Below are 54,491 nucleotides of genomic sequence, written 5' to 3'. Positions count from 1 at the left end.
GCGCGCAGGCGGGGGCGGCGGGGGCGGCGGGGGCGAGGGGCGTCACCGAGACGGCGAGCCGCGCCACCTGCTCGCGGACCTCGGCGAGCGTCCCGGCCTGGTTCCATGCCCGGCGGCAGGCGATCGCCGCCCGCGGCCAGCCGAAGGTCACGGCGGCGGTGAAGCGGCCGCCGCGCCCGTACAGCGCGATACGGCGCTCCCCCGTCCTAGTGGCGCAGCTCAGGATCTCGACGTCGTCGTCACCGCTCGCCACGCCGACCATCTGGATCTTGACGCCGTGCTGGTCGGACCAGAAGTAGGGGGCGGCGCGGCAGGGCGCGCGCTGCGCGTCGCGCTGCGGGCGCAGCAGGTCCCGGGCCACCGCCTCGGCCTGTTCCGCGGCGTTGGTCCAGTGCTCGACCCTGCGGTGTGTCGCGGTGCGCCCGTCGTACCAGCGCGCCACGTCGCCGATGGCGTAGACGCCGTCGAGTCCCGGGACGGCGCAGTACTCGTCGGTGACGATCCCGTCGTCGAGCGGGACTCCGGAACCGGCCAGCCACTCCGTGTTCGGCAGGCATCCGATGCCCACCACGACCGTGCCTGCCGCGAGGCGCGCGCCGTCGGCCAGGGTGACGACGAGGTCTCCCGGGGTTCCCGTAACGCCCGCGACCGGGACGCCCGCGCGGACCCGCACCCCGCCCCGCCGGTGCAGTGCGGTGAGCAGCGCGCCGACCCGCGATCCGAGGACGCGTGCGAACGGGGTGCTGTCGGCCTCGATGAGTGTCGTGGGGCAGCCCGCGGCGACGGCCGCCGCGGCCACCTCGGCGCCCACGAAGCCGCCGCCCACCACGACGACAGGCGCGCCCGTGGCGAGGCTCCGGCGCAGTGTCTCGGCATCGGAGGACTCGCGCACGGTGTGGACGAGCCCGGCGGCGGGCCCGGGGAGCGTGCGCGGGCGCACCCCGGTCGCGATCACCAGCGCGTCGTACGGGACCCGGCCACCGCCCTCGACGCGCACCTCGCGGCGGCGGGTGTCGAGTCCGGTCGCGGGGGCGCCGAGGCGCAGGTCGAACGCCTCCCGGTCCCCGGGGCGCAGCAGGGAGACCTCCGCGAGGGAGCGTTCGCCCGTCAGCAGCTCCTTGGAGAGCGGCGGTTTGTCGTACGGCTCGACGGGCTCGGCCCCGATGACGGTCAGCTCGCCGGTGAACCCGCCGGAACGCAGCGCCTGCGCCGTCCTGACACCGCCGACGGACGCCCCGACCACGACGACCCGGCCGACGCGGTCGAGGGCCGCCTCACCCGGCATCGCTCACCAGCCGGATCGCCTCCGCGGGGCAACTGCGCACCGACTCGGCCGCCTTCGCCCGCTCGTCCTCGCCGACCTCGCCGCGCAGCAGGACCACGAGACCGTCGTCGTCGAGGTCGAAACGGTCGGGGTCTGCCGTGACGCAGTTGCCGTAACCCTGGCACTTGGCGACATCCACCTGAATCTGCAACGGAACGACCTCCTTGCCTTACGAAGCCGCTGGTTTAATGGTTTAGTGATTAACCGCTAGGCACCATAGGAACGTGCGGAGTGACTGTCAACCGCCGCGCGGCCACGGACGGGACGCGGCGACGCCTCCCCCGGTGGCACCGCGCCGGGGAGCGGCCGGTCCGTCGTAGGCTTCGGGCGGTACGCGAACGAAGGAGGGCCAGTGGCCGGAAAATCCAGGGCCTCCGGCCTCGTCACCGCCCAGGCCGGGGTCTTCCGTCCCATCGCGGGCGCGGGGCGCACCTCCGCGATGATCGTGAGTCAGATCCGGGGGCTGATCCGCTCCGGTGTGCTGCCGCTCGGCGCCCGGCTGCCCGCCGAGCGCGAGCTGTGCGACCAGCTCAGCGTGAGCCGCCTGACGCTCCGTGAGGCCCTGCGGGCGCTGGAGGTCAACGGCCTGATCGAGGTGCGCGCGGGCGCCTACGGCGGCGCCTTCGTCACCGCGCCCACCGCGGGCCTTGCGGGCGAGGGCATCACCGACCTCCTCAGCACGTCGGGCCTCTCGGCCGCGAACGTCACCGAGGCGCGTATCGCGTTCGAGCTGGGCGTCGTCCCCCTGGTGTGCGCCCGGGCCACCCCCGAGGACCTGCGAGACCTGCGCCGGATGTGCGACGAGGCCGAGGAGGCCCGCGAGAGCGGCAGCTACAGCGTGGAGATGTCGTTCGCGTTCCACCTGCGGGCCGCGCGGGCGACGCACAACCCGGCCGTCGAGATGCTCATGCACTCGTTCCGCGAGGCCGTCCTGATGTCCATGCGCGAGGCGCACCACGAGGGCACCCAGGGCGTCGCGGAGCACCGCGCGTACGTGGACGCCGTCGAGAGCGGCGATGTGCGGCGGGTGCGCCGGGTGCTCGGCGACCACCTCCAGCGGACCGCTGACGCGGTGGCGGACTGAGGCGGCACCGCTCCGCCCGGGCGTCCGCGCCACGACGACGGCCGCCGCGAAACCGCGTTCACGGTTATTGACTGGTCTCGCGGCGCGGTGGCACGGTGTCGATCAGAAGAAGAAATTTCTTCAAAGCAGAATGCTATGCACGTTCGCTAGCTGTCTGTATCCGCCGCCCGCACTGCGGGTGCGTTTTCCTGCTTCTGAAAAGAAGGGGCTTCTGCATGCGGTCCTCGGTGCCCTCGTCACCGCCCGGTTCCCCTCCTCTTGAGCCCCGTGAGGCCCTTGAGGCCCTTGAGGCCCGTGAGCCCCGTGAGGCCCGGCCCGCGGTGCGGGTGGGAGTGGTGGGCGCGGGCCCCATGGGAACGGCCCTCGTCACCCACCTCGTACGGGCGGGACACCCCGTCGGCTGCTACGACCTGCGGCCGGACGCGCTGGACGGCGCCGTCGCGGCCGGCGCGTCCGCCGCGTCGAGCCCCGCGGACCTCGCGGCCCGCAGCGGCCTCGTGCTCACCTTCCTGCCCGGCCCCGCCCAGGTGCGCGAGGTGGCACTCGACCCGGCTGCCGGGGTGCTCGCGGGGCTGCCCGAGGGCGGGCTCATGCTCGACATGTCGACCTGCGGCCCGGCGACCGCCGAGGAGTTGGGGGCGGCGTTCGCCGCGCGGGGCAGACGGTTCGTGGACTGCCCGGTCAGCAGGAAGGCGCCGGACATGACGGTGCTGGTCGGGGGCGAGCCGGGGGTGCTCGGTGCCGCGGAGGACATCCTGCGCTCGGTGTCCCGCTCCGTCCTGTACTGCGGGCGCGCGGGCGCCGGCTACACCGTGAAGCTGCTGAACCAGCACGTCAAGTACGCCTGGTACCTCGCGTCGGTGGAGGCGCTCGCCGTCTCCCGGGCACTCGGGGTCGACCCGGGCCTCGCCGCCGACGCCATCGAGCAGTGCAGCGGCGGCGAGTCCGGGCTCAGCACGGCCGCCACCTACTTCCGCGGCGACACCGACGGCATGCGGACGCACGCGCCGAGCACCACCATCGCCAAGGACATGGAGCTGGCCAGGGGGCTCGCGGAGCTGTCCGGTGTGCCGAGCGCCGCGCTGCACGCCACCGCGGACTTCTTCACACGGGTGACGGGGACGCCGTACCGGGACCTGCCCTACCCGGAGAGTTCCGCCCTGCTGAGCCCGGACGGCGACGAGACCCACGGAGGAACGGTGTGACCGACGTACAGGAGCCGCTGAGCAGCCCCGGCCTCGACGGTGCCGCAGAGCGTGTCCCGGCCAGGCGGTGGTGGCTGTTCTCGCCCGCCGTGGTCGTCATCTGGATCGTCGGCATGCTCGACAAGACCGGTGTGGGCATCATCGTCGCCGACGACAAGTTCCTCTCCGACATGCACCTGGAGGGCAGGCACGGCCTCATCGGCCTGCTCACCACGGTGACCCTGGTCTTCTACGGGGCCTCCATGCCGGTGTGGGGGATGCTGATCGACCGGTACGGGCCCCGTAGGTGCGCCCTGATCGGGATGACGTTCTGGGGGCTCACGACCCTGGCCGCGGGTGTCGCCGCCAACGTGCCCACCCTGCTGATCGCGCGCGGGGCCCTGGGGGTGGCCGAGGGCTTCCTGTGGCCGATGTCGAACGCGCTCACGGCGCGCTGGTTCCCGCACGCCGAGCGCAGCAGGGCCAAGTCCGTGTGGATCGGCGGCATCAACGTCGGCTTCGCCCTCTCCGGCTTCGTCATCACGGGGGCCATCGCCGTCAGTTCGTGGCGCGGCGCCTTCTTCCTGCTCACCGCCCTCGCCCTGGTGGTGTGTGTGCCGGTGGCGTGGTTCCTGCTCCGCGACGACCCGGCGCAGGAGCCCCGGCTCGGCGAGGAGGAACGGGCCTTCATCGTGCGCGGCGGCGGCGGGGCGGCCGCGGTGGCCGACGTTCCCGACGGGGTGCCCGCCTCCCGCGCGGCGCGCAGCGAACTGCGGCTGTGGCCCTTCTGGGTCAGCGCCGGGGTGTGGATCACCAACAACATCGGGGTGTACGGGCTCGCGAGCTGGTTCCCCACCTATCTCAAGGACGAGCAGCACCTCGGCAAGGGCAGCGCAAGCGCCTACATCGCGCTCGCCTTCGTCCTGTGCATCGTGGCGGGGCCCTTCGTCGGCCTGGGCATGGACAGGACCGGGCGCAAGGCCATATGGACCTGCGGGGGCTTCGTCGCCGCGGCGCTCTGCCTGGTGGTGGCCGCCGGGGTGACGGCGCTGCCGGTCCAGTTGTGCGCGGTGATCGTCGCCATCATCGGGATCGAGGGGTTCACGACCCTCGCCGCCCAGGGCGTCCTGCACAGCATCGCGCCCGCGAGGACGATGGGCAGGGCGGCCGGGCTCATGATCGGCATCGGCAACTTCGTGGGGGCGTTCGGGTCGACGGCCATGGGGTTCTTCGTGGACCACGGCGGCTTCGACTCTGCCTTCGCCTTCCTCATCGCGGTCTTCGTGGTCGGCGCGGGGGCCAGCCTCGCCCTGCACCGGGCCAGGTACTGACGGCCGCCGGGCACCGAAACCTCTGGCAGGAGAGACGGATGACGCACGTCGAGAGCCCCGGCTCACCCCTCGCGGCCGAGCGGCTCATCGCGCTCGGCTGCCGGATACTGGCGCACCAGGGGCTCGCCGAGGACGTCCTCGGGCACATCAGCGTCCGGGACGCCGACGACACACTGCGTGTGCGGTGCAGGGGGCCGCGGGAGCGGGGGCTGCTGTTCACGGAGCCCGCCGACACCCACCGGGTCCCGCTCGAAGGACCGCCGGGCCCGCTGCGGGACGGCTACCGGGCGCCCAACGAACTGCCCCTGCACCAGGAGGTGTTGAAGGCACGGCCGGAGGTGAACGCGGTCGTGCACGTCCATCCGCCGTACGTCGTGGCCGCCGATCTGGCGGGGCTCGCGCTCCGCCCCATCGTGGGCGCGTACAACATTCCGGCGATGCGTATGGCCCTTGAGGGCATCCCGGTCTACCCGCGGGGTGTGCTGATCACCCGGGAGGCGCTCGGCAAGGAGGTGGCGGCGGCGGTCGGCGACCGGCCGGTGGGCATCCTGCGCGGCCACGGCATCGTGGCGACCGGCCGCACCGTGCAGCAGGCCGTCGTACGGGCGCTGAACGCGGAGGCGCTGGCGAGGATCACCCTGGCGGCTGGCGCGCACCGGGTCCCGCCCGTGCTGCCCGAGACCGACATCGCGGAACTGCCGGACCTGGGCGGGGGTTTCAACGACGACCTGGTCTGGCGGTCGAACACCGCGAAACTGGAACACGCCGGGCTCACACCCCGGTGAGGGAGCGTCCGCGCACCGGGGCGCGCCGTCTCAGCAGATCCTCGGCAACTGCTCCCCGAGGGGCAGGTCCACGACCCTGCTGCCGCCGAGGCCCGTGCGGGCCACCACCATGCCGGGGTGGTCCGGCACGCACTCGCCGATGACGGCGGCGCCCGCACCCAGGGGGTGGGCACGCATCGCCGCGAGCACCGCGTCGGCCTCGGCCCGGGGGACGAAGGCGACGAGCTTGCCCTCGTTCGCCACGTACCACGGGTCGAGGCCGAGGATGGCGCAGGCGTTGGCCACCTCGGGCGGCACCGGCACCGCCCGCTCCTGGAGCGTCACACCGACCCCGGCCGCCGCCGCGATCTCGCACACCGCGGTGGCGAGCCCGCCACGCGTGGGGTCGCGCAGCACATGCACATCGGGTGTCACCTTCAGCATGGCCGCCACCAGGCCGTTCAGCGCGGCGCAGTCGCTCTGGATTTCCACCCCGAACTCCAGGCCCTCGCGCACGCTCATGACGGCGATCCCGTGCACTCCGACCGGTCCGCTGACGATGACGACGTCGCCGGGAACCGCGCGCCGGGGGCGGATGTCGACGCCTTCGGGGACGAGGCCGACACCGGCGGTGTTGAGGTAGACACCGTCGCCGTGCCCGGACTCCACCACCTTGGTGTCACCGGTGACGATCTGCACCCCGGCGTGCCGCGCCGCCGCTCCCGCGGCCTGGGCGATGCGGCCCACCTCGTCGACCTGCACCCCCTCCTCCAGGATGAACCCGCAGGACAGGAAGGCGGGTTCCGCGCCGCTCATCGCCAGGTCGTTGACGGTGCCGTTGACCGCGAGGTCGCCGATGCTGCCGCCGGGGAAGAACAGCGGCCGCACCACGAACGAGTCCGTGGAGAACGCCAGCCTCGCCGCGCCGAGCGTCACCTGCGCCGAGTCGCCCATTTCCGCGAGCGCCGGGTTGTGGAACGCGGGCGCGAAGAGGTGTTCCACCAGTTCCGCGGAGAGGGCGCCGCCCCCGCCGTGGCCCATCACCACGCGCCGGTGGTCGCGCAGCGGCGCCGGGCAGGTCCAGCCGGTGGGGTCCAGCGCGGCAGGCGCCGTTCCGGGGGCGGCGGTGTCCGCTGCGGTGCGGTCGGGGAGCGTGGTCTCAGCCAACGGGGGTCGCCTCCACGGTCGGGGTGGCACCGCCGAGCCGGCGGTAGAGGTAGTACGCGGAACAGGCCCCCTCGCTGGAGACCATGGTCGCGCCGAGCGGGGTGCGCGGTGTGCAGTCCGCGCCGAACGCCTCGCACTCGTGGGGCTTCAGCACGCCCCGCAGCACCTCGCCGCTGCGGCACCGCGCCGGTTCCCTGGTGCGGATGTCCCCGACCTGGAACCGGTGTTCCGCGTCGAAGTCGCGGTAGCGCTCGGACAGGCCCCAGCCGCTGCCGGGGATGACGCCGATGCCGCGCCAGGCGCGGTCGACGACGTCGAAGACGTCCGCGAGCATGGCGCGGGCCGCCGGATTGCCCTCGTCGCGCACCGCGCGCCGGTAGGCGTTCTCCACACCGGGCTCGGCGCCCTCAAGCCTGCGCACGGCGCGGCGCACGCCCTCCAGGATGTCCAGCGGCTCGAACCCGGTGACCACGATCGGCACCCGGAACCTGTCGGCGAGCGGCGGGTACTCCTCGACGCCCATCACACTGCACACGTGGCCCGCCGCGAGGAAGGCGTCGACCCGGCAGTCGGGGGCGAGCATGATGGCCTCGATGGCCGGTGGCACCCGCACATGGGACACCAGCATGCTGAAGTTGCCGAGGCCGTGGCGGCGCGCCTGGTACACCGCCATCGCGTTGGGCGGCGCGGTGGTCTCGAAGCCGATGCCGAAGAACACCACCTGCCGCCCGGGGTTCTCGCGGGCCAGCCGCAGCGCGTCGAGGGGCGAGTACACGACGCGTACGTCGCCGCCCGCCGCGCGCACCTGGAACAGGTCGCGCCCGCTGCCCGGCACCCGCAGCATGTCGCCGAACGAGCAGAAGATCACCTCGGGTCTCGACGCGATCTCCAGGGCCTTGTCGATGACGTCGAGCGGGGTCACACAGACGGGGCAGCCAGGCCCGTGGATCAACTCGATCTGCTCGGGCAGGAGTTGGTCGATGCCGTGCCGGATGATGGAGTGGGTCTGGCCGCCGCACACCTCCATCAGGGCCCAGGGCCTGGTGACGGTGGCGTGGATGTCGTCCAGCAGGCGCCGGGCGAGCGCCGGGTCCTGGAACTCGTCGATGTACTTCACGGGGTGGGCTCCCCTCCCGCGCGGGCGGCCAGTTCCCACTGGTCCCCGAACTCCTCCTCGATCAGGCCGAGGTTCTCGAACAGCTCAAGGGTGCGCCGCGCCGACTCCTCGTCGAGCCGCTGCAACGCGAACCCCACGTGCACGATGGCGTATTCACCGACCTCAAGCTCGGGCAGGTACTCCAGGCAGACGTCCTTGACGACGCCGCCGAAGTCGACGGACGCCATCCGGGTCCCGTCGCGTTCCTCGATCTGAAGGACCTTGCCGGGCATCGCCAGGCACATCTCAACTCCTCGTCTTCTCAGAGGCCGCGACGGCCAACTGGCCGAGCGCGAGGCCGCCGTCGCCCGGTGGCACCAGGCGGTGGCGCAGTACGGTGAAGCCGTCCGCGCGCAGCCCTCGCAGACAGGCGCCGAGCAGCAGCGTGTTCGCGAACACCCCGCCGCTGAGCGCCACCGTGTCCACACCGCCGTGGGCGTCGCGCAGCGCGGCGCAGGTCGCGCGCACCGCGTGCGCGAGCGCGGTGTGGAAGCGGGCGGCGAGCACGGGGACAGGGGTGCCCGCGCGCAGACCGGCGACCAGCGCGGTGAGCACCGGTGCCGGGTCGAGCAGCAGGGGCGCGGTGCCGTCCGCCGCGGGTGTGAGCCCGAAGGCGGGGGCGTCGTCCGGCTGTTCGCGGGAGCGTGCGGCCAGGGCCTCCAGTTCGAGGGCGGGCTGCGCCTCGTAGCCGGCGTGGGCGCACACCCCGAGGAGCGCGGCGACGGCGTCGAAGAGGCGGCCCACGCTGGAGGTGGGCACGCAGTTCAGACCGCGGTCCAACTGCACGGCGAGCAAACGCAGTTCGTCGCCGGGGCAGGAGGTGACGCAGGGCAGGTCCCGGTCCCAGCCGAGCCCCGCGGCCCGCAGATGGGCGAGCGCCATCCGGTACGGGCGCCGTACCGCGGTGTCGCCGCCGGGCAGCGGCACATAGCCGAGGTGGGCGGCGCGGCGGTAGCCGCCGTAGTCGGCGAGCAGGAACTCGCCGCCCCACACCGCGCCGTCGTCGCCGTATCCCGTGCCGTCGAAGGCGACCCCGATGACGGGGCGGGCGCCGTCGTGGCCGTTCTCGGCGAGCGCGGCGGCGATGTGCGCGTGGTGGTGCTGCACGTGCCGCAGGGGGCGGCCGCCCGCGTGGCGCGCCGCCCAGTGCGCGGAGCGGTAGCCGGGGTGCCGGTCGGCGGCGAGCAGGTCGGGCGTCACCCCGGTGACCGTGGCCAGGTGCCGTGCGGCGCGGTCGAAAGCGTCGAGGGTGGCGAGGTCGTCCATGTCGCCGAGGTGCCCGGAGAGGAAGGCGTGGCGGTCCTCGCCGAGGCAGAGCGTGTTCTTGAGGTCGCCGCCGACCGCGAGCGCGGGGGCCACCGGCAGCGGCAGCGGCACGGGCGCCGGTACGTAGCCGCGGGCGCGCCGCACCGGCAGCTCCTCGCCCTCGCACACCGCCACCACGGAGTCGTCGCAGGGCATGTGCACGGGCCTGTCGTGGGCGAGCCAGGCGTCGGCGAGCGGCGCGAGCCTCTCCAGCGCCTCGGCGTCGTCGAACACGAGGGGTTCGCCGCCGAGGTTGCCGCTGGTCATCACGAGCAGACGGGGTCCAGGCGGATCGCCCGGCAGCCCGAACAGCAGATGGTGCAGGGGTGTGTACGGCAGCATGATCCCGAGGTCGCCGCGGCGCGGCGCCACCGCCTCGGCGGGCAGGACGGCGCCGGGGTACGGGGCGGCGCGGCGGCGCAGCAGCACGATCGGGCGCCGCGGCCCGGTCAGCAGGGCGCGCTCCGTCGGCCCGACCCGTACCAGCGCCTCGATCTCGGGGAGGCCCGCGGCCATCAGCGCGAACGGCTTGTCGCCGCGCCGCTTGCGCCGCCGCAGCGCGGTGACGGCGTCCGGGTCCGCGGCGTCGCAGGCGAGGTGGTAGCCGCCGAGGCCCTTGACCGCCACCACGGCGCCCCCGGCGAGCAGCCGCCGCGCCCCGGCCACCGGGTCGGCGTCGGGCGCGGGTGCGGGCCCCGTCGCGGTGGCGGTCAGCAGCCGGAGCGTGGGTCCGCAGTCCTGGCAGCACACCGGCTGGGCGTGGAATCTGCGGTCGCGGGGGTCGGTGTACTCGTACGCGCACCGGGCGCACATCGGGAATCGCGCCATGGTCGTCTGGGGGCGGTCGTACGGCAGCCCGGTGACGATGGTGTAGCGGGGCCCGCAGTGGGTGCAGGTGATGAAGGGGTGCCGGTGGCGGCGGTCCGCCGGGTCGGCCAGCTCGGCCAGGCAGTCGGCGCAGGTCGCGGTGTCCGGTGCGATCAGGGTGCGCACCCGGTCCCCGCCGGTGGACGGCACGATGGTGAACTCCCGCTCGCCGCACGGGTCGAGGGGTTCGTGCGCGACCGAGTGCACCTGGGCGAGCGGGGGCGCGTCGGCGGCGATCCTGGTGCAGAAGGCGGCCACCGCGTCCGGGGCGCCCTCCACCTCCGCGCGCACGCCCGCCCCGGTGTTGCCGACGTTCCCGGCGAGCCCGAGTTCGCCCGCGAGCCGGTGCACGAACGGCCGGAAGCCGACACCCTGCACCACGCCCCGCACGGTGACCCGGCGCCGTACCCGTGTGGTCCCGCGCGGTACTGCGGGTCCTGCGGCGGTCTCGGCGGTCATCGCGTGGCGCCCGCTTCAGTGGGTGTGCGCGGTGGCGGTCATCACGGGGCGGTGCGGGCGGGCCCCGTCGGCGGCGGCGAGCGCCCGGTCGAGCAGCAGTCCCACTCCCTCGCCGGTGCGCGCAGAGGTGAACAGCACCTCGACACCGGGGTTGACCTGCCGGACGTGGTCGAGGAACGCGTCGCGGTCGAACGCGGCGGCGGCCGCCATGTCGTGCTTGGTGACCAGCACCAGGTGGGCGAGGCCGAACGCGGTCGGGTACTTCAGCGGTTTGTCCTCGCCCTCGGTGACGGCGGCGAGCGCCACGCGCAGTGTCTCGCCGAGGTCGTAGGAGGCGGGGCAGACGAGGTTGCCGACGTTCTCCACGAACAGCAGCCTGGTGCCGTCCGGCAGCCAGCCGTCGAGTTGGCGGCGTACCTGGTCGGTTTCGAGGTGGCAGAGCCCGTCGGTGAGGACCTGGCGGACGGGGGCGCCCGCGCGGGCGAGCCTGCGTGCGTCGTTCTCGGTGGCGAGGTCGGCGGTGAGCGCCGCGACGGGCACCCCCCGGCCGGTGGCGAGGGCCAGTTCCGCTTCGAGGAGCGCGGTCTTGCCGCTGCCGGGGCTGGACAGCAGGTTCACCAGGGTGGTGCCGCGGGCGGTGAGGTCGGCGCGCAGGGTGGCGGCGGCGGTGTCGTTCTTGGCGAGGACCGCGGCGCGCAGGTCGGTGGCACGGCACATGTTCAACTCTCCTGTGGGGTGGGCGCGTGGCGTGGGACCCAGCGCACCTCGGCGATCTCCAGCTCGCGCCCGGACAGGAGGGCGGCGGCGGGGCCCGCGCAGCCGGGGCAGGTGAGGTCGGGCGGCATGCCGGTGGCCCAGGTGCGGTCGCAGGGCGCGCAGCGGGCGCGGCCCGCCACGGTCTCGGTGCGCAGTTCCGCCCCGGCGAGCGGGGTGTCCTCGCAGGCGAGGGCGAAGCAGAAGTGCAGCGACTCGGGGACGACTCCGGCGAGTTCACCGATCCGCAGGACGACCGCCTCGGCCCGGCCGTGGTCCCGGGCGTGCTCCTCGACCCGGTCCACGACGGCCAGTGCGATCGACATCTCGTGCATGGTCTCTTCCCGACGGCGGGCCCCGGGCGCCCCGTGGCCCGCCCAGTACAGGGCGGCGGCCGTCCGGAGGGCCACCGCCACGCCGTCCGGCGGGCGGGCGGCCACCCGGATGGCAGCGGCGCGCGGCGGGCTTCCCGCTCGCGCCCCGGGCCGCCGTCTCACATGGCGCGCAGCTTCAAGTACCGTTTGATGTCGGGCAGGTTGGCGGCGATCAGCGCCGCCGTCCCGGCGAGCGCGATGGTCGTGATGGTCTTCTTCATGGCTGTGTCTCCTTCGTCCGTTCCACCGGGGGTGCCGGCCGCCGGGTGTCGGCGGCCAGCAGGCGCAGTACGAGCGCGGCGGCCTCGTCGACGGCCGCGGTCACGGGCCCGCTCAGCCCGATCCCCTCGTCGAGGCAGGCGGGTTCGCACCCCACCACGAGGACCCGGCCCGGCCGGGTGCCGCCGGTGCTGTCGCACAGGGTGCCCAGGAGGGCCAGTACGGCGTCGGGTGTCATCCGGTGCCCGTCCACGACGGCACCCTCCCCGGACGCCACGGCATCCTCGATGAGGTACACCGTGCCCGGCTTCCCGCCCCGCGCGGTGGCGTCGAGGAGCAGCACGGTCTCGTAGCCGTCGAGCAGCCGGTAGGCGAGGTGGACGCCGCGGACCCCGATGTCGGCGGTCTCCACCCGGGGCGGCAGCGGGTGCTGGGCGAGCGCCGCGACGGCCGCGACGCCGAAGCCGTCGTCGCCGAGGAAGATGTTGCCGAGCCCCGCGACGAGGACCCGGCCCGCCCCGGGCGCCGTCGCGCCCACGCCGCTCATCCGTCGCCCGCCCTGGCCTGCCCGTCGGGCAGGGCCAGCTCGTCCGGCCTGAAGTAGAGGAACCGGCCCTGGACGCGGCGGAGTTCGGCGCCCGGGTCGTCGTCGACGGTGACCGCGACGTGCACGGCGCCGTCCACGTCGTGCACCACGGCCTCCACCAGCGCGGTGCGGCCGTGCAGGAAGGCGTCCTGCGCGTCGGTACGGCGGTGCCCGTGCCGCAGCACCACCCTGCTGCCCGCGGCGACCGGCCGCCCCGCGACCAGGACGCTGTCGGTGCCGGGGTCGACGGAGCCGTCGGCCGCCGGGTCCCACCAGGGCAGTTCACCCGCGGGCGCCGGTGCGTGCGGGGGCATTCCCGGCAGGTTTTCGGCAGGGTTCTGCGCCGGGCGCAGTGAGCGGACCGCGCCGTGCAGCCGTTCGAGGACTTCGGGCGGCATCGTGTCGGCCAGGTCGACGACGGCGCCCGCACGGTCGTCGGTGCCGCGTGCCTCGCGCTTCTCGTCGTCCGTGAGGGCGGCGGTGCGCAGGGCCAGGATCTCGTCGATCTCGGTGGCGTCGTAGAGGGCGCCGGGGCTCTCGGGCGCGATACGGGGATGGTCCTCCAGGATGATCGGGGAGGACAGCACGGCGTCGGCGCGCCCTTCGCGGCCCGCGAGGACGGGCCAGACGCGTTCGTTGCGGCACTCGGCCACGGCGGCCGCCGCCCACTCGGGCGGGTCGGTCATCGACAGGAACGAGCCCGCGGTCAGCCCGAGCAGCAGGTGCGCGGAGAGCAGTGCGTGCGGCAGCGCCGCCGCGCGTGAACCGTCCGCGGGCCCCTCGGGGCGCCAGGCGAGGGTGTTCTCGACGACCGCGGCGAGCCGCAACACACCGTAGGGGCCCGGCAGTTGCGTCGCGGTCAGCCGCAGACGGCCCTCGACGCGCTCCCTGCGGCGCACCAGCAGGCCGGCCTCGCGCCCGTCGGTCCTGGTCACGGTCTCGGTGTCCTCGCCCGCGTCGCGGGTGAAGGGCACCGTCACACCGTCGCCCGTGAGGTCGTCCACGGGCACGTCCACGTCGACGTGCTCCTCCACCCCCTCGTCCCAGGGCACGAGCACCCGGTCGGGCAGGTCGAGTGCGTCGGCCGGTTCGTGGCCGCCGCCAGGCAGCGCCCGCAGCACCTCTCTGCGCTGGGCGCGCAGGAACCGCAGCCGCACCCGCAGCCGGGCCCCGGAGCGGGGTTCCATCAGGCACTCGGTGCGCTGGTCGGCGTGCTCGCCGCCCACGCCCGCGCAGGCCGGTGGCATCAGCACGCCGAACTGCCAGCGCACCCGGTTCTTGGCGGCGGAGGCGCGGTACGGGTAGAGCACGTACCCCTCGAACAGCACGGCGTCGGCGATGTGGCGCGCCGTGTCGAACAGCGGGTCGGGGGCAGTGTCGGTGGGGGCGGTGGTGCCGGCGGTGTCGTGGGGTGTGTGGTGCCGGGTCGTCACGGTGTCACCGTCCGGGTCGTCGCCTCGTCGTAACGCCCCGCCGCCGTCGCCGCGGGTGGGGGTGCGGCCTGTTCCGTGCGCAGCAGTGCGGCCACCGTGTCCTGCCAGGTCGGCAGGGCGTGCCGGGAGCGGTAGGCGAGCAGTGCGTCCATGGTGTCGCGCGGCAGCCGCAGCCAGCCGCAGTCGGGGAAGTGCCGGTCGATCGCCTCCCGCCACACCCGCGCGGGCATCCGGCAGCGTGCCTCGCGGTCCCAGGGCACCGGGTGCACCCGGAAGCCGCCGGGGCCGCGGAACGCGGTGCCGGAGAACAGCAGGGTCAGCGGCGCGTCGCCGTCGGCGAGGGCGTCGAAGTAGCGGGCCGAGGCGACGTCCATGTCGTAGGTGACGGGCACGGGCAGGTCGGTCTCGGTCTCGCCGGTGAAGCCCGGCACCATCAGCGCGGCGTGCGCGAACTGGAGCGGCCGCATGCTGCGGCCCCAGCGGGACCGCTCCCCGAACAGGTCGCCGAGCCGCCGCGCCTCCGCGTCGTCGTAGCGGCGCAGCGCGGGCTCGACGCGGATCTGGCAGCGCAGCGCGAGCGCGTGGACCCGCTCGGGCCCCGACGCGCTCACCCGCAGCCGGAACACCAGGGTGGGTCCCGCGGCGTGCGCCTCGGCACGTACGCCGAGGCAGGCGAAGGCGAGGTCGCTCATGGTGCCGCTCCCCCGTCAGGCAGGGGCGGCACGGGCCGGGCGGTGCGCGCCAAGTCGGCGAAGAACGCGTCGAGTTCGCGGTGGGCGTCGGAGCCCCCGTCGAAACCGCGCCAGTGGCTGCGCAGCCGTCCGACGAGTTCGTACGCGGCGTCCACGGGGACCAGGTGCACGTCGCCGTGCCCGGCTCCGCCGCGGTTCCCGTCGCCGCGCCGCACCAGCAGCGCCTCCACGTCGGGGGTGAGCGCGGCGGCGAGCGGCGAGGTGCCGAAGACGGCGTCGAAGGCGTCCTGGTCCACCTCGCTCTCGGTGGCCCCCGCCGGGCTCGGGTAGAGCGCGACGACGCGGCCGAGGGCGGAGTTGCGGAAGAAGAAGGCCAGCGAGACGGGGATGCCGAGCGTTCCCCACCCGGCGGCGTCGACGCTCCAGCCGGGGGCGCGCAGGCGCCGGTCGGGGATGGTGCGGAAGCGGCCCGCGCCCGCGCCCTCGCGGTCGAACAGCAGCGCGCAGGGCACGCATGCGCAGACGATGGCCCTGCGGTCGCCGTCCACCAGGTGCCGGTGGCGCTCGTCGACCGGTACGCCGCACAGTTCGCACCGCTCGGCCGCCGCCTGCCGGGGCGCCACGAACCGGCGCAGCCCGCGCACGGCGCCCGGTGCCCCGGTCACCGGGGGCCGCCCGCGGTGGCGCCGGGCGGCCCGGGGGCGATCTGGAGCAGTACGGGCGGCGGAGGCCCCGGCTCGGCCGTCTCCACCCGTGTCACCTCGGGCGCGAAGCAGGAGAGCGCGGCCTCGGCACGCTCCCGTACGTCCTGCGGCGCCCCGCCGCCGCAGCCGCAGCCGCCGCTCGGGGCGCTGAGCCGCAGCACCCCCGAGTCCTGGTCGAAGCCGGTGACCTCGTACTGGTGCGCCCCGGCCGCCCGCAGGGCGCGCCCGATGCGGCCGAGGGTGTCGTCGGGGTGCAGGTCGTGCAGGACCAGCAGCCCGGCGGTGACCTCGTCGTCGAGGAGGGGGGCGAGCGGGCTCCCCGAGCGGCCGGAGAGCAGGGCCACCATGCGGGCGAGACCGGTGCCGTAGAAGTCCATCAGCGCCCGTACCAGCTCCTCCGCGGCACCGGCGGCCTCGGGTCCCGCCTGGTGGGCGACGCGGTCGAGCAGTTCCTCCACCCGCCGCGCCGTGTGCTCCGCGGAGTGCGGCGCGGACGCGGCGGGCGGGGTGTGCCCGGCGGGAGGCGCGGAGGGATGGGCGGCCGTCATCCGGCGAGCCCGCTCAGGCCCGTCGGCACGTGCATCTCCTGGACCGACCTGCCGCCGCCGACGTACATGTGCACCCCGCAGGGCAGGCACGGGTCGAAGCTGCGCACGGCGCGCATGATGTCGATGCCCTTGAAGGTGTCGGGCGGGTTCTCCTCGAAGATCGGGGTGTTCTGCACCGCGTCCTCGTAGGGGCCGGGGGTGCCGTAGCTGTCGCGCACGCTGGCGTTCCACGGAGTCGGCGGGTACGGGTGGTAGTTGGCGATCTTCCCGTCCCTGATGACCATGTGGTGCGAGAGCACCCCGCGCACGGCCTCGGTGAAGCCGCAGCCGATGCTCTCGTCGGGCACCTCGAACTTCTCCCAGGTCTGGGTGCGGCCCGCGCGCACCTCCGCGAGCGCCTGCTCGGCGAAGTGCAGTGCGACGGCCGCCGCGTACGCCTGGAAGTAGGTGCGCGCCCGGTTGCGCTCCAGCGCGTTCGACCACTTCGGGATCTTCCACTCGAAGGTGGTCTCCGGCTTGGTCATCGACTTCGGCAGGTTGATGACGACGCTGTGCCCGGTGGCCTTGACGTAGCCGACGTCGACGAGCCCGGACAGGGCGGTGGACCACAGCCGGGCGATGGGGCCGCCGCCGGTGTCGAGCGCCAGGTGCTCCTTGCCGTCGAACCAGCGCGGCGACATCACCCAACTGTACTTGTCGTCGAAGTCCCGCTTCTGGGGCGCGGGCAGGGTGTGCTGGTTCCAGGGGTGGCGGGGGTCGACGGGGTTGCCGAGCGGGTCGTGGGTGACGAACCGCTCCCGGCCGTCCCAGTCCTCGTAGTACGAGCTGCCCAGCAGGATGCGGATGCCGAGGTTGATCTGGGTGAGGTCGTTGGTGACGAGCTTGCCGTCGACGACGATGCCGGGGGTGACGAACATGCGCCGCCCCCAGTCCGTCATGTTGCGGTACGTGAAGTCGCAGTGCTCCGGGTCGTTGAGGGCGCCCCAACAGGCCAGCATGATGCGGCGGCGGCCGACCTCCTCGTAGCCGGGCAGCGCCTCGTAGAAGAAGTCGAACAGGTCGTCGTGGAGGGGCACGACCCGCTTCATGAACTCGACGTACCGCATCAGCCGGGTGAGGTAGTCGGTGAGCAGTTGCACGGAGGCGACGGTGCCGACGCCGCCCGGGTACAGCGTGGACGGGTGCACATGGCGCCCCTCCATCAGGCAGAACATCTCGCGTGTGTACCGGCTGACCTGAAGCGCCTCGCGGTAGAACTCGCCTTCGAGTGGGTTCAGCGAGCGCATGATGTCGGCGATGGTGCGGTAGCCGTGCTCGGCCGCGTGCGGGGCCTCGGTGCGCTCGGCGAGTTCGAGGACGCCCGGGTTGGTCTCGCGGACCATCTTCTCGCAGTAGTCGACCCCGACCAGGTTCTCCTGGAAGATGTTGTGATCGAACATGTACTCGGCGGACTCGCCCAGGTTGATCAGCCACTCGCCGAGGTGCGGCGGCTTCACCCCGTACGCCATGTTCTGCGCGTACACCGAGCAGGTGGCGTGGTTGTCGCCGCAGATGCCGCAGATGCGGCTGGTGATGAAGTGGGCGTCGCGCGGGTCCTTGCCGCGCATGAAGACGCTGTAGCCGCGGAAGACGGATGAGGTGCTGTAGCACTCCGCGACCCGCTTCTGCTTGAAGTCGATCTTGGTGTGGATGCCGAGGCTGCCCACGATCCGGGTGATCGGGTCCCAGGACATCTCCGTCAGGCCGCTGCCGTTTCCCGCGGCCGTGGGCGTTGCCATCGTCGCTGCCGTGCCCTTCGTGTGAGGTGGGGGCGTGGCGCGGGGGCCCGCAGGGGGCGGCCCGTGTCACGCGGACGGCCCCGCCGGGGCGGCGGGGGCCGGTGGGGCGGTATGTCCTGGGGTGTCACCTGGGGCCGTGGTAGCCCGTGGTGAGTTCCCGGCCCGGGTGGCGCCACCTGGGTTCCTTGTCGATGGTCCGCAGGGTGATGCCGCGCAGCCTGCGGATCGCGCCGCCATAGATGCCGCTGGCGGTGCTCGACACCTTGCCGCCGGGCGGTTCGTCCATGAACGGCATGAACTTGTCGGGGAATCCTGGCATGGTGCAGCCGATGCAGATGCCGCCCACGTTGGGGCAGCCGCCGATGCCGTCCATCCAGCCCCGCTTGGGCACGTTGCACTTCACCACCGGTCCCCAACAGCCCAGTTTTACGAGGCACTTGGGGGAGTCATAGGCGGTGGCGAACTCGCCCTGCTCGTAGTAGCCGCCGCGGTCGCAGCCCTCGTGCACGGTGGCGCCGAACAGCCAGGTGGGGCGGAGCTTGTCGTCGAGCGGGATCATCGGCGCCGAGCCCGCCGCCTGGTAGAGCAGGTACGTCAGGGTCTCGGCGAAGTTGTCGGGCTGGATGGGACACCCCGGCACGCACACGATCGGCAGCCCGGCCTTCGACTTCCACTCCCAGCCGAGGTAGTCGGGCACCCCCATGGCACCGGTCGGGTTGCCCTCCATCGCGTGGATGCCGCCGTACGTGGCGCAGGTGCCGATGGCGACGACGGCGAGGGCCTTCGGGGCGAGCCGGTCGAGCCATTCGCTGGTGGTGATGGGCTGGCCGGTCTCGGGGTCGTCCCCGAAGCCGCACCAGTAGCCCTCGGACTTGATCGACTCGTTCGGGATCGAACCCTCGACCACCAGGACGAACGGGTCGATCTCGCCGCGTTCCGCCTTGAAGAACCACTCGATGAAGGTGTCGGCGCCCTGTACGGGGCCGCACTCGAAGTCGATCAGCGGCCAGTGGACCTCGATCTTCGGCAGTCCCGGCAGCCCCTGGAGCACGATCTCCTCGATGCTCGGCAGGGTGGCGGCCGTCAGGGACACCGAGTCCCCGTCACAGCTCAGACCGGCGTTGATCCACAGGATATGGATGGGCGAGTCGGGCGGGCTGGGCGCGTCCTGCGCGCCGTCGGCGTCGTCCCCGGCCTGGGGGCTCGCCGTGGTCGCGGGTGAGGGGGAACTCGCATCCGGCATGGATGTCTCCTGGGTGGGGGCGGCTCTGGCCAGAAAAGGGCGCTCTCTCCCTGGATACCGCGCACCACGCCGAAAGGGGCCCCGGAAGGGAGCCGTCGGAGTGAGGCCCCACGGCGGGGGCGCCGCCTACAGACGCACGCGATGTCGGACCGGAGCCACCCGCCATTGGGTGCCGGGGCGGCTCATGATGCCGGGAAGTCCAGAGTGGGTTTGACATCCCAAAATCACGACGTTAGTTTCTGGGTCAAGCATCCCAACAACGTTCCCGTGGCGTCCCGCCGTCCGCCCCTCTCCGAGAGGTCCTCTCCATGTCTGCTCCCGTGGTTGTCATCACCGGTGCGCTCACCGGCATCGGTCGCGCCACCGCCGTGGCCTACGCCCGTCAGGGCGCCGACGTCGTGGTGTCGGGCCGCCACCAGGACGTCGGCGAGGACCTCGCCGAGGAGCTGGCGGGGCTCGGCGCGCAGTCCCTGTTCGTGCGCGCTGACGTCCGCTTCGACGACGAGGTGCGCGACCTCGTCGACCGGGCCCTCGGGCGCTTCGGCCGTATCGACGTCGCGTTCAACAACGCGGGCACCGAGGGCCGTCCCGGCCCCGTCGCCGAGGTCACCGACGACAGCTACGCGGCCACCTTCGACACCAACGTCAAGGGGACGCTGCTGAGCATGAAGCACGAGTTCAGGGCCATGCGGGAGCAGGGCGGCAGCATCGTCAACGTCAGCTCCACCTACGGCCAGATGGGCTTCCCCGACTCCTCGCTCTACGTGGGCAGCAAGCACGCCGTCATCGGCGTCACCAAAGCCGCCGCCCTGGAGGGCGCCCCGTACGGCATCCGCGTCAACGCCGTGGCGCCCGGCTTCACCCAGACCGCCATGTACGAGCGTGTCACCGGCGACGACCAGGTACGCGCCGCGGTCGACTCGGTCCTGCCCATGCACCGCGCGGGCACCCCGGAGGAGGTCGCCGAGGCGGTCGTCTTCCTCGGCTCCGGCAGGTCCGCGTACACCACGGGCCAGACGCTCACCCTCGATGGCGGCCTGATGGCCGGATGGCCGCTCTTCCACGCCGCGTGACCACACGGCCCGGTGCGGCCGACAGTGCTGCACCGGAGCCCGGCCCCGCCCCTGCACACTTCCGAGGAGCCCTTCTCATGGGACAGCTCTCGGGCAGGACGGCAGTCGTCACCGGCGGATCGACGGGCATCGGCCTGGCGACCGTGAAGCGCCTGGCGGAGGAGGGAGCCCTCGTCCATGCCGTGGGCCGCAGGCCCGGCGCGCTCACGGCCGCCGTCGCGGACGTCGGACACGGCGCCATCGCCGTCAGGGCCGACGTCTCACGACCTGCCGACCTGGACCGCCTCTTCGACACCGTCTCCGCGAACGGCCACCGCGTCGACATCCTCTTCGCGAACGCCGGGGGCGGCGAGGTCTTCGTCGACGGCGGCCCCAACCAGTTCCAGCCCTGACCGCGGGCCTCGCAGGTCCGGGAGCACGTGAGGTGCCGCTGCGGCGCGGCGCGCCCGTGCCTGAGACGCTGCTCCCAGACGCGACACCGCCCGCACGGCCACACACCGCGACACCACCGCGCACCGCAAGGAGAGCCCCATGCCCGAGCTTCAGGTCATCGCCCGCTACACCGTCGCCGAGGGCAGGCAGGAGGAGCTGTTCGAGCTGCTGCCGAGGCTCGCGGAGGCCAGCCGCGCCGAGCCGGGGAACCTCGGTTTCACCGTCTACCGTGAGCTGGGCAACCCGCGCGGCGTCGTGCTCCTGGAGCGGTACGCCTCACGGGACGCCTTCGCGGCCCACCGCGAGACACCCCACTTCAAGCAGCTCGTCCTCGAACGCATCGTCCCGCTCCTCGACAGCCGCACCGTCGAGCAGTACGAGGCCGCCGAGTAGCCCCGCCCGACGCGGCGGCCTCCCCGGAGGCCGCCCCCGCCCCCCGACCACCCTCGGACCACCCCGAAAGGCGGACAGGCAATGACGTTCTTCGACCTCCACCACAACGGTGACGGCCTTCCGCTGCTCCTGCCGAACGCCTGGGACGTCGCCTCGGGGCTCGCCTTCGTGGAGGAGGGGTTCCCCGCGATCGGGACCACCAGCTTCGGCGTCGCCGCCGCGGCCGGCAGCCCGGACGGCGGCCGCGCCTCCAAGGAGGCCACCCGCGCCCTCGCCCACCGGCTGACTTCGCTGCCGGTGTACGTCTCCGCGGACATCGAGGACGGCTACAGCGACGACCCCGAGGAGGTCGCCGCGTACGCCGAGAGCCTGGGTGTCGACGGCGTCAACATCGAGGACAGCTCCGACGAGCACCTCATCGACCCCGCGCACCACGCGGCGAAGGTCGCCGCCGTCAAGCGCCGCGCCCCCCACCTCTTCGTCAACGCGCGCGTCGACACCTACTGGCTCGGACAACAGGCCACCGTGGAGGCGACGTTGGCGCGAGCCCGCGCCTATCTCGCGGCCGGGGCCGACGGGGTCTTCACCCCGGGCGCGACGGACCCGGCCGGCCTGCGGAGCCTGGCCGACGCCGTTGACGCCCCGCTCAACATCCTGGCCCATCCCACGCTCCCCATCGACGAGTTGGGGCGGCTCGGCATCCGGCGGGTGAGCACCGGCTCCCTCCCCTACCGGGCGGCCATCGACGCCGCGGCGCGGGTCGCCGCCACCCTCCGCGACGGCGGCACACCGCCCACCGCCACCCCGTACCCGCAGATGCAGCAGCGCCTCGTCGCGTACGCGAACTGACACCCCCAGTAGGCGCCTGCACCGTGTGAACGGGCCTTCCCTCCGGGCGCGTTGGGCCAGGAGGCACGGACGGCGACGGGAGGCTGGACTAGCTGTTTGCGGCGGCGCGGCCGTGGCGGCTATGCCGCCGGGGACTCGACCTTCCCGTCCGCGGGAGGCGCCGGGGGTGTCCGCCTCTGGCCTTTCGCGGGGCGCCTGGTGTGCACCGCGTCGCAGACGGCGCGGCAGCAGTCCTCGGCCGACTGGTGCTCCCAGAACCGCAGGCCGAGCCAGCCCGCCTCCTCCAACCGCGCGTCGGAGGTGCGGCGCAGCCCCGCGAGGGGTTTGGCCGCCGATGCGGTAGCGCAGCCCCGCCGAGATAGTGTGCACAGGCTCGGGGTGTGGTGGTGCGCGCCGGGCCGCGCCCGGCTGGGCCGCGGCTCCTACGAGCGGCGGGTGGTACGTCCGCGGTCTTCGTGCCCCTGCCGGGCCAGCGCACGCTCCTTGGGGTCGGACGGTTCGCCCGGGGGGTACAGCGACTTCCACAGCAGGGCCGCGGCGTAGCTGCGGTACGGCGCCCAGGCCGTCGCGCGCTGTCGCACCTGTCCGGGCGCAGGTGGGGCGGGCAGCTCCCAGCGGGTCTGGATCGCTCGGCGGATGCCCGCGTCCTGGGCGGGCAGCACATCGGGGCGGCGGAGCTGGCGCATCAGGAACGCCTGCGCGGACCAGAGACCGAGGCCCTTGACGGAGGTGAGTGCGCGCAGGACCTCGGCGTCGTCGGCTTTCGCGAGATCGTCGAGGACGAGCGTGCCGTCCACCTGCCCTCGGGCGACCGCCATGGCGCAGTCGGCCTTCCCCCGCGTCAGCCCCTGGGCGCCGAGTCCGTCCGCGCCCAGGGACAGGACGGCCCGGGGCGTGGGCACGCCCCCGCCCGCGGCGTCCGCGACGCGGTCGTAGACGGTGAACGCCGCAGCGGCGGAGATGCGCTGCCCCACGATGTGCAGCAGGAGCGCGGCGAACAGGCTCGTGCCGGTGCGCCCGCCGTCGTGCCACGCGTACGGGTCGGGCCGCCCGCAAGCACCGACCAGCCCCTTCAGCACCGGATCACACTGCGCGAGGATGCGATAGGGGTCGCCCCCGGACTCTGACACCTCGCCATCATGCACTCGTACCAGCTCCCGAGCACGCCGGCGTCGGTATGACGCGTCCCCTCGCCACGCCCACTCTTCAGGCGCTCAGCGCTTCCCCGGGCGCCGTGGCGGCGAACGACTCCACACGGGCGACGGCGTTCCGTAGCGCGTCCCGCAGCGGCTCGACGCGCCGTAGGGTCTGCGTCAGGAGCATTCCACCCTGCATGGCGCCCAGGAGTACGTGCGACAGGGCCTCGGGGTCGGCGTCCGGGCGCAGGTCGCCACGGTCCCGCATCGCCAGCATCCCCTTGCGGAAGACGGCGAGCAACTGCTCGAACCCCTCCGCCAGTTCGGAGCGGATATCGGGCCCCGACTCCACGAGTTGCCCCGCCAGCGAGCCGAAGCGGCAGCCACCGCGGCACTCGACGGCCTTCTGGCGCTCCACGACCAAATGGGCCCACAGGCGCAGGGACTCGAAGCTGTCCAGGTTCCCCAACCGGGGCTGGGTGTGATCATCGAGCGTCGCCTGTGCCTGCCAGGAGATGACCTCCTCGACCAGGTTCTGCTTGTCGCGGAAGTAGTGGGTCATCTGTGAGCCGCTCACACCCGCAGCCCGCCGTACGTCGTCGATCTGCGTCCCCGCGATCCCGTTCTCCAGGATCAGGTCGGCCGCCACGCCGAGGATACGAGCCCGGGTGGCGCGCCCCTTCGCCGTCAGCTTCCTCGAAGCGGTCGTCGCGTCAGCCATGTCATGACAATACCAAATAATGGGTCTCCTGGCCCATACCTCGAAAGAGGCTCTGGGTTCACAGGCCCACAAAGCAGAGTCTCGGCGCCACAAGCACCCTCACACCCCCGCGCCCCACACCAAGGCATCTCGGCACCTCGACTCTCGGCATCGCCCGTCAGCGCTATTTGAAAATGATTACCATTTGTTTATGATGAGGGCGCTCGGTCGGGGGTCACTGGAGACCCCTGCTCAGTCGGTGTGCGTGCGGGACGAGGGGCGATGAGAGCAGACAGAGGACCGCTGCGGTCACTCGGGGCGCTGGCCCTGGTCGCGGTGCTGGTACCGGTGGGCACGGCGCGGGGCGCCCAGGCCCCTGAGGCCGCGGCGCACACGGCGTACACCGCGAGCCCCGCGGCAGGCCCCGGGGCCGCCGACGAGGTGCACGACGAGCGCACCGTGATCGACAAGGGCCATGTCGACGCCATCGCGCCCCGTCTGGTGGACGGGGTGTTCCGCACCCTGCTGAAGGACAGCAGGACGGCGGCCGCGGTGTGGCGCGAGCCCGGCTCGGTGGTCCTGCATCTGACGGAGGCGGGCAGGAAGACGGTGCCCGACCCCGCCGGGGGACTCTCCTTCCTCGGGGAGCCGGGTGACACCTACTACTCCGTCCCCCAGACGCAGGACCCCGAGGTGCTGTGGGCCGGTTGGAACACCGAGGAGTTCGGGGCCGCCGACGTACGGGACGGGCTGCGGCTGTCGCTCGACGCGGTGGACGGGCCCGGCAGCCTGCTCGTCTTCGGCTGGTCGCCGTTCGGCGAGCCCCTGATGCGCTTCGACACCCGCGACGGACTGCCCGACACCTACGCGGTACCCGCCGGCACACATGAGCACGCCAACTGGGTCTTCACGGAACCGGGCGTCTACCGGATGACGTTCACCTTCGACACGACGCTCGCCTCCGGCGACGAGGTCTCGGACTCCCAGGTGTTCACCATGGCCGTGGGCGACGTCGACCCGGGCGACGTGTCCCTCCCCGGCGACCCGGGTGACGGGGACTTCGGCGGTCAGACGGGCGGAGACACCGGAGGGGACACCGCGGGCGGCTCCGATGGCGGCGGCGCGTCCGAAGGAGACGGCGCCGGAGGCGCTGACAACGGCGGAGGTTCCGGTAGTGGCAGCGCGGGCGGCGCCGCTACCGGGGGCAATTCCTCGGGCGGGGGCGGGAGTTCGGCCGGGGACAGCGCCGTGGGCGACGAGTCGACGCAGGGCGGCGCCACCGCCTCCGGTGGCGGTACGGCCGGAAGCGGCGCGGGGGGCACCACCTCGGGCAGCGCCGCCTCAGGCGCCGTCGGCGACGGCACGAGCGCACAGGGCGGCACCCTCGCCGCCACCGGTACCGGCTCGGCCGTGCCGCTGGGGGCCGGTGCGGCCGTCCTGGTTGCGGCCGGTGCGGGTGTCGTCGTGACGACGCGTCGTCGAAGCCGCCGCATCGAGGAGACCGGGGCGTCCTGAGCGGCCCGCCAGAGCCGCACCGCCCACGACACATCCCCGCGCCGCCCGGAAGGTGCCGGTGCCGCATGACAGGAGTGAGTCAAGGCCCATGCCAGAAACGACGAGACCGCACCGGCGCGCGTTGGCCGGGGCGATAGGTTCCCTCGCCCTCGCGGCGGGCCTCGTGCCCGTCGCCCACGCCGACCCCGCGGGCCAGAACGCCCGGGAGCCGTCAGCCCCCACCGCGCGCGTGGTGTTCGCGCTGGACGGCACCGGCCTGGCGCTGCGGCTCGACACGGAGCGCCCCGCGGGCGGCACCGCCGACCTCGCACTCGGCCCCGGCGCCCGTACCGCCGTCCCCGACGACGCTCCGTACCCCTTCCGTGACGGCACCGACGGGCACGTCTGGATGCTCGGCGGCGGCACACCGCGAGAGCGGGGCGACGGTGGCGGTTTGGCGGAGTGGGACACCGGCGCCATACCGGACGGCGGGCTCACGGGCGGGGTGCGGTGGTCGCTCACCGGTGTCGAGGGGCCCGGCGAGGTGGCCGTGGTGGCACCGTCCGACGCGTCCGGGGGCGCCGACGAGCCGCGGGTGTTCTTCGACAGCAGCGACGGGGTCCCGGACGGCCGGACGCTTCCGGCGGCCGAAAACGGCACGCTGGCCTGGATGTTCACGGCCCCCGGCGAGTACCGCCTCACCTCCCGGGCGAGCGCGCGGCTTGCCTCGGGGCGCACCGTGCACACCACCGCCACCTGGACCGTACGGGTCGCCGACGAAGGGCAGTCCGCCCCGAGCACCCCGGACACGCCTCCCGCCGAGACCCCCGGGACCACCGCCCCGCGCCCGCCCGCCGACACCGCGCGCCGCCCCGGAGCCACCGCTCCCGCGCCGTCCCCGTCGACGCGGACCTCCACCGCGCGCACCGCGGCGGACACCGCCGTCGAGAACCGGCGGGTGGTCATCGACGACGGGCATGTCGACGCCGTCGCCGCGAAGATGGTCGGCGGAAGGCTGCGCACCCTGCTCAAGGACAGCCGCGACCCGGCGCACATCGTCTGGCGCGAGCCGTCCTCCGTCGTGCTGCACGTCAACCCCGCCGCGAGGGAGAAGGTGCCGGCCGGCGCCGCGTACTCCTTCCTCGGCAAGCCGGGCAGCGCCTTCTGGCTGATCCCCCAGGTGCAGAAGCAGGGCGTGGTGTGGGCGGGCTGGAACACCGAGGAGGTGACGGGCGCCGACTTCAAGGGGCCGCTCGACCTCAAGCTCACCGAGGTCAGCGGCCCCGGGACCGTGGCCGTCTGGGAGACCGCGGGCCTCGGCGACGCCGACGTCCTCTACGACAGCTCCGACGGCCTGCCCGACTCCCACAAGGTCGAACTCGGCGTCCACGCGCACGCCAACTGGGGCTTCGGCAAGGAGGGTGTGTACCGGGTGACCTTCCAGTTCAGCGGCACCACCGCCGCGGGGAAGACCGCCTCCGACACGCGCACGTACACCTTCGCGGTCGGCGACGTCGACACCTCCGAGGTCGACCCGGGCGGCGGTGCGGGCGACGGCGGCTCCAACGGGGCCGGGGGCAGCGGCAGTTCGGACGGTTCCCCCGGCACCGGCGGCTCCCGTGGCTCCGGCGGCTCGGGGGACGGCGGCTCGCTGGCCCACACCGGTGCCTCCGCCACCGGCTCCCTGGCCTGGGGCTCCCTCGCCCTGGTGCTGGGCGGCGGCGCGGCCGTCGCCGCGGCGCGCCGCCGGGCACACCGCGGCACACCGTCCGCGTCCTGACCACCGTCCCCCGCCGACCCGCGGCCCGCGGCCCGATCCCCGCCGCGGGCCGCGCCCGGCGCCCCGGCCCCTCCCACCCTGGAGCCCCCATGCCCCGACCCGGCCGACCCCGCGCAGCCGCGGCCGCCGCTGCCGTGCTCGCCCTCGCCCTGGCCGCCTGCACCGGCCACGCCCGCCCCGAAGGGGACGACAACCCCGGTGCGGCGCTGCGCGTCGAGACCACCACCGAGATCCTGGCCGACCTCGTACGGCAGGTCGGCGGCGACCGCGTCCAGGTCGACTCGATCGTGCCGCCGGGCGGCGACCCGCACTCCTACGAACCCACCCCGCGCGACGCCGACGAGGTCGCACGGGCCGATGTCACCTTCACCAACCACCTCCTCCTCGAAGAACACGCCCTCATCAAGACCATCGACGCCAACGCCCGTGACGACGCGCCCAATGTGTCGCTGGCCGAGGCGTCGGAGACCTACGGCGCCCATGTCATCCCGCTCGTCGAGGACATCGGCCTCGACGTGCTCTGGCTCGGGCTGCGGGTGCGCGGCGAGGGCGCCGCGAGGGGCGCCACCCGCTCCTCCGACATCCGGCTGTCCGCCACCGCCGTCGAGGGCCCCGGCAGGCTCGTCGCGTACCTCACCGAGTCGCTCGGCGAGCCCGACGTGTACTTCGACTCGGGCGACGGCCTCACCGGCAAGGACACCACCACACTGCCGCCCGCCGCCCACACCCACCTCAACTGGGCCTTCACGGCGCCCGGCGTCTACCGGCTCACCCTCGCCGCCCGCCTCAAGAACCCCGAAGGGCCCGAACGGCCGCTCGGCGAGGGCACGTTCACCTTCGCCGTGGGCGTCGACCCGCACACCGTCGCGGAGGCGGGCGACACCGTCCTCGACGACGGCCACACCGACCTGACCGTCAACCTCGACAGCGGAAGGCTGTCCGCCTTCACCGACCTGCGCACCCACGGCAAGGTCCAGGAGGAGATACCGCCGGACGACATCGTCGTCGACGTGCCCAACCGCGCCCTGGAGAAGGTCCCCGAGGACGACCGGTTCGCCTTCCTCGGCACGCCGGGCGACGAGATCCACCAGCTCCCGCAGGCCGTCCTCGGCAAACACGTGCACGGCGAGATCGACCCGCACCTGTGGCAGGACGTAGAGAACGCCAAGGCGTACGTACAGCTCATCCGCGACACCCTCAAGAAGAGCGACCCGGCCGGGGCCGCCGCCTACACCGCCCGCACCCGCGCCTACGAACGCCGCCTGGACTCCCTCGACACCTACGTCCGCGACCGCATCGCCCAGATCCCCGCGGAACGGCGGCAGTTGATCACCACCCATGACGCGTTCGGCTATCTGGCCGACGCCTACGACATGACCGTCGCCGGGTTCGTCGTCCCCAACCCCGCGCAGGAGCCGAGCGCCGACGACGTCGAGAAGCTGACCACCACCATCAGGAACCTGAAGGTCCCCGCCGTCTTCATGGAGCCCAACCTGAAGCAGCGCGCGACCGTGCTCACCCAGGTGGCCGCGGACCAGCACGTCAGGGTGTGCAGCCTCTACGGCGACGCCTTCGACGACAGGACCAGGCACTACACCGACATGATGCGGCACAACGCCGACGAACTCCGCTCCTGCCTCGGAGGCCCGCCCTCGTGACCAGCAGACCCACCGTCAGCGCCGCCGCCGCGGCGGCCGTACTCGCCCTGGCGCTCGGCCCCTCGCAGGCCGCGGCCGACGCCCCCTCCCCCGGCGCCGAGTCCGACGCCGCCCCCACGACCGGCACAGGACGGGTGGTCCTCTCCGACGGGCACCTCGACATCGGGCCCCGCTTCGACCACGGCACCTGGACCGTCCAGATCCGCGACGACACCGCGCACCCGGCCGTCTGGCGCAACACCTCGGACGTCGTCATGCGGGTGCGTGACCGTGCCCGTATCGAGGTCCCGGAGTCCGAGGAGTTCGGCTTCCTCGGCGATCCGGGCGACACGGTGTGGCTGCTGCCGCAGACCCAGCGGGAGGGGGTGCTCTGGCCCGGCTGGAACAGCCAGGAGCCCCGGGTGGCCGCCGCCGTCGACCGCGAGGTGACCTGGCAGCTCACCGGCGTCGAGGGCCCCGGCCGCTTCGTGCTGTTCCTCAACGGCAGCTTCGGCACCCCGAAGGTCCTCTTCGACGGCGCGAAGAAGCTGCCCCAGGAGACCGGGATCGACGTCGACAGCCATGTCCACGGCAACTGGGCCTTCACCGCCCCGGGCAGCTACCTGCTGCGGGTGCGGATGACCGCGCGCACCAAGGACGGCGGGCACGAGGGCGACGAGCGCACCCTGCGCTTCTCCGTCGGCCCCCAGGACCCGCGGCGCGCCTTCGCGGCAGAGCCGCACACCCCGACGACGACCCCGGCGGCGAGTCCCCGGGCGGCGGACGCGCGGGCCCGCGGGTCCTCGGCACCGCTGTGGTGGGGTGTGGGCGGCGCCGCGGCGCTGGCCTCCGTCGCCGCCGTGCTGGTGGGTCGGCGCGGCCGTGCGGCCGCCGGGCGGGGAGGCGAGCGCCCGTGACGGCCGCGCCCGAGCCCCTGCCGCCCGCGCTCGACATCCGCTCCCTCGCGGTCGACCTCGGTGGCCGCCCCGCGCTCACCGGCGTCGACCTGACCGTGCGCACCGGTGAACTCGTCGGCCTCATCGGGCCCAACGGCGCAGGCAAGACCACCCTGCTGCGCACCGTCCTCGGGCTGCTCACCCCGCGCTCCGGCAGCGTCGCCTTCGACGGCGCCCCCGCGGCCGGGCGCCGCGGCGGCATCGGCTACGTGCCCCAACGCCACGAGTTCGCCTGGGACTTCCCGCTGTCGGTGGAGAAGGCGGTGCTGACCGGGCGCACCCACCGCGTCGGCTGGCTGCGCCGCCCGGGGCGCGCGGACCGGGAGGCGGTGGCGGAGGCGCTGGAGCGGGTCGCCATGTCCGAGTTGCGCGGCCGGCCCATCGGGGAGCTGTCCGGCGGGCAGCGGCAGCGGGTGCTGGTCGCCCGCGCCCTCGCGCTGCGGCCCCGGCTGCTGCTGCTCGACGAGCCGTTCACCGGGCTCGACGTGCCCACCCAGGAGCTGTTGACCGCCCTCTTCACCCAACTCCGCATGGAGGACAAGGCGTTGCTGATGACCACGCACGACCTGCCCGCGGCCGCCGGCATGGCGACCCGGCTGTGCCTGCTGAACAGGACCGTGGTCGCGGACGCGCCCCCCGACGCGCTGCGCGATCCGGCGGTGTGGCTGCGGGCGTTCGGGGTGACCGGTTCCGAGCAACTGCTCGTCGCGCTGGGGGTGACCGGGTGAACGCCGTCCTCGACTTCGTCACCGGCCCCTGGGAGCACCTGTTCATGCGGCGGGCGCTCGCCGTGGCCGTGATGTGCGGGATCGTCTCGGGCGTGGTGGGCAGCCATGTGGTGCTGCGGGGCATGGCGTTCATCGGGGACGCGGTGTCGCACTCCGTGTTCCCCGGCGTCGCGATCGCCTTCGTCCTCCACGTCAACCTGGTCGTCGGCGGCGCCGTCGCGGGGCTGCTGACGGCGCTCACGGTGGCGGTGTTCGCGCAGAACCGGCGTCTCAAGGAGGACTCCGTGATCGGGGTGTTCTTCGCCGCCGCGTTCGGGCTCGGCATCGTGGTCCTCAGCACCGCGCCCGGCTACAGCGGTTCGCTGGAGTCGTTCCTCTTCGGGCAGATCCTCGGGATCAGCGACACCGACGTGCTCACCGTCGCCGTCGCGGGCCTGGTGCTGCTGCTGGTCGCGGGCGCACTGCACAAGGAGTTCGTCACCGTCAGCCTGGACCGGGAGACCGCGCGGGCCGCGGGGCTCCCGGTGTTCGCGCTCGACATCGTGCTGTACGCGCTGGTCACCGTCACGGTGGTGATCTCCCTCCAGGCGGTGGGCAACATCCTCGTGCTTGCGCTGCTGATCACCCCGGCCGCCTGCGCCCGGCTGCTCACCGACAGGATCGGCGTCATGATGGCGCTGGCGCCCGCGGTGGGCGCGGTGTCCGCCGTGGTGGGGCTCTATCTGTCGTACGCACTCAACCTGGCCGCCGGGGGTCTCATCGTCCTCGTGGCGACCGGGATGTTCGTGCTGTGCTGGCTGCTGGCCCCGCGGCACGGGCTGCTCCCGACGGCCGGACGGCGGGTGGCGGCGGCCGGTGCGCCTCGGGAGCGGGCCACCGCACGGCCCTCGTAGGAGCGCGTGGGCCGGGGAAGGGGTGCGGGCCCCGGCGGTGTGGGTGCGCCGGGGCCCGCGGTGTGCCGGGTCAGCCCACGGTGAAGTGGTAGGCCACGGGCTGTGAGGTGACGGTGGTGCCGTCGGTCAGGGTGCCGGTGGCCCGGAAGGTGAGCGTGTAGTCGCCCTCGGCCTCGAAGGCCCAGTTGGTGTGGTGGTGGTCCCCGGCGTTGACACCGACGGTGTCCGGGAGGCCGTCGCCGCTGTCGAAGTGCTTCACGGGCGAGCCCGCCTCGACGTCGTACACGCTGACGTCGGCGGGGCCGTCGACGGCGGTGAGGTTCAGGCTCACGGTGTCGCCCTGGAAGGCGCCCGCCGGAAGTTCGTGGCCCGCCCAGCCCGCGTAGAGCAGGTTGGGGTCGTTGGTCTGCGGCAGCACCCACACCGGGGCGCCCGGGGTGCCGAGGAAGGAGTAGGCGGCGTTGTCCGGGACCGTCGTCTCGGCCTCGGCCTTGACGTGCAGGGTGACCTCGGCGGGGTCGCGCTCGACGGGGGTGCCGGTGGTCTCGTCGTGCAGGCCGAGTTCGAGCGCGCCGTCCTCGTAGGCGAGGTCGACGACGTCCACATGCCCCTCGGAGAGGGTGACCGGCGCGGCCTGCGCCGTGGCGACCGCCAGGGTGAGGGTGGCGGTGGTGGTGCCGGTGACGAGGGCCATGCGTCTGAACGTGCGGTTCATGCTGCCTCCTTGGTGGAAGGGCTGTCATGACCACGCTATATAAACTGATAATCATGTTCAATAGATGGGAGTGTGAGGGACATCGCCCCCTCAGGAACACCCCGTCGCGGAAGCCGCGGCCACGGCCCCGCGGGCACGCCTGCCGTAACATGCGCATATGACGATCCCACCGCCGGAGGAAGAGTTCGCGGACCTTCAGGCGGCCGGTGCACTGGTGCGCTCGCCGGCCCCGCCCGTCCGGCTCGGGACCGTCCGCGAGTCGGCCTGGGGCAGCCACCGCATCGCCCCGGACAGCGTCGGACACGCCAACGAGCCTGTGGACACCGCGAGTTGAGCATGACCGGCCGGGGGTCACCGTTCCGGGCCCGCCGCGCGGGAGCGCGGGGCCGGGGCCTGCCGGGCATCGGCACATCGAGCGGCGGCGCGGCGGCATGAGCGGGCCGAAGGAGCCGGAGCGTGTGGTGCTCTTCGCGGCGCGGTCGGCGACCGCGCTGCACCGGCTCCTCGACGTGCTGCCCGTCTTCGAGGGCGACGAGCGCCTGGTACGCCGCTTCACCCTGGTGCCGGGCTCCGACTTCGACGCGGACGCGCTGGCGGCGCTCGACGCCGCCCGGGTGTCCGCGACGCCGTGGGCGGAAGCGCTCAAGACCACCCACGCGCTCATCCTGGCGGCCGGGCCCAAGGGCGAACTGCACCGGCTGCGCGGCCCCCTCCTGCTGCTGCCGCACGGCGCGGGCTTCAACAAGAGCCTGCCTGGCGAGGGCACCCCCGGACGCGCCTCGGGGCTCGACCCCGCGTACCTGCTGCACGACGGCGCGCCGCTCGCCGCCCTCTACGCGCTGGCCCACCCCGGACAGGCCGCCCGCCTCGCCCAGGACTGCCCGCAACTCGCCGCGCGCACGGCCGTGGTGGGCGACCCCACCCTCGACCGGATGCTGGAGTCCACCGGGCTCAGGGAGCGCTACCGCGCCGCGCTCGGCACCGGCGAACGCACCCTCGTGGTGCTCGCCTCCACCTGGGGACCACGGTCGCTGCTGGAGACCAGGCCCGCGCTCCCCGCCGACCTCGCCCGTGAACTGCCCGTGGACACCTACCAGTTCGCCGTCATCGCACACCCCAACGCGCACAGCGACCCGGGCACCCTCGACCTCGCGGAGCGGCTGCCGCCCGAGGTACTGCTCGCGGGGCCCCGCCAGGAGTGGGCGGCGCTGCTGGTGGCGGCCGACGTCGTGCTCTGCGACCACGGCAGTGCCGCACTGTACGCGGCGGCCCTCGACCGCCCGGTGCTCTCGGGCGCCGACGGCGCGGGCGAGCTGCTGCCCGGCACCCCGATGGCCCGGCTCCTCGACGGCGTGCCGCGCTACACGGGGCCCGGGCAACTGGCGGAGGCGGGCGGGCTTCCGGCCGAGGCACGGGCGGCGGCCGACGACGCGTTCACGGCCCGCGGACACGCCCTTGACCTGCTGCGCGAGCAGGCGTACCGGCTCCTCGGCCTGCCGCCCCCTGGACCGGCCCCGCAGCCACGGCTGCTGCCGGTCCCCACCGCGCCCGCGCCGCCGCCCGCCGCGCACGCCGTACGGGTCACGGTGGTGGACGGGAACATGGTGCGGGTGGAGCGCCGCCCGGCCGCGACCGGGGTGCCCTCGCACCATCTGGCGGCGGAGGAGGACGCGGCGCACGCCCGGCACGCCGGAACCGCGGGCCTGCTGTACCGGCGCGCCGGGGCGGGGCCGCGCGAGCCGGGCGTGGCGTGGACGGCGGCGGGCTGGACCGCGCACGCCCTCGGCGCCTACCCGGCGTGTCGCACGGCGGCGGTGGTCCTCACCCCCGAGGTGTGCGTGGTGCGCCGACGGGGCCGCGAGGGGCTGCTGACCGTGCGGGTGGCCCCCGCCACGGCCGGGGGGCGGGTCGTGCGCCCCGACCCCGCCGCCGCGCTCTCCGCCGTCCACGCCCGGCTCGCCGACGCGCCGGGCACCGCGGACTTCCGCTGTCTGATCGGCCACCACACGCACGCCGTACGGGTGGAACCGGCGACGGCGTACGAGGCCGCGGCGGAGCTTGCGCCGCGCCACGAGGCCGCCGCGGCGCGCCCGGCCGCCCCCTGACGAGGGCGCGGGGCGCGGCCGTCAGCCGAGGGCACGCTCCCCGATCTCGCGGGCCCGCTCGCGGTACTCCGCGGCCCGTGCGGTCTCGCCGCGCGTGTCGGCGAGGCCGGCCAGCGCGTCGAGGACACGCGCCTCGTCGAACGTGGACCCGCGCTTCCTCGCGTCCGTCAGCGAGGCCCGGTACAGCGCCTCGGCCTCGGCGTGGCGGCCGAGCCTGCGCTCGACGTCGGCCAGCGCGAAGCCGGTACGGGCGGTCATACGGCCCTTCCCCAGTTCGGCCGCCTTCTCGCGGGCGCGGGTCAGCAGCTCCCCGGCCCGGTCGAGGCGGCCGAGCCCGGCGGCCGACACGCCCAGCAGATACGTCAGCAGTACCGCGCCGTAGGTGTTGCCGATGGCCTCGTGGACGCGCAGGGACGCCTCGTAGTCGGGTATCGCGCGCTCCCACTCGCCCTGCTCGGCCTGCGCCCTGCCGCGGAACTCCAGCGCGGAGGCGCGCAGTTTGCGGTTGAAATCGACGGTCGACGCGTCGGGGGGCGCGGCCGAGCCGCCGCCACGTACGACGCCGGGCAGCAGTTCGGCCGCGGCCACGGCAGCCGCGGTCTCCCGCTCGGCCGCCGCGAAGTCCCCGCGGTCCCAGTGGACCCTGGCCAGTTGGCAGTTCATGCGGACGATCGCGGGCGTGTGCCCCGCGCGGCGCGCCGCGTCGAGACCCAGGGCGAAGACCTCCGGCGTGTCGGCGACCTGCGGATGGTCGAGGTAGTCGGTGAACAGCGGCTCGCACAGCGCCCACGCGTCGTCTCCGTCGGCGCTCCCTGCTCCCCCGGCGGCCCCGTGGCCGGCGGCGAGCCGTACGCACGCGTGCAGCGCGGGGCGCTGGGCCGCGAGCCAGGCGCGGGCGGCCTCCGCGTCCTCGAAGGCGAGGTCGGGCGCGCCGGGGAGCCGCGCCGCCTCGGGGGCGACGACGAGGCGGGGCCCCGCGGCCGCGCGGTCGGCGAGCGCGGCCTGGCGGCGGTACCAGCGCACCACGCGCGCCCTGACCGCCTCCGCCTCCCCCGGCTCCGCACGGCGCAGCGCGTGCTCCCGTACCAGCGTGTGCATGCGGACGCAGCGCTCGTGGCCCGGTTCGAGCAGGCCCGCGTCCTCAAGCTCCTCCAGGGCGTCGAGGCCGGTGTCGGCGCCCTCGCCGAGCGCGGCGACCACGGCCTCCTGCGGCAGTTCGCAGGCGGGGGCGGCGGCCAGCGCCCGGTACAGGCGGCGGCCGGGCGCGCTCAGCGCCTCATAGCCCTGGTCCCAGACCGCCTCCATCTCCGGCACCCCCTCGAGACGGTCCGCACGGAGCTTCTCCAGCAGCCGGGCGACGGAACGGCGCTGGTGGCGCCGGAGGCTGTGGGCGACGACGCGCAGCAGCACGGGCAGCCCGCCGCACAGCTCCACCAGGCCCTCGGCGGCCTCGGGTTCACCGGCGAGCCGGGTGTCGCCGTCGTGGAGGAGGCCCGTGAGGAAGTCCATGGCGTGCCGGGTGGGCAGGGGCTCGACATGGATGTCGACACCCGGGAGGTCCGGCAGGTCGTACAGCCGGGTGCGGCTGACGAGGACGACAAGGCCGCCGGGCGAGGCGGGCAGCAGGGCGGCGGCCTCGGAGCCGAAGCGTACGTTGTCGAGGAGCAGCGCGAGGCCGGGGCGGCGGGCCGTCGCGTCCCAGTACTGGCGGGCCCGTTCGGCGTGGCTCGCGCCGTGCCACTCCCGCGGCACGCCGAGCGCGGCAAGCAACTGCGACAGCGCCTCGGAGAAATCGCAGGCGCCGTCGCGCCGCAGGTCGTCGAGGTCGAGGAAGAGCACCGGCGGGCTCTCGCCCGGCTGTCGCCCGGCCGCCCAGCGGCGGGCGAAGCGCTGCGCGAGCGCCGTCCTGCCCGCGCCCCAGAGCCCGGTGATCCGCACGCAGAACGGGCCGTCGTCCGGCGTGTCGTGCTCGATCGCCCGGAGGAAGTCGGCGAGTTCGCGCTCGCGGTCCACGAAGCGGGCGGGGCCGGGCGGTAACTGGTGCGGCGTGGGCAGCGCGGGGCCCGCCGACGCCGTGAGGTGGACGTTCTCGATGTGCCCGCCCTGCACGAGCCCACCCGCGGGCGCACCGCCCTCGACCCGGAACGTGTTGTGCGTGCCGTGTGTCTCCCCTGTCACGGATCAACCTTAGGCGCCCCGGGCGCCGCCACGGGCGGTAGAGGGGAGGAGGAATATCCCCCGTCTGTCCCGGACTGCCGAAAGGACCGGTCCCGGATGTCTCCGAAACCGGCCCCGGCCTACGACTCTCACGAGTCGGGACGACAGGATTTGAACCTGCGACCCCTTGACCCCCAGTGAACGAAACACTGTCCAGGGGGTCTCATGGAGTCCAGGGGACGCGGAACCGTCCAGGTCAGGGCCGTAATTTCCAGGGGGAGACACCCAGTCTGTGAGATCTGTGTGAGACGACCGTGAGACGACGAAGCCCCGGCTCGGTGGAGTTCACCGGCCGGGGCTTCGCTGCGTCTCAGCTCTGCCGCGCCTCCAGCAGGGTCAGCCGCTCGGGGCTCTCCGAGGTCCACTGATCTACACCGTGCTCTGGCCGCAGCACCCACAGCGTGCCGCCGCGCACGTCGGTGACGATCCCGCGCCGGTCGGCGTCCTCGTCGTGGATCAGATCGCCCACCCACGGGCTCCGCTTCTCGATCACTTCTGCTCCTCCAGCTCAGCCCACACGATCTTCCCCCAGCGCCGTTCGTCGGTGCCCCAGTCGGCCGCCAGCACCGCCACCAGCGCCAGGCCCCGACCGTCCTCGTCCTCGTCGCCCGCCTCACGCTCTACGGGCCGCGTCCGCGAGAAGTCCGCGACCGCCACCCTGACCTTCCGCACGGTGGTGCGCTCCACCACCACGCGGATGGACTCCCGCCGGGCGTGCTGCACCGCGTTGGCCACCAGCTCGGAGACGATCAGCGCGCCGTTCTCTGCCGCGCTCTCCAGCCCCCACGCCGTGCAGGCGGCGCGCACCAGACGGCGGGCGGTCGCGGCGCTCTCGGGCTCACGGGGCAGGGTCTCGCTGTAGCCGGGATGCCCGGTCGGTCTGGGAGTGGTGGTCACGGTCATCAGGACCCCTCGTCGGTGAGCGGGTGGTGCGGCCCGTCCCCGACGGGGGACGCGGGGGCGGACCACTCCAACCGGCCGCCGCTGTCCGTCCGGTGGCGGCCTGTCATTCAGTGAACGACGGGCTGTGACGCCCCGTGAGGAAAAGTCCGGCCGCCGTGCAACGCGGGCAACCGGAAATTTCGCGCTCACTCCGGCGCCCCGATCCTGCTACCTCGCTACCTTGAAACCGTGGAGGCGAACAGGCACCTGGCGGATGCGCTCACGGAAGCAGGGCTGACCCAGACCGAGTTGGCGGAGGCGGTGAACGACTACCTCCGGTCCGTCGGCAGGGACGGCACGGTCAGTGACCGGACGGTGCGGCACTGGCTGACCGGAAAGACCCGCTGGCCCCACCCCCGGCAGCGCGAGGCCCTGGAGGCAGTATTCGGCCGTAGTGCCGGGGAACTCGGGTTCCGACCCCCAGCAGGCCGAAGAAGCACAACCAGGAAGGAGGACCCTGTGGACCGCAGGAACTTCCTCACCGCTGCCACCGGCGCGACCGCCGCCGCCGTGCCGCTGGTCACTGCCCGGCCGCACGCAGTGGGCACCACGGACGTGATCCGGCTGCGCAGTGGCCTGGACGCCCTGACGGCCCTGGACGCCTCCAGGGGTGGCCATGAGGCCCTGGAGCGGGCCGCCCTGGCGGGCGCCACCGAAGCCCTGGACCTCCAGAAGCGTGCGGCCTCCCAGCGCATCCGGCAGCGCCTTTTCAGCGTCGCCGCGAACTACACCGCGTCGGCCGCCTGGTCGGCCGTGGACGCCCGCCAGAGCGACCGCGCGCTGACCCACCTGAACCGCGCGCTGTACCTGGCGGGCATGGCGAAGGACCCGGTGGCGGAGCTGCGCGTGTGGAACTCGCACGCCATGCTCGCGCTCCATCGCGGGGAGTTCTCGCAAGCCGTGGACGCGGGCCAGGCCGCGCAGGCGACCGCCATCACGCGCCGAGATCCGCTGTTCGCCTCCCTGGCGCACGCGCGCACGGCGGTGGGGCACTCCAGCGTCGGGGACCGCCGGGGCGCCCTGCGGTCGCTGGGGCACGCGGAAGACGCTCTGGCGAAGGCGGGCGCGGACGAGCCCCGGCCGTCCTGGGTGGCCTTCTACGGGTCTGCGGAACTGCTGGCCATCACCGCCATCGTGCGGGACGAGATCGGGGACGCAGCGGGCGCGGAGGCGGCCTCCCACCGCGCCCTGGCCGCCATCCCGCAGCAGTTCCGCCGGAACCGTGCCCTGGCCACCCTCCAGCTCGCCACAGCTCAGCTCCACCAGCGCGACGTGGACCAGGCGTGCGGCACGGCGGACCGGGTGTTCGCGCTCATGGCCGGTGACCCGCTGCCGGGCCGGATGCGGTCCTACCTCGGGGACTTCCTCCGCGACTTGATCACTCTGGCGCCGGACTCCACGACTGCGCGAGAGTGGGAAGACCGTTACCGATCAGAATGGAGCCAGGCCCGATGACCCCAGCCCTGGAGCTGCGCCACTACGGCCACGACGACCTGTCGGAGATCCGGCAGACGTTGATCGACGTACACGCGGACGTGCACGCCGACCGCATGGCCGACGACGAGTTCCGGCAGAAGTTCCCCTGGTTCGTGGATCACTGGGGCGGGAACCCCGGCTTCTCGTGCGTGATCGCCCGCGAGGGGGACGAGGTGGTGGGCTTCGCCTACGGTGCCCCCGGCGCGGAGGGCCGGGAGTGGTGGCGGGAGCACCTGGACCCGGCGCCGGAGAAGGCCCGCACGTTCCACTTCTCGGAGCTGATGGTGCGCGAGCAGTGGCGGAAGACCGGAACGGCGGAGCGGCTGCACCGGGCCCTGATGGACGCTCGGGACGATGACCTGGCGGCGCTGCTGGTGGACGTGACGCACCCGAAGGTGGAGGCCCTGTACGAGTCGTGGGGGTACCGGAAGGTCGGGGAGGACCAGCCGTTCCCCGACTCCCCGGTGTACGCCGTGATGATCGTGGACCTGCCGCTGTCGTAGCCGCATGAGCATGAGCGCGGGGCCCGCTTCCACCCCTGGAGCGGGCCCCGCGCGTTCTCGTCGGACCGTCAGCGGCTCCCTTCTGCCTCCCGGACCATCGTGGCCACCGTGGCGCGCGCCTGGCCCTCCAGGTGGGCGTCAAACTGCTCGCCGTCCACGGTGAGGGTGACCGGCCCGCTCAGCTCCAGGGAGCCCGTCAGCACGCCGCCACCGGCGCCGCCCGCCCGGCGAAGCATCTGCTGCGTCTCCGAGGCGGTGAACACCCGGTCGTTGCCGGAGGTCGCGATCAGCTCGGGCCCGGCCTCGCCGACCATGTGCAGGCCCGGCATCGTCACGCCACCGAGCTTGTAGCCGCCCGGCCGGGCCATGCGCGCGGACCACCCGGCGCCGTACGCCGCCTTGGCGTACCGCACGGCCGCGTAGATGTTGGCGTACGGGTCAAGCTGGCCCTTGCTCTTGTACTTGCCCGCGTAGGCGTTGAAGGTCGTCCGGATGACCTGGAGCAGGCCCTTCGATGGGTTGCCCGCCTTCGCGTTGGAGTCCCAGTTGTTGACGGCGTTCGGGTTGCCGCCGCTCTCCTTCTGGATCGCCTTCAGGACGTTGCTCAGGTTGCCGGTGGAGTACATCCCCAGCTCGCGCAGGACGGCCGTAACGGTCTCGGCCCACCGGCCGGAGCCGCTGCCGCCCTTCGACGGCGTGTAGCCCCACTGGGAGGTGAAGAGGGAGGACCCGGCGCCGCGCGCCCCCGAGCCGACGATGACGCCCTTGCCGCCGCGCGATTCGACGTTTACACCCCCGAGGGTTCCGGCCGTGTGGCCGACGCCCGCGTTGGTGATGCCGACCATGAACGGGTCCTTCTCGTTGCGCTTCCAGCCCTTCGCGCCGGGCGGGAAGGCGCCGGTCGCCCACCGGCGGGTGTACGGGCTCTTGCCGTCGATCACGTTCTGAATCGCGGACATGAAGCCCGAGCAGTCGTAGCCCTTCGGGCCGACGCCGCCCCAGATGTACGGCTTGCCTTCCTGGCTCTTCGCCCAGTCGAGCGCCTTGCCGACGTTCGCGCCGCCGACGGAGTGCGTGGCGTCGTCCTTCGCGATCCAGTCCAGGATCATGTTGATCGGCTTCGTGGCCGTGCCGATCGCGAGGTCTTCCCACGCGGGCTTGCCGGGGATGACCCCGCCGACGCCCTTCGCCACCCCGGAGCGGATGCCCTTCAGGATGGGGTTCGCCACGGTGCCGATCGCGCCTCGGGTCACGTCCTTGATGGCGTCCCACGCCTTGCTGACGACCTTGCCGCCGGTGGCGTCCCAGGCGTCCTTCAGGCCGCCCGCCGCGTCCCCGAGCTTGTCCTTGGTCCAGTCGATGACGCCGCCGCCCCAGATGTACTTCTGGCCGCTCCCACGGGCGAAGTCCATCGTCCCGGCGCCGGGGGCCACGCGCGCCTTCCCGTTGCCGGAGAAGCCCGCGCGGAAGGCCGCCATCGCGCCGTGGCCGCCGAAGTTCTTGACCTCGTCGGCGGTCCAGATGTGCTCGTTGGGGTTCGCCTGGATCGCGACGGAGTCCAGGCCGGAGAGACCGCCGCCGCCGTTTACACGACCACCACGGTCATACTTGATCTTGTTGACGGTCCCGAGCTTCATCTTGTCCAGGCCGACCGCGCCCGCGATCTTGTTCCAGACCTTGACGATCCCGCCGTTGTACACGGTGTCAATAACGAAGTTGATCGGGACGGCGGCGATCTTCTTGATGGCGGTCCAGACCTTGCCGATCCCGTCCTTCATCTTGTCGAAGACCTTGATCATGCCGTCCTTCAGCTTGGACGTGCCGTCCTTGATCTTGTCCCAGAACGGGCTGATCGCCTTCTGCCACAGCCACTTCGCCCAGCCGCCCAGGGTCTTGAAGATCCCGACGATCAGGTTGATGGGCGGCTTGATCCCCTTCGTGTAGAGCCAGCTCGTGCCGTCCTTGATCTTGTCCCAGGCGGGCTTCAGGGCGTTGTTCCAGAGCCACTTGCCCCACTTGCCGACGGTCTGGAGCCCTTCCCAGATGAAGCGGAAGTAGATCTTGACGCCGTTCCACCAGAGCTTCGCCCCGGCGACGATCCAGCCGAAGACCGGCTTGAAGGCGTTCGTCCAGAGCCACTTCCCCCACCCGGCCAGGGTCTTGATGATTGAGATCAGGAAGTTGAAGTAGATCTTGACCCCGGCCCACCAGAGCTTCGCGCCCTGGACGATCCAGCCGAAGACCTGCTTCAGGCCGTTGTTCCACAGCGCCATCGCCACGGTGCGGAGCAGCTTGAACGCGAGGTAGAGCGGCGTGAAGAGGACCGTCCCGAGGATGACCACGAGCAGCCGGGCCGCCACGGAGATGAAGTTGAAGGCGGGCCGGATGCCGTTCGTCCACAGCCACATGGCCGCCTTGCCGATGGCATCGAGCCCCGTCTTGATGCCGTTCCACGCGGGCTTCAGGGCGTTCTCCCAGACCCACACGGCGGCGAACTTGATCCCCTCCCACGCGGCCTTCCAAGCCTTCTGGAGCCACCCCATCTTCAGGCCGATCAGGACCACAGCGGCCACGAGCAGGCCGATGCCGATCACGAGCCAGCCGATCGGGGACATGCCGAAGGCGATCGACAGCAGGAACATGGCCGACCGGACACCGAGGATCGCGGTCCGCACCGCGTTGAAGATCAGCATCGCGCGGGCCGCGAGCGCCACCCCGAGGATGGCGAACTTCCAGGCCGTCCAGGCGAGGATCATCCCCTGGAGCACCGGCACCGGCAGGGCCGCCACGATCTTCAGCAGCAGTGTGACGAAGCCCAGCCCGAGCGGGCCGAGCCCCTTCATCGCGTCGAAGACGTTCTTCAGCGCGGCCCCGAGCGTGTGGAAGAACTCGCGGACCTGGGGGGCGTTCTGCCGTACGTAGGCCAGGAAGCGCTGGAAGCCCCCGCCGTCGGCCCACGCGCGCAGCGAGGCCGCCCCCTGGCGCAGCGAGGCCGCGAGGCTCACCGACTGCGGCAGGAACGCCCGGAAGCCGCTCCCCAGGACCGAGAACACGTCCTTCGCGGCCAGCCGCAGATCCCGGAAGGCCGGGACGCCGAACTTGATCACGTTCTGGAAGAAGCGGTCCAGGCCGCCGCCCTTCACCCAGCGCTGCACGTCGTCCGCGATGGCCTTCACCTCGGGCGCCATCGCCTTGACGGCGGGCACGGCCTTGGGCAGCGCGCTGGAGACGGTGCGGACGAACGTGGAGGCGATCGGCAGCGTGGTGGACGACGTGGAGTCCACGAAGCCCTGCCACGCCTTCTTCATGCCGTCCATCGCCGTGGAGAAGGCCCGCTGCTGCGGGGTGTAGGCGGCCTGCGCCTTGTTCAGGGCCTGCTGGGCGTCCTCACACTTCTTGAGCTGCTGGGCGTAGGCGTCCGTACCGGGCGTGAGGCGCCCCAGCACCTCGCGCTGCTGGGCAAGGTTCGTCTTGGCCTTCTCAACTTCCTTGTCCAGGTTGGTCACTTGCTTGACCGCCCCGACGGTGGCGGCCGTGAAGAGACCGAGCCCCACGCCCACGGTGGTGGTCATGGCGGCGAACGACCCGGCCACGTTCAGCGCGGCGGCGGACAGCGGGATCAGCGCCGGGGCCGCGAGGACGGCCGAAGCCATCAGGGCGCCCATCGCCTTGCCCGCGAGGTCGCCCGAGCCCTGGAGCGCGTTCAGGTTGGTGCGGGTGCGGGTGGTCTGCCCGTCCAGGCCCGCCAGGGCGGCGCGCAGGGCAGCGATCTGCGCGAGGGCGGCGGCCCCGTCGAAGTTCGCGTTGATGTTGATCGTGCGGCCGTCCAGGGCGTTCACCTGCTGACGCAGGGTGCGCAGTTGGGCGGACGCCTCGGTGACGCCGTTTACACGCACTCCGAGGTCTGCGCCCCGGAGGCTGCTCATCTGCTGGCGGATCTGCTGGATCTGGCCCGAGGACCCGGAGACACCGACGTTCAGCCGTACGTCCCGCAGGGTGGCGAGCTGCGTGCGGAGGCCCGCGAGGTCGCGCGTGAACTCGGTACGGTCCAGGGCGACCTTCGCCTTGAAGGTCCGGCTCTCGAACCTCTCGCCCTCGGTGCGGGCTTCGCGGAGGCCCTGCGTGAAGTCGGAGCGGTCAAGGACGAGACGGGATTCGATGGACCCGGCGTCAAAAGTGTTGCCCGGCATGGTGGGAGATCCGTCCTGTGGTGGGGTGGATCTCGCCGTGCCGGGCGTAGCTCAATTCTAGGTGCGCCCGAGGTCTAGATACGGGGCGGCAGCGTGGTCTGGTGGCAGCGTGCCGGCTGGGCGTTTACACGGCAGAAGCCGCAGCTCACACGGGCTGCGGCTTCTGTGTGGTCCGGGCGGTCAGCCTGCCATCGCCAGGCCCTCCCGGATGCGCTGCGCGCGGGCCTGCCCGATCGAGTACCGGGCCTTCAGCTCCCGCACCGAGGGGTACCCGTCGGCGTACTCGCGCCGTACCCGAGCGGTGAGCGGGTCGGGGCGCGTGCCGGGTACAGCGGGTACGGCCTCGGGTGCGCCGTACTCGGGTGTGCTCGGGGTGCCGGGTACGGCGGGTACGTCCCAGGGTGCCGAGACGGGCACGGACGCCAGGGCCCCGGCGGTGCGGCGGGCGGTGAGTTCGGCCAGCAGCACGGCCCGCTGCCCGGAGTCGGTGGCCACCCCCGAGCGCGCCACGGCGGCGGCCAGGCGGCGATTCGCCCACGGGCCGCGCCAGCGCCGGGAGGCCAGGCGCACGGCGGTCGCGGTTGCCCGGTCGCGGGTGAGCTGCGCCGCGTCCCGGCCCCGTACGGCCAGCCCGAGGCGCGACAGGGCGCGTTCCCGCACCTCCCGGCCCACGACGGCCAGCAGGCCGCTGGAGGCCGCGTCAGGGCGCTCCCGGCGGATCTCCAGCCCGAGGGCCAGGTGCCACAGCAGCGCGGCCAGCACGGGGCCGAAGAAGCCGCGCACGAGACCGCCGATGGTGCCGCCCTCCGCGAAGGCGGGTACGAGCTGTACCCCGGTGACGACCCAGACGAGTACGCCGGGTACGCCCGCCGACCCGGTGGCGAGCATCGTGTGCCGGGCCGTCAGCGCGAGCGCCAGCAGCGCGACTTCACCGGCGGCGAAGAGGGCCGCGCGCTCGGTGGTGTCCGCCATCCCGAGGTGGTCACCTGCGAACCTCCAGGCGGTGTCACCGGAGTACGCGGTGCAGATCGCGGCGGCCAGTGCCGGGGCCGGGTACGGCAGGGCCCGGAAGCCCCGCACGAGTCCCCAGACGAGCGCCACGGCCAGGACGGCGGCGCCCGCTGCGGCGCCGGTCTGGAGCGCGTTCACCGGGTGCTCCCGTCCGGCTCGTCCAGGGCCGCCAGCAGGGCCCGGTAGCGCCGGGAATCCGGGGTGTCCTCCAGGGCGGCGGCGACCGTCTGGAGGTCGCGGAGCCGGTGGGCCCGGTCGGTCTTCGGGGCCTCGGGGGCGGAGGTGCGGACGGTAGCGTTGAACATGTCGAACTCCAGGTGATGTCTGGTGGTCGGCGGGCCCGTCCCGGTGTTGGCGCACTGGGCGGGCCGCTTGCGTTACTCGGCTCGGGTGGCGGCCTCGAACCACTCGAACGACACGAGCACGGCGCGCGGCTCGTCGTTCTTGGTGATCACGGTCGGCTCGCCCCGGTAGTGGGCGGCATCGACGCGGCGCCCGAGGTCGGCGCGGAGGTCTCGGAGACCCATGCGAGGGGTGTCTTCCATGCCTCCGAGTGTACCGAGTGCGCAGGGTGTACGGCATCTGTAGATACGCTCTGACCTGCGGAAACGTGTACCGCGGTAGGTTGGCAGCATGGCAGCCGGCCCGACCTGCGGAGACCCCCGGCCGGTGAACGACCGGAGGTCCCCAGCGGGGCTACGCGGAGGGCTGCGCGAGCTGCTGACGCTCCGCCATGACCTCCCGGACCACCCGGCCCATCACGGCGGCCGTCTCCGGCTTGGTGGCGTCCAGACCGAAGGCGTCCAGCGCCCGGTCCAGGATCGCCATCATCATGGAGGTCTGGATCTCCGCGAGGTGCACCAGGCGCTCGTCCACGCCCATCTTCGCGGCGACCGCGATCATGCGGACCAGGCGGTCCCGCTCCTCCCCGTACAGCCGCACCCAGCCGTTCACCTCGGCGGCGTACGTGGTGTCCACACCGGGGAACTCCCCACCCTCCCGGTGCACTTCGTTCGAGAGGCCCCACACCAGGGCGTCCGCCTCCGTCTCCTGCACCCGCTCCAGCAGCCACGAGACGTGACCCGCCGCCTGCCGGATCAGCCGGGCCATCACCACGGCGGGGTCCTCGGCCGGGCCGATCTCCCCGAAGGTGGCGCCCCACTCCGCGAGGGCGGCCCGGCGCTCCCCGTCAGCGCGGCGGCGCTGCACAGCGGCGAGCACCTGCGGGGCGGACCCGCCGTGCATCCGGCACACCGTGGTGCCCGTGACCGCCCGGCCCCGGCAGCGCTTCCCGGACCGGGTACGGGCCGTGCACAGCCCCGAGCCGTCGTCACCCCCTGCGTACGTGGCCGCGTCGCCGGACCCCATGCGTACGTCGTTGCTCATGCTGCCTCTCCGTCCTGCTCGCTGCGGGTGGTGTCCTCGGCCTCCAGGACGGCCAGGACGGCTTGGGCTTCGGGGGTCCGGTGCTCGGCGTCAGCGGCGGCCACTGCGGGCGGCACAGCGCCGCCAGGGGCCACCCAGGGGCGCCACTGCGGGGTGCGGGCGACCGCCACGGCGTCGGGGTCCTCGAAGGCGGTGAACTGGCCCACGCGGTACGTCGCACCGGGCGCGAGCAGCGTCACATGGGTGCGGCCCCCGTCGAAGTAGAGGCCGGGCCCGAACTCACCCCGGACGGTGGGGCGCCGGTACTCGTCGGCGCCGGGGTGCCGGGCGAAGAACTCGCGGTCGTGGGCGGCGGCGCGCTCCGCCGGGGTCCGGCGGTCGTCTGCCTCGAACAGGTTCATGATCTTGCCCCTCTCGGGCTCGAACAGGGAGTCCGTGATACGGAATCAAGTGCGCCTGGCGCCAAAGCCGCAGGTCAGGCACTTACGGTGGGTGCGTAAGGGGCCGATATCTCACAGCCGTCTCACATTCGGCCGCCGGAGGGGATCGTCAGGGGGCGTTTACACGCCCGGTCAGGCGGCGGGGTCGAGCCCCAGAGCGGTTGCCTGCTCGGGCGTCAGCTCCGTGAACTCACCCCGGGCGGCGGGCTCCATCAGGGCCGGATCGGTGACGTTGACGCCCCCGAGAGGGAGACGCGCACGAACCCCGGGGCTGAGCTGCCGCACGCGGACGCGGGCGCTCGGCTCATAGTCGCCACGGCCGAACTCGCCGTCCACGGCCTTCCGGTAATACTCCGAGGCGTTCGGGTGGGACTCGAAGAACTTCCGGTCCAGTCCGCTCGCGTACTCGGAGGCGCGGACGAAGAACTCGGCGCGGTTGTTCACGCCGCGCGCGGCTTCCTCCTCCTCCCGGATCTTCTGAGCCCGCATCTGCTCTTCGGTCACCGTGGGGGCGTCCTGGTCGATGACGCCGAACCGCCCCACCGTCGCCCCTGACTCGTTGCTCATGATCTTGCCTCTTCCGTGTCGTTGTTGATCTTGATCGGGAGGTTTCTGGAGGGGGGCCTTCTTCTAAGGCCCCCAGCCCCTCCGAAAACCCGGTTTCTAAACCCTCCGAAAACCCCTCTGACCTGCTGTTATGGGGTTTCTGAAGGGGGCGGTTTCTGGAGGGTTTCTGAAGGGGTTCGGGCCTCTTACCCCCCGAAAACCCCTCTGACCTGCGAGGGAGGTTTCTGAACCCCCTCACCCGTCCAGCTCGGGCTGAACCGGACCGGACGGGTTCTTGGGGGGCATCAGCAGCCGGTAGCGGTCCGTGGGCCGCCCGCCGGTGGCCGTCGAACCCGAGGCGCTGGTGTCCTTGCCGATCGCGCCGTCCTTGATCAGCGCACCGATGGCGACCTTGACCGCGTTCAAGCTGATCTTGCCCTTGAACCCGGCGTCCTGGAGCCACTGGTGAACCTCGTTCGCGTTGGACGCGCCGCTCTCCTCCAGAGCCTTGACGATCAGCTCCTTCACGTACTCCTTCCGGCCCTCGGCGGTGGCGACGCGCTTGTTCCACTCGGTCTCGCCCAACTGGTGAACGATCTCCGCGTCCTGGTCCCGCGAGAACGTCACCGCGATGCGCATCCCGGGCAAGGACCGGTAGTTCACGAACGCGGCCGTGCGGTCCTTCTGTCGCGAGGCGGGGCCGTTGTCCTTGCGCAAGATCAGTTCCGCCAGGCCGTCCTGCCCGGCCGCCGGAACCTGACGGCTCTTGATCTCGTACAGGGCGCCCTGGACGGCCTGCGACTTGCGGATGGAACCCGCCTGCCGCTCCTTGTTCTCGTGCCCCACGTGGTCAATGAAGACCCCGGCCGCGCCATGCACGGTGAAGGGCTTCAAGAACGCCGCGAGAGCCGTGTCCGTACCCTGCGGGTGGTTCACGTCCAGGCCGAGAGCGGAGACCGCCGGGGTGAGCGCGTCCAGCGTCACCAGAGCCGCACCCTTGACGATCTCCGGCGCCACGTCCTCCAGCTCGTGAGCGGCCCGCAGGACGACGAACCGGCCTTCCTTGACGGCCTGGCCCACGTCGGCCCCGGCGTTGTGCAGGCGGCGCAGGATGTCCCGCTGTGAGTTGTTGTCGAACTCCCAGTGGACGACGATCCCGCCCGTGTCCAAGGTGCGCGCCTGGATCTCGGCCATAGCCACGGACTTGCCAGTCCCGCCGTCCCCGAAGACACCGTTGATCTTGCCCTCGTAGAACAACCCGCCGTCATCGTCGGCCAGTTCGCCCACCGTCGGCTTGTCACCCTCGTCTCCGTCCAGGATGGCCTGCCAGGCGTCCGCCAGGGACTCCACGGCGGTCTCCTGCTCCTGCTCCCGGCGGAGCAGGCGGCGGGCGTCCTGATCGGCGCGCAGGCTCATCACGCGCTTCTGCGTGAGGGCTTCCAGCTCGTCGGCCTCGGACTCGGGGTGCTTGGCTGCTTCGGTGTCCCAGATGGACCGCGCCGTGGGCATCAGCCGGTCCTGCGGGTGGGGCTTGGCTGATAGGCCGTTGTCCGCCTGGAGCTGGTCCAGGTACCACGTCCAGGTGTGGCGCGGGGTGCGCCCCCATGCGTCCGCCGCGTGGTGGCCCGCCACCTTCGCCAGCCAGTCGTTCGAGCTGCGGAACGGGTCGTCCACCGGGAGCTTACGCAGCTCGGAGAGGGACATCCCGGCGCCGGTGTGGCTGGTGTGCTCCGTACCGCTGGTCCGGCTCTCCCCGGTGTGCAGCAGGGCAGCCACCCAGGCTTCCGGCAGCGCGGGGAAGTCTTCCGGGCCGGGCACCACACCGTCGTCCAGAAGGGCGCCGTCCAGGCCGTACCAGCGGTACTGACGCGAGATCTTCGAGTTGACCGAAGGCCACGCGTTTACACGCCGGTGGGTCTGCTGGATGACCTCGATCCCGGAGCCGTGGCCGAAGTCTGCGATCCACCGCTGACCCGCCGGGATACGGAAGATGCGGATGCCGCTCACCATGTCCTCGGGGCGGCGCGCGGTGCTGATGAACGTGTCCGGCAGCGGCCCGAGTTCGGCCTCCCACTCTGCGAGTGTGGCACCCCCGGTCTTGTCCCCGTAGGCGTCCACGTCGATACCGATCAAGGTGTCCGGCAGGATCAGCCCGAGGTTGCTGCTCCCGTTGTTCTGGCCCCACTCCTGGTAAGTGGATTCGCCGGGCAACTTCGCGCCCCGGCCGGAGAACGCCGACGGGACGCCGCCGCCGGGGAAGACGGGAACTACCGCCAGCCACCGGGCCGCGCGGTACTTGTCCATGCCCCGCAGGTACGGCTTCTTGGCGCTGTACCCCAGGAAGTCACCAGCGGCCGTCTGGGCGCCGTTGACGGTGTTGGCGGACTCCGGTGCCTCCGGCCCCTTTTCGGGGCCCTGAGCGCCACCGCCCTTGTGGTACTTCATGGCCTTCGGCTCGCATTCTCCGCTGCGCTCCAGGCCGGGTATCCTGGTATCAGCGGGTTGTTGGAACTGGATTGCGGCTTCGGCCGATGGGGATCATTGAGGCGGTATCGGGCTTGGGCCCCCGGTGCCGCCTTTCCTCTTGCTCAGGCGGACGCCGGGACGGTGGCGTTGGACTTCATCCACGCCTCTACGTCACTGCGGCGGTAACGCACCGGGCTGCGCCGGGAAGGACGCATCCGCGTGTAAACGGGGCCGTAGTCGGTGATCCGCCAGTACGAGAGCGTGGAGTAGGAGACGCCCAGCAGTTCGGCAACCTGCTTCGGGTTCAGCCACTCCTGCGTGGCGGGGATTTCGTTGGTGGTCATAGCTCCTGCTTCCCGAGTGGGGCGTTCGCTGGTGTTCACAATTCTTCATGAGCGCCTGCTATTTGATCCCCCGAGACGATCAACACCCCCGGAATTCCTGCTCTAATGCTGCTACAGGACCACGATGCCGGCTCACGGTTTCCGCAGGTCAGCGCGGTGCCCGAAGAAAGTCGGCAGCGAACGCGACTCGCTGACATAGAAGATGATGGAGCTTTACGGGGCCCAGTGAGCGCTACGCAAAGCCTGAGAATGCCGAAGGCCCCCACCGACGGAAGTCGGCAGGGGCCCAAGGGGAAGTGCTACGCGCCCTTCTGGCGGCCCTTCAGGTCCGCAGGGGTCCACGCCTCCCACAACTCCAGGAAGTGCTGCCAGAAGGCCGCCCAGGGGTCGTCAGGCGTTACCGTGGAGGGGCGCACCTCCTCCAGGTGGGTAAGGCGGTCGGGTGAATACGGCTTGTCCCCGGCCGCCTCTTCTTGCTTACTCATCACGGAACCCTCCGTCCGTTGTGGCGCGCACCGCGATGGTCGCGCGGAGTTCATTGACGGGCTGGCCGGTCTCCCGCGCCACCGCCTCGAAGTCGTTCTCGGAATCGCGGATGATCTCCGCGCCGTACTCCTCGTCCGTCTTCGACGCACGCCATTCACGGCCCATGCCCGCGCTGCTGACGATCTTCATTTCGATCCCTCCCAGAATGAGGTCTGTTGGACCTCGCCATGCCGGGCGAGAGGGAAATCCACCGTGAGGGAGAGCCGGTATCCTGGGGGCAGTAGATACCGGACTTCAGCGAGTCGGTGGGCTACTTCGTCAGTCGGAACGGCGCCTCGTGGAAGCGGCGCCGTTCCGGCGTTTCCGGGGTCAGGGCAGCGGCAGCACCGCGCAGTGCTCCGCGTGGTCCTGCGCCACCTCCAGGGCGCCGTCCTCGCGCCGCCCGTGGCCGCACCCCGAGCAGTCCCAGCGCGGCCCCTTCTCGTCCTCGGTGACGGTGACCCGAGCGTCCGTGTGGACGGCGCGGAACTCGGTCTGCTGCGGGGCGGTCTGCTGCTTCGTCATGCTGCACCTCCAGGTGCGTTGAAGGAGACGGCCAGGCACTCCCGGCCGTGGTGCTGCGCGGCGTGGTGCGGGTCGTCGGCGGCCTCCGACCGGCCGCAGCCGGAGCAGGCCCACCGGCCGCCCTGGACGCTCACACGGCCACCCATGCGGGTGCTGTAGCCGTCCGGGCTCTCGGGCTGCTTCGGGCCGCTCACGGAGCCGTCCACCGGCGTCCAGGACACGTCACACCGCCCGGCACTTCGCCGCGTGGGCCTCGGCGCGCTCGCGGGCCACGTCATCCCAGCCGTAGCCCAGTTCGTCGCGCTTCCCGCACCCGGCGCAGTGGTAGTACGAAACCTCCCCTTCGGCGGTGCGCGCCGTGGTGACGATGTTCCCGCCCACGGTGCGGTACTGCTTGCCGATGTGGTCGCCGCGCTCCGGCGCCCCCGAGACCTCGTGGTCACCGGCGGCGTTGGCCAGGTCGTACTGCCACTCGGCGTCGATCAGCTCGTACCGCTCCTCGCGGGTGATGTTGGCCAGGGGGCCTTCCTGCGCGGGGGCCGCCACGATCCGGCCGTCAGTGTCAGTCGCGTAGTTCATGTTCAGCTCCAGTGATCGAGCGGCAGGTAGCCGCTGGTGGTGGTGGTGCATCCGGCCGCGTGGGTGCGGCCGTTGTCTTCGCCCTGGCCGGTCGCCTCGCAGGACGAGCACGCCCAGCGGCGTTCACCGGTCTCGGGGTGAGTCGCCGTCTCCACCCGCCCGCCGCCGTCGGCGGTCAGGTAGAGGCGGGACTCCAGGGCGGCCACGTCAGGCCGCCTGGAGGGCCGCAGCGGGCGGGGTGGGGTCCGGGTTGCCGGTCTCCAGCAGGCGGACCAGGGAGGCGGTCACGAAGACCTTCCGGCCCGTCCCCACGGTCAGGTAGCGGACGGGGCACCGGCCGCTGCTCACGAGCCGGTAGAGCTGCGCTCGGGACACCCCGAGCGCCTGCGCGCACTGCACGGCGCTGTGCGTGGCGGGCCAGGTCTTGATCTCCGCCAGGGTCGGCGCGGCCTGCGTGTCGCTAGAGGTCCGCAATTGTCTCTCCCCCTCTAAATGAGTGCGGGAATTTCTCTCTGTGTCTCAAGAGTCTCACTCCCGGAGGGGTGCTCTCACCCTGCTTGAACTGCGCATACTGTAGATACGAGCCGGGTAACGGGGAGCTTGGCAGCTTGGCAGCTCCCTTGATCAGGGCCTTTAGTCGAGCGTAACGAGATGGCAAAACCTCACGGTGCAACATTGGGCGTGTAAACGCTCTAGATGCGGAAGGCGCATCGCCTTGATGCGAAGTTCGCATCAGTGCTACCTTGCTGCTATGCCCAAAACCACACGCCCCTGGGGCGAACTGACGAAGCAGGTCGCACGCACCGTGCGTGACCTGCGAGAACGACGCCAGTGGACGACCGACGACCTGTCCCGTCGGCTCACCGAAGCGGACTATCCGCTTGCGCAGTCCGGGGTGGCACGCCTGGAGAGCGGCGGGCGCCGGATCACCGTGGACGACCTGGAAGCCCTCGCAGCCGTCTTCGGCATCCACCCGACGGCCCTGCTCTCGTCCAACCCCCCACCGGCCGACCCGTGCGCGGCGTACGGCCACAGCTACGACAGTCGCAAGATCACCGGCCCCGGCCCGCGCACCTGCAACGACTGCGGCCACATCGAAGACCTGGAGGACTGACCATGCCCGACCCGATCAAGAAGCTGCCGCCCAACCGAAGAGGACAGATCAGGTACCGCGCCGTGATCGACATCGGTTACGAGCCGCAGACGGACAAGGCCACCGGCGAAGTGATCACCGACCCGGCCACCGGCGAGCCGAAGATGAAGCGGAAGCAGCTCACCATCACGAAGGACACCAAGACGGCGGTGAAGGACGAGCTGGCCCGCATCCGCCACCAGCGCAGCGCGGGCACGTACGTGGCCCCCGCGAAGATGACCGTCAGCGCCCTGCTGGACCTGTGGCTGAAGTCGGCCACGCGCGACGTGGAAGAGGCCACGGCCAGCAACTACGACAACGCCCTACGGCCCGTGCGGAAGTACCTCGGGCACAAGCCCGTCCAGGAGTTGAGCGAAGAGGACGTGGAAGCGTTCATCGACTGGATGGTCTCGGAGGGGCGCCAGCGCGGCGGCAAGCCTGGAACGGGCCTCGGCATCCGCTCGGTGCGCCTCACCCTTGGACGCCTGCGCTCGGCGCTGAACCTCGCGGTGCGGCGCGGCCTGGTGGTTCGCAACGTGGCGGAGCACGTGACGATCTCGAAGCAGGCCAAGGAGAAGGCGCAGAAGAACGCGGCCACGCACAAGCCGTGGAACGAGGAAGAGGTGAAGCGGTTCCTGGAGGGCATTCAGGGACACCGGTCCTACGCCCCCATGCTGCTCGCCCTGATCGCGGAGCGTCCGGCGGAAGTGTGCGGCGCCCGCTGGAGCCCGGACGTGGACCTGACGGTCGGGACGATCGCCGTCGGCACCAACACGCGGACGATCGTCTACGACCGCACGGCCGAGCGTGGCCAGCGGAACAAGGTGGTGGAGAAGGGCGCGAAGACCGAGGCCGGGAAGCGCACACTGCCCCTGCCGAAGCCGGTCCTGCGGGCGCTGAAGGCGTTCCGCGCCGCTCAGGCGGCGGAGAAGCTGGCCGCCGGGGAGGCGTACGAGGACAGCGGCTATGTGCTCGTGGACGACCTCGGGCGGCCGTGGAAGACGGACAAGCTCCGGCGTGAGGCGCACAAGCTGATGGCCACCACGGGCGTACGGAAGGTGCGGCTGTACGACGCGCGGCACGCCTGCCTGTCGTGGATGGCGAACAACGGGGTGCCGGACACGGTGGTCTCCGCGTGGGCCGGTCACTCGGACCTCGGGTTCACGAAGCGGACCTACGTGCACCCCGACCCGCAGTCGTTGAAGGCGGGTTCGGAGAAGCTGGCCGAACTGCTCGGCTGACCTTGATCAACAGCGTTCGTGAGATTTTGTGAGACGGCGCCCCTGGGAACGATCAAGAGGGGCCCCGAAGGACCCCTCTGACCTTGTACTTCACCGTCGGGACGACAGGATTTGAACCTGCGACCCCTTGACCCCCAGTCAAGTGCGCTACCAAGCTGCGCCACGTCCCGATGCCCGATGACCTGGGGTTTCCCCCGGGTGAACGCGCAAGAAAACAATACCGCACTCCGATCGGTGGTCGCGCACACCTTTTTCGGCCGGAGCGGGACCGGTGCGGGGACGGGGGCGGGACCTGCGCGGGGGCGGGTGCCGCGGGCGCCGCTTGACCTCAAGCGTGGTTGAGGTATCACGCTTGTCGTATGACGGCTACGACGGCGAAGACGACGGTGGACAGGCGGCAGTACGGGTACGAGGACCTGCCGCGGCTCATGGGGATGATGACGGGCGACGAGAAGCACGGGCCCGCGGCGACCTCGACCCTTGACGTGCTGTGGGTGCTCTACGACCGGGTGCTGCGGATCACCCCCGACACGGTCGACGACACGGAGCGTGACAGGTTCCTGCTCTCCAAGGGGCACGGGCCCATGGCGTACTACGCGGTGCTCGCGGCGAAGGGGTTCGTCCCGGTGGAATGGCTCGCGGGGTTCGGCTCGTACGACTCTCCGCTCGGGCACCACCCGGACAGGACGCTGGTGCCCGGCGCGGAGATCTCCAGCGGGTCGCTCGGGCACGGCCTGCCGATCGCGGTGGGCGCCGCGCTCGGGCTGCGGGCCCAGGGGTCGGGGGCCCGGGTGTGGGCGCTCATCGGGGACGCGGAGCTCGACGAGGGCAGCAACCACGAGGCCATCGCGTTCGCGGGGCCCGCGGGCCTCGACGGGCTCGGCGCCGTGGTGGTCGACAACTCCTCGTCCAGCCACCGCCGCGACGGCGGCATCGCACAGCGCTTCGCGGCGGGCGGCTGGGCCACGCTCACCGTGGACGGCCGCGACCACGACGCGCTGTACGAGGCGTTCACCGCGGAGCACCGGGGGCGTCCGCTCGCGGTGGTGGCCGGGGTCGAGCCGAAGGACGGCTGAGCCCGCACCGCACACGCCCCTCCCCCACCA

The 54,491-nt window shown here is 72.6% G+C and carries 59 protein-coding genes and 1 tRNA gene (1 of these 60 running past the window's edge); 21 read left to right on the top strand and 39 right to left on the bottom strand.

The annotated features are described in order from the left end of the window. Nucleotides 1-1,285, bottom strand: partial view of an NAD(P)/FAD-dependent oxidoreductase gene (locus ACIBIW_RS27005; RefSeq protein ID WP_399339650.1) — the 5' portion only. It extends 68 nt beyond the left edge of the window; only the first 1,285 of its 1,353 coding nucleotides appear in the window; it begins with the start codon at nt 1,283-1,285; its stop codon lies beyond the left edge, outside the window. Further along, nucleotides 1,275-1,475, bottom strand: a complete 201-nt coding sequence (locus tag ACIBIW_RS27000) for a ferredoxin (protein ID WP_399339649.1) — start codon at nt 1,473-1,475, stop codon at nt 1,275-1,277. Before ACIBIW_RS27000 ends, ACIBIW_RS27005 begins: the two co-directional genes overlap by 11 nt. Before the next feature lie 201 nt (nt 1,476-1,676). Here ACIBIW_RS27000 and ACIBIW_RS26995 point away from each other — a divergent pair, with 201 nt between their 5' ends. The 4 genes from ACIBIW_RS26995 (at nt 1,677) to ACIBIW_RS26980 (ending at nt 5,708) form a co-directional block, all read left to right on the top strand. Next, complete coding sequence (locus ACIBIW_RS26995) at nt 1,677-2,408, top strand: FadR/GntR family transcriptional regulator (RefSeq protein WP_399339648.1); 732 nt, start codon at nt 1,677-1,679, stop codon at nt 2,406-2,408. A gap of 215 nt (nt 2,409-2,623) precedes the next feature. Next, entirely contained in the window at nt 2,624-3,613 is a 990-nt protein-coding gene (locus ACIBIW_RS26990) for an NAD(P)-dependent oxidoreductase (protein ID WP_399339647.1), read from the top strand. Next, a complete protein-coding gene (locus ACIBIW_RS26985) occupies nt 3,610-4,923 on the top strand; it encodes an MFS transporter (RefSeq protein WP_399339646.1) in 1,314 nt (437 codons plus the stop codon). The genes ACIBIW_RS26990 and ACIBIW_RS26985 overlap by 4 nt, the downstream gene beginning before the upstream one ends. Before the next feature lie 38 nt (nt 4,924-4,961). Continuing rightward, on the top strand, nt 4,962-5,708 hold the full coding sequence (locus tag ACIBIW_RS26980) for a class II aldolase/adducin family protein (protein ID WP_399339645.1): 747 nt from the start codon (nt 4,962-4,964) through the stop codon (nt 5,706-5,708). Between the two features lie 30 nt (nt 5,709-5,738). On the opposite strand, the gene hypE is transcribed toward ACIBIW_RS26980, so the two are convergent. The 14 genes from hypE to ACIBIW_RS26910 all read right to left on the bottom strand — a co-directional run bounded on the left by hypE (nt 5,739) and on the right by ACIBIW_RS26910 (nt 18,971). Further along, the gene (gene hypE, locus ACIBIW_RS26975) at nt 5,739-6,728 is read right to left on the bottom strand and encodes a hydrogenase expression/formation protein HypE (protein ID WP_399339714.1); all 990 of its coding nucleotides are present in this window, start codon (nt 6,726-6,728) and stop codon (nt 5,739-5,741) included. Nucleotides 6,729-6,846: 118 nt separating this feature from the next. Further along, nucleotides 6,847-7,971, bottom strand: coding sequence for a hydrogenase formation protein HypD (hypD, locus tag ACIBIW_RS26970; protein ID WP_399339644.1), 1,125 nt, complete (start codon nt 7,969-7,971; stop codon nt 6,847-6,849). Then, nucleotides 7,968-8,255: a HypC/HybG/HupF family hydrogenase formation chaperone gene (locus ACIBIW_RS26965; RefSeq protein WP_399339643.1), complete on the bottom strand. Its 288-nt coding sequence runs from the start codon at nt 8,253-8,255 to the stop codon at nt 7,968-7,970. Before ACIBIW_RS26965 ends, hypD begins: the two co-directional genes overlap by 4 nt. 1 nt (nt 8,256) lies before the next feature. Then, complete coding sequence (gene hypF / locus ACIBIW_RS26960) at nt 8,257-10,641, bottom strand: carbamoyltransferase HypF (RefSeq protein WP_399339642.1); 2,385 nt, start codon at nt 10,639-10,641, stop codon at nt 8,257-8,259. Between the two features lie 15 nt (nt 10,642-10,656). Then, entirely contained in the window at nt 10,657-11,358 is a 702-nt protein-coding gene (hypB, locus tag ACIBIW_RS26955; RefSeq protein ID WP_399339641.1) for a hydrogenase nickel incorporation protein HypB, read from the bottom strand. A 2-nt stretch (nt 11,359-11,360) separates the two neighbouring features. After that, entirely contained in the window at nt 11,361-11,729 is a 369-nt protein-coding gene (locus ACIBIW_RS26950; protein WP_399339640.1) for a hydrogenase maturation nickel metallochaperone HypA, read from the bottom strand. Nucleotides 11,730-11,887: 158 nt separating this feature from the next. Beyond that, nucleotides 11,888-11,989 (bottom strand): DUF6893 family small protein, encoded by a 102-nt coding sequence (locus ACIBIW_RS26945; RefSeq protein ID WP_399339639.1) that lies wholly within the window; start codon nt 11,987-11,989, stop codon nt 11,888-11,890. After that, nucleotides 11,986-12,534, bottom strand: coding sequence for a hydrogenase maturation protease (locus ACIBIW_RS26940; protein WP_399339638.1), 549 nt, complete (start codon nt 12,532-12,534; stop codon nt 11,986-11,988). The genes ACIBIW_RS26945 and ACIBIW_RS26940 overlap by 4 nt, the downstream gene beginning before the upstream one ends. Continuing rightward, nucleotides 12,531-14,006 (bottom strand): hypothetical protein, encoded by a 1,476-nt coding sequence (locus ACIBIW_RS26935; protein WP_399339637.1) that lies wholly within the window; start codon nt 14,004-14,006, stop codon nt 12,531-12,533. Before ACIBIW_RS26935 ends, ACIBIW_RS26940 begins: the two co-directional genes overlap by 4 nt. Then, nucleotides 14,003-14,698, bottom strand: coding sequence for a DUF6084 family protein (locus ACIBIW_RS26930; protein ID WP_399339636.1), 696 nt, complete (start codon nt 14,696-14,698; stop codon nt 14,003-14,005). Before ACIBIW_RS26930 ends, ACIBIW_RS26935 begins: the two co-directional genes overlap by 4 nt. Further along, nucleotides 14,695-15,363, bottom strand: coding sequence for a DUF5947 family protein (locus tag ACIBIW_RS26925; protein ID WP_399339635.1), 669 nt, complete (start codon nt 15,361-15,363; stop codon nt 14,695-14,697). Before ACIBIW_RS26925 ends, ACIBIW_RS26930 begins: the two co-directional genes overlap by 4 nt. After that, nucleotides 15,360-15,950, bottom strand: a complete 591-nt coding sequence (locus ACIBIW_RS26920; RefSeq protein WP_399339634.1) for a hypothetical protein — start codon at nt 15,948-15,950, stop codon at nt 15,360-15,362. The genes ACIBIW_RS26925 and ACIBIW_RS26920 overlap by 4 nt, the downstream gene beginning before the upstream one ends. Continuing rightward, nucleotides 15,947-17,728 carry a nickel-dependent hydrogenase large subunit gene (locus ACIBIW_RS26915; protein WP_399339633.1) on the bottom strand — a complete coding sequence of 594 codons (1,782 nt, stop codon included), beginning with the start codon at nt 17,726-17,728 and terminating at the stop codon, nt 15,947-15,949. The genes ACIBIW_RS26920 and ACIBIW_RS26915 overlap by 4 nt, the downstream gene beginning before the upstream one ends. A gap of 124 nt (nt 17,729-17,852) precedes the next feature. Beyond that, entirely contained in the window at nt 17,853-18,971 is a 1,119-nt protein-coding gene (locus ACIBIW_RS26910) for a hydrogenase expression protein HypE (protein ID WP_399339632.1), read from the bottom strand. Nucleotides 18,972-19,279: 308 nt separating this feature from the next. Here ACIBIW_RS26910 and ACIBIW_RS26905 point away from each other — a divergent pair, with 308 nt between their 5' ends. The 4 genes from ACIBIW_RS26905 to ACIBIW_RS26890 all read left to right on the top strand — a co-directional run bounded on the left by ACIBIW_RS26905 (nt 19,280) and on the right by ACIBIW_RS26890 (nt 21,718). Continuing rightward, nucleotides 19,280-20,044: an SDR family NAD(P)-dependent oxidoreductase gene (locus ACIBIW_RS26905; protein WP_399339631.1), complete on the top strand. Its 765-nt coding sequence runs from the start codon at nt 19,280-19,282 to the stop codon at nt 20,042-20,044. A gap of 77 nt (nt 20,045-20,121) precedes the next feature. Then, nucleotides 20,122-20,436: an SDR family NAD(P)-dependent oxidoreductase gene (locus ACIBIW_RS26900; protein ID WP_399339630.1), complete on the top strand. Its 315-nt coding sequence runs from the start codon at nt 20,122-20,124 to the stop codon at nt 20,434-20,436. A gap of 139 nt (nt 20,437-20,575) precedes the next feature. Then, nucleotides 20,576-20,869: a putative quinol monooxygenase gene (locus tag ACIBIW_RS26895; protein ID WP_399339629.1), complete on the top strand. Its 294-nt coding sequence runs from the start codon at nt 20,576-20,578 to the stop codon at nt 20,867-20,869. 81 nt (nt 20,870-20,950) lie between these two features. Beyond that, nucleotides 20,951-21,718, top strand: a complete 768-nt coding sequence (locus ACIBIW_RS26890) for an isocitrate lyase/phosphoenolpyruvate mutase family protein (RefSeq protein WP_399339628.1) — start codon at nt 20,951-20,953, stop codon at nt 21,716-21,718. Nucleotides 21,719-22,140: 422 nt separating this feature from the next. Here ACIBIW_RS26890 and ACIBIW_RS26885 read toward each other — a convergent pair whose 3' ends face one another. Then, a complete protein-coding gene (locus ACIBIW_RS26885) occupies nt 22,141-22,848 on the bottom strand; it encodes a DNA-3-methyladenine glycosylase family protein (protein WP_399339627.1) in 708 nt (235 codons plus the stop codon). A gap of 76 nt (nt 22,849-22,924) precedes the next feature. Then, the gene (locus ACIBIW_RS26880; protein WP_399339626.1) at nt 22,925-23,575 is read right to left on the bottom strand and encodes a TetR/AcrR family transcriptional regulator; all 651 of its coding nucleotides are present in this window, start codon (nt 23,573-23,575) and stop codon (nt 22,925-22,927) included. 261 nt (nt 23,576-23,836) lie between these two features. On the opposite strand from ACIBIW_RS26880, the gene ACIBIW_RS26875 reads away from it, so the two are divergent. From ACIBIW_RS26875 to ACIBIW_RS26850, 6 genes are all read left to right on the top strand, one after another. Beyond that, nucleotides 23,837-25,069 (top strand): choice-of-anchor M domain-containing protein, encoded by a 1,233-nt coding sequence (locus ACIBIW_RS26875; protein WP_399339625.1) that lies wholly within the window; start codon nt 23,837-23,839, stop codon nt 25,067-25,069. An 88-nt stretch (nt 25,070-25,157) separates the two neighbouring features. Further along, nucleotides 25,158-26,828 carry a TIGR03773 family transporter-associated surface protein gene (locus ACIBIW_RS26870; protein WP_399339624.1) on the top strand — a complete coding sequence of 557 codons (1,671 nt, stop codon included), beginning with the start codon at nt 25,158-25,160 and terminating at the stop codon, nt 26,826-26,828. An 89-nt stretch (nt 26,829-26,917) separates the two neighbouring features. After that, nucleotides 26,918-28,486, top strand: coding sequence for an anchored repeat ABC transporter, substrate-binding protein (locus ACIBIW_RS26865; protein WP_399339623.1), 1,569 nt, complete (start codon nt 26,918-26,920; stop codon nt 28,484-28,486). Then, nucleotides 28,483-29,382: a TIGR03773 family transporter-associated surface protein gene (locus tag ACIBIW_RS26860; RefSeq protein WP_399339622.1), complete on the top strand. Its 900-nt coding sequence runs from the start codon at nt 28,483-28,485 to the stop codon at nt 29,380-29,382. Before ACIBIW_RS26865 ends, ACIBIW_RS26860 begins: the two co-directional genes overlap by 4 nt. After that, nucleotides 29,379-30,149 carry an anchored repeat-type ABC transporter ATP-binding subunit gene (locus ACIBIW_RS26855; protein ID WP_399339621.1) on the top strand — a complete coding sequence of 257 codons (771 nt, stop codon included), beginning with the start codon at nt 29,379-29,381 and terminating at the stop codon, nt 30,147-30,149. The genes ACIBIW_RS26860 and ACIBIW_RS26855 overlap by 4 nt, the downstream gene beginning before the upstream one ends. Further along, on the top strand, nt 30,146-31,042 hold the full coding sequence (locus ACIBIW_RS26850) for an anchored repeat-type ABC transporter permease subunit (protein ID WP_399339620.1): 897 nt from the start codon (nt 30,146-30,148) through the stop codon (nt 31,040-31,042). The genes ACIBIW_RS26855 and ACIBIW_RS26850 overlap by 4 nt, the downstream gene beginning before the upstream one ends. Nucleotides 31,043-31,112: 70 nt before the next feature. Here ACIBIW_RS26850 and ACIBIW_RS26845 read toward each other — a convergent pair whose 3' ends face one another. Then, the gene (locus ACIBIW_RS26845) at nt 31,113-31,757 is read right to left on the bottom strand and encodes a choice-of-anchor M domain-containing protein (protein ID WP_399339619.1); all 645 of its coding nucleotides are present in this window, start codon (nt 31,755-31,757) and stop codon (nt 31,113-31,115) included. Between the two features lie 157 nt (nt 31,758-31,914). Between ACIBIW_RS26845 and ACIBIW_RS26840 the strand changes: the two genes are divergently transcribed. Beyond that, on the top strand, nt 31,915-32,091 hold the full coding sequence (locus tag ACIBIW_RS26840; protein WP_399339618.1) for a hypothetical protein: 177 nt from the start codon (nt 31,915-31,917) through the stop codon (nt 32,089-32,091). Between the two features lie 97 nt (nt 32,092-32,188). Beyond that, the gene (locus ACIBIW_RS26835; RefSeq protein WP_399339617.1) at nt 32,189-33,862 is read left to right on the top strand and encodes a translation initiation factor 2; all 1,674 of its coding nucleotides are present in this window, start codon (nt 32,189-32,191) and stop codon (nt 33,860-33,862) included. 21 nt (nt 33,863-33,883) lie between these two features. Here the strand turns inward: ACIBIW_RS26835 and ACIBIW_RS26830 are convergent, their stop codons facing one another. The 3 genes from ACIBIW_RS26830 to ACIBIW_RS26820 form a co-directional block, all read right to left on the bottom strand. Then, a complete protein-coding gene (locus ACIBIW_RS26830; protein ID WP_399339616.1) occupies nt 33,884-36,040 on the bottom strand; it encodes a tetratricopeptide repeat protein in 2,157 nt (718 codons plus the stop codon). Between the two features lie 349 nt (nt 36,041-36,389). Further along, nucleotides 36,390-36,572 carry a hypothetical protein gene (locus tag ACIBIW_RS26825; RefSeq protein ID WP_399339615.1) on the bottom strand — a complete coding sequence of 61 codons (183 nt, stop codon included), beginning with the start codon at nt 36,570-36,572 and terminating at the stop codon, nt 36,390-36,392. After that, nucleotides 36,569-36,982, bottom strand: a complete 414-nt coding sequence (locus ACIBIW_RS26820; protein ID WP_399339614.1) for an ATP-binding protein — start codon at nt 36,980-36,982, stop codon at nt 36,569-36,571. The genes ACIBIW_RS26825 and ACIBIW_RS26820 overlap by 4 nt, the downstream gene beginning before the upstream one ends. Nucleotides 36,983-37,210: 228 nt before the next feature. Between ACIBIW_RS26820 and ACIBIW_RS26815 the strand changes: the two genes are divergently transcribed. Further along, entirely contained in the window at nt 37,211-38,476 is a 1,266-nt protein-coding gene (locus ACIBIW_RS26815) for an XRE family transcriptional regulator (RefSeq protein ID WP_399339613.1), read from the top strand. Then, nucleotides 38,473-39,000, top strand: coding sequence for a GNAT family N-acetyltransferase (locus ACIBIW_RS26810; RefSeq protein ID WP_399339612.1), 528 nt, complete (start codon nt 38,473-38,475; stop codon nt 38,998-39,000). The genes ACIBIW_RS26815 and ACIBIW_RS26810 overlap by 4 nt, the downstream gene beginning before the upstream one ends. Before the next feature lie 68 nt (nt 39,001-39,068). Here the strand turns inward: ACIBIW_RS26810 and ACIBIW_RS26805 are convergent, their stop codons facing one another. The 16 genes from ACIBIW_RS26805 to ACIBIW_RS26730 form a co-directional block, all read right to left on the bottom strand. Then, on the bottom strand, nt 39,069-43,190 hold the full coding sequence (locus ACIBIW_RS26805; protein ID WP_399339610.1) for a transglycosylase SLT domain-containing protein: 4,122 nt from the start codon (nt 43,188-43,190) through the stop codon (nt 39,069-39,071). A 180-nt stretch (nt 43,191-43,370) separates the two neighbouring features. Further along, nucleotides 43,371-44,339 carry a hypothetical protein gene (locus ACIBIW_RS26800; protein WP_399339609.1) on the bottom strand — a complete coding sequence of 323 codons (969 nt, stop codon included), beginning with the start codon at nt 44,337-44,339 and terminating at the stop codon, nt 43,371-43,373. Beyond that, nucleotides 44,336-44,506 carry a hypothetical protein gene (locus tag ACIBIW_RS26795; RefSeq protein ID WP_399339608.1) on the bottom strand — a complete coding sequence of 57 codons (171 nt, stop codon included), beginning with the start codon at nt 44,504-44,506 and terminating at the stop codon, nt 44,336-44,338. The genes ACIBIW_RS26800 and ACIBIW_RS26795 overlap by 4 nt, the downstream gene beginning before the upstream one ends. 72 nt (nt 44,507-44,578) lie before the next feature. Then, complete coding sequence (locus ACIBIW_RS26790) at nt 44,579-44,746, bottom strand: type II toxin-antitoxin system Phd/YefM family antitoxin (RefSeq protein WP_399339606.1); 168 nt, start codon at nt 44,744-44,746, stop codon at nt 44,579-44,581. Between the two features lie 151 nt (nt 44,747-44,897). Beyond that, nucleotides 44,898-45,587 (bottom strand): HGGxSTG domain-containing protein, encoded by a 690-nt coding sequence (locus ACIBIW_RS26785; protein WP_399339605.1) that lies wholly within the window; start codon nt 45,585-45,587, stop codon nt 44,898-44,900. Continuing rightward, nucleotides 45,584-45,988, bottom strand: coding sequence for a hypothetical protein (locus tag ACIBIW_RS26780; RefSeq protein ID WP_399339604.1), 405 nt, complete (start codon nt 45,986-45,988; stop codon nt 45,584-45,586). Before ACIBIW_RS26780 ends, ACIBIW_RS26785 begins: the two co-directional genes overlap by 4 nt. 171 nt (nt 45,989-46,159) lie before the next feature. After that, a complete protein-coding gene (locus tag ACIBIW_RS26775) occupies nt 46,160-46,594 on the bottom strand; it encodes a hypothetical protein (RefSeq protein WP_399339603.1) in 435 nt (144 codons plus the stop codon). A 234-nt stretch (nt 46,595-46,828) separates the two neighbouring features. Then, nucleotides 46,829-49,018 (bottom strand): bifunctional DNA primase/polymerase, encoded by a 2,190-nt coding sequence (locus ACIBIW_RS26770; protein ID WP_399339601.1) that lies wholly within the window; start codon nt 49,016-49,018, stop codon nt 46,829-46,831. A gap of 143 nt (nt 49,019-49,161) precedes the next feature. Continuing rightward, entirely contained in the window at nt 49,162-49,383 is a 222-nt protein-coding gene (locus ACIBIW_RS26765) for a helix-turn-helix transcriptional regulator (protein WP_399339600.1), read from the bottom strand. Nucleotides 49,384-49,682: 299 nt separating this feature from the next. After that, the gene (locus ACIBIW_RS26760) at nt 49,683-49,868 is read right to left on the bottom strand and encodes a hypothetical protein (RefSeq protein ID WP_399339599.1); all 186 of its coding nucleotides are present in this window, start codon (nt 49,866-49,868) and stop codon (nt 49,683-49,685) included. Beyond that, the gene (locus ACIBIW_RS26755; protein ID WP_399339598.1) at nt 49,861-50,058 is read right to left on the bottom strand and encodes a hypothetical protein; all 198 of its coding nucleotides are present in this window, start codon (nt 50,056-50,058) and stop codon (nt 49,861-49,863) included. The genes ACIBIW_RS26760 and ACIBIW_RS26755 overlap by 8 nt, the downstream gene beginning before the upstream one ends. A 180-nt stretch (nt 50,059-50,238) precedes the next feature. Further along, on the bottom strand, nt 50,239-50,433 hold the full coding sequence (locus ACIBIW_RS26750; protein WP_114014993.1) for a hypothetical protein: 195 nt from the start codon (nt 50,431-50,433) through the stop codon (nt 50,239-50,241). Then, complete coding sequence (locus ACIBIW_RS26745; RefSeq protein ID WP_399339597.1) at nt 50,430-50,627, bottom strand: hypothetical protein; 198 nt, start codon at nt 50,625-50,627, stop codon at nt 50,430-50,432. The genes ACIBIW_RS26750 and ACIBIW_RS26745 overlap by 4 nt, the downstream gene beginning before the upstream one ends. Before the next feature lie 28 nt (nt 50,628-50,655). Next, a complete protein-coding gene (locus ACIBIW_RS26740) occupies nt 50,656-51,012 on the bottom strand; it encodes a hypothetical protein (RefSeq protein WP_399339596.1) in 357 nt (118 codons plus the stop codon). Between the two features lie 2 nt (nt 51,013-51,014). After that, a complete protein-coding gene (locus ACIBIW_RS26735) occupies nt 51,015-51,218 on the bottom strand; it encodes a hypothetical protein (RefSeq protein ID WP_399339595.1) in 204 nt (67 codons plus the stop codon). Between the two features lies 1 nt (nt 51,219). After that, nucleotides 51,220-51,486 carry a helix-turn-helix transcriptional regulator gene (locus ACIBIW_RS26730; protein WP_399339593.1) on the bottom strand — a complete coding sequence of 89 codons (267 nt, stop codon included), beginning with the start codon at nt 51,484-51,486 and terminating at the stop codon, nt 51,220-51,222. Nucleotides 51,487-51,763: 277 nt separating this feature from the next. On the opposite strand from ACIBIW_RS26730, the gene ACIBIW_RS26725 reads away from it, so the two are divergent. Continuing rightward, on the top strand, nt 51,764-52,126 hold the full coding sequence (locus tag ACIBIW_RS26725; protein WP_399339592.1) for a helix-turn-helix domain-containing protein: 363 nt from the start codon (nt 51,764-51,766) through the stop codon (nt 52,124-52,126). Between the two features lie 2 nt (nt 52,127-52,128). Continuing rightward, entirely contained in the window at nt 52,129-53,385 is a 1,257-nt protein-coding gene (locus ACIBIW_RS26720; RefSeq protein ID WP_399339591.1) for a tyrosine-type recombinase/integrase, read from the top strand. Nucleotides 53,386-53,481: 96 nt separating this feature from the next. Here ACIBIW_RS26720 and ACIBIW_RS26715 read toward each other — a convergent pair. Continuing rightward, a tRNA-Pro gene (locus ACIBIW_RS26715) sits at nt 53,482-53,555 on the bottom strand. A gap of 189 nt (nt 53,556-53,744) precedes the next feature. Here ACIBIW_RS26715 and ACIBIW_RS26710 point away from each other — a divergent pair. Further along, the gene (locus ACIBIW_RS26710; RefSeq protein ID WP_399339590.1) at nt 53,745-54,461 is read left to right on the top strand and encodes a transketolase; all 717 of its coding nucleotides are present in this window, start codon (nt 53,745-53,747) and stop codon (nt 54,459-54,461) included. Nucleotides 54,462-54,491: the final 30 nt, after the last annotated feature.

Source organism: Streptomyces sp. NPDC050560, from assembly GCF_044457285.1.
Taxonomy (GTDB): Bacteria; Actinomycetota; Actinomycetes; order Streptomycetales; family Streptomycetaceae; genus Streptomyces.
The sequence above is the reverse complement of the archived record's forward strand: the minus strand, read 5'-3'. Positions and strand labels throughout refer to the sequence as shown.

Bases quoted from the DNA above. Each gene is read 5' to 3' on its own strand.
- ACIBIW_RS26990 (WP_399339647.1), top strand. From the start codon at position 2,624: ATGCGGTCCTCGGTGCCCTCGTCACCGCCCGGTTCCCCTCCTCTTGAG.
- ACIBIW_RS26980 (WP_399339645.1), top strand. From the start codon at position 4,962: ATGACGCACGTCGAGAGCCCCGGCTCACCCCTCGCGGCCGAGCGGCTC.
- hypE (WP_399339714.1), bottom strand. From the start codon at position 6,728: ATGGGCCACGGCGGGGGCGGCGCCCTCTCCGCGGAACTGGTGGAACAC.
- ACIBIW_RS26965 (WP_399339643.1), bottom strand. From the start codon at position 8,255: ATGTGCCTGGCGATGCCCGGCAAGGTCCTTCAGATCGAGGAACGCGAC.
- hypF (WP_399339642.1), bottom strand. From the start codon at position 10,641: ATGACCGCCGAGACCGCCGCAGGACCCGCAGTACCGCGCGGGACCACA.
- hypB (WP_399339641.1), bottom strand. From the start codon at position 11,358: ATGTGCCGTGCCACCGACCTGCGCGCCGCGGTCCTCGCCAAGAACGAC.
- ACIBIW_RS26950 (WP_399339640.1), bottom strand. From the start codon at position 11,729: ATGCACGAGATGTCGATCGCACTGGCCGTCGTGGACCGGGTCGAGGAG.
- ACIBIW_RS26945 (WP_399339639.1), bottom strand. From the start codon at position 11,989: ATGAAGAAGACCATCACGACCATCGCGCTCGCCGGGACGGCGGCGCTG.
- ACIBIW_RS26940 (WP_399339638.1), bottom strand. From the start codon at position 12,534: ATGAGCGGCGTGGGCGCGACGGCGCCCGGGGCGGGCCGGGTCCTCGTC.
- ACIBIW_RS26930 (WP_399339636.1), bottom strand. From the start codon at position 14,698: ATGAGCGACCTCGCCTTCGCCTGCCTCGGCGTACGTGCCGAGGCGCAC.
- ACIBIW_RS26920 (WP_399339634.1), bottom strand. From the start codon at position 15,950: ATGACGGCCGCCCATCCCTCCGCGCCTCCCGCCGGGCACACCCCGCCC.
- ACIBIW_RS26915 (WP_399339633.1), bottom strand. From the start codon at position 17,728: ATGGCAACGCCCACGGCCGCGGGAAACGGCAGCGGCCTGACGGAGATG.
- ACIBIW_RS26910 (WP_399339632.1), bottom strand. From the start codon at position 18,971: ATGCCGGATGCGAGTTCCCCCTCACCCGCGACCACGGCGAGCCCCCAG.
- ACIBIW_RS26905 (WP_399339631.1), top strand. From the start codon at position 19,280: ATGTCTGCTCCCGTGGTTGTCATCACCGGTGCGCTCACCGGCATCGGT.
- ACIBIW_RS26900 (WP_399339630.1), top strand. From the start codon at position 20,122: ATGGGACAGCTCTCGGGCAGGACGGCAGTCGTCACCGGCGGATCGACG.
- ACIBIW_RS26895 (WP_399339629.1), top strand. From the start codon at position 20,576: ATGCCCGAGCTTCAGGTCATCGCCCGCTACACCGTCGCCGAGGGCAGG.
- ACIBIW_RS26890 (WP_399339628.1), top strand. From the start codon at position 20,951: ATGACGTTCTTCGACCTCCACCACAACGGTGACGGCCTTCCGCTGCTC.
- ACIBIW_RS26880 (WP_399339626.1), bottom strand. From the start codon at position 23,575: ATGGCTGACGCGACGACCGCTTCGAGGAAGCTGACGGCGAAGGGGCGC.
- ACIBIW_RS26875 (WP_399339625.1), top strand. From the start codon at position 23,837: ATGAGAGCAGACAGAGGACCGCTGCGGTCACTCGGGGCGCTGGCCCTG.
- ACIBIW_RS26870 (WP_399339624.1), top strand. From the start codon at position 25,158: ATGCCAGAAACGACGAGACCGCACCGGCGCGCGTTGGCCGGGGCGATA.
- ACIBIW_RS26865 (WP_399339623.1), top strand. From the start codon at position 26,918: ATGCCCCGACCCGGCCGACCCCGCGCAGCCGCGGCCGCCGCTGCCGTG.
- ACIBIW_RS26845 (WP_399339619.1), bottom strand. From the start codon at position 31,757: ATGAACCGCACGTTCAGACGCATGGCCCTCGTCACCGGCACCACCACC.
- ACIBIW_RS26840 (WP_399339618.1), top strand. From the start codon at position 31,915: ATGACGATCCCACCGCCGGAGGAAGAGTTCGCGGACCTTCAGGCGGCC.
- ACIBIW_RS26835 (WP_399339617.1), top strand. From the start codon at position 32,189: ATGAGCGGGCCGAAGGAGCCGGAGCGTGTGGTGCTCTTCGCGGCGCGG.
- ACIBIW_RS26820 (WP_399339614.1), bottom strand. From the start codon at position 36,982: ATGACCGTGACCACCACTCCCAGACCGACCGGGCATCCCGGCTACAGC.
- ACIBIW_RS26810 (WP_399339612.1), top strand. From the start codon at position 38,473: ATGACCCCAGCCCTGGAGCTGCGCCACTACGGCCACGACGACCTGTCG.
- ACIBIW_RS26805 (WP_399339610.1), bottom strand. From the start codon at position 43,190: ATGCCGGGCAACACTTTTGACGCCGGGTCCATCGAATCCCGTCTCGTC.
- ACIBIW_RS26795 (WP_399339608.1), bottom strand. From the start codon at position 44,506: ATGTTCAACGCTACCGTCCGCACCTCCGCCCCCGAGGCCCCGAAGACC.
- ACIBIW_RS26790 (WP_399339606.1), bottom strand. From the start codon at position 44,746: ATGGAAGACACCCCTCGCATGGGTCTCCGAGACCTCCGCGCCGACCTC.
- ACIBIW_RS26785 (WP_399339605.1), bottom strand. From the start codon at position 45,587: ATGAGCAACGACGTACGCATGGGGTCCGGCGACGCGGCCACGTACGCA.
- ACIBIW_RS26780 (WP_399339604.1), bottom strand. From the start codon at position 45,988: ATGAACCTGTTCGAGGCAGACGACCGCCGGACCCCGGCGGAGCGCGCC.
- ACIBIW_RS26775 (WP_399339603.1), bottom strand. From the start codon at position 46,594: ATGAGCAACGAGTCAGGGGCGACGGTGGGGCGGTTCGGCGTCATCGAC.
- ACIBIW_RS26770 (WP_399339601.1), bottom strand. From the start codon at position 49,018: ATGAAGTACCACAAGGGCGGTGGCGCTCAGGGCCCCGAAAAGGGGCCG.
- ACIBIW_RS26765 (WP_399339600.1), bottom strand. From the start codon at position 49,383: ATGACCACCAACGAAATCCCCGCCACGCAGGAGTGGCTGAACCCGAAG.
- ACIBIW_RS26760 (WP_399339599.1), bottom strand. From the start codon at position 49,868: ATGAGTAAGCAAGAAGAGGCGGCCGGGGACAAGCCGTATTCACCCGAC.
- ACIBIW_RS26755 (WP_399339598.1), bottom strand. From the start codon at position 50,058: ATGAAGATCGTCAGCAGCGCGGGCATGGGCCGTGAATGGCGTGCGTCG.
- ACIBIW_RS26750 (WP_114014993.1), bottom strand. From the start codon at position 50,433: ATGACGAAGCAGCAGACCGCCCCGCAGCAGACCGAGTTCCGCGCCGTC.
- ACIBIW_RS26740 (WP_399339596.1), bottom strand. From the start codon at position 51,012: ATGAACTACGCGACTGACACTGACGGCCGGATCGTGGCGGCCCCCGCG.
- ACIBIW_RS26725 (WP_399339592.1), top strand. From the start codon at position 51,764: ATGCCCAAAACCACACGCCCCTGGGGCGAACTGACGAAGCAGGTCGCA.
- ACIBIW_RS26720 (WP_399339591.1), top strand. From the start codon at position 52,129: ATGCCCGACCCGATCAAGAAGCTGCCGCCCAACCGAAGAGGACAGATC.
- ACIBIW_RS26710 (WP_399339590.1), top strand. From the start codon at position 53,745: ATGACGGCTACGACGGCGAAGACGACGGTGGACAGGCGGCAGTACGGG.